Annotated in this window: 50 protein-coding genes (2 of these 50 cut by a window edge); 31 read left to right on the top strand and 19 right to left on the bottom strand. The window is 40.8% G+C overall.

Annotated features, from left to right (window positions below; all coding sequences use genetic code 11):
• From AWW68_RS11490 to AWW68_RS11470, 5 genes are all read right to left on the bottom strand, one after another.
• Positions 1 to 318, bottom strand: partial view of a DUF5686 and carboxypeptidase regulatory-like domain-containing protein gene (locus AWW68_RS11490; protein ID WP_068221134.1) — the 5' portion only. 2,280 nt of this gene lie to the left of the window's left edge; only the first 318 of its 2,598 coding nucleotides appear in the window; its start codon is at positions 316 to 318; its stop codon lies beyond the left edge, outside the window.
• A 128-nt stretch (positions 319 to 446) separates the two neighbouring features.
• Positions 447 to 1,022 carry a nicotinate (nicotinamide) nucleotide adenylyltransferase gene (gene nadD / locus AWW68_RS11485; RefSeq protein ID WP_068221131.1) on the bottom strand — a complete coding sequence of 192 codons (576 nt, stop codon included), beginning with the start codon at positions 1,020 to 1,022 and terminating at the stop codon, positions 447 to 449.
• 3 nt (positions 1,023 to 1,025) lie between these two features.
• Complete coding sequence (gmk, locus tag AWW68_RS11480; RefSeq protein WP_068221129.1) at positions 1,026 to 1,598, bottom strand: guanylate kinase; 573 nt, start codon at positions 1,596 to 1,598, stop codon at positions 1,026 to 1,028.
• Between the two features lie 2 nt (positions 1,599 to 1,600).
• Positions 1,601 to 1,894, bottom strand: coding sequence for a hypothetical protein (locus AWW68_RS11475; RefSeq protein WP_185101260.1), 294 nt, complete (start codon positions 1,892 to 1,894; stop codon positions 1,601 to 1,603).
• A gap of 8 nt (positions 1,895 to 1,902) precedes the next feature.
• A complete protein-coding gene (locus tag AWW68_RS11470) occupies positions 1,903 to 2,505 on the bottom strand; it encodes a sigma-70 family RNA polymerase sigma factor (protein ID WP_068221125.1) in 603 nt (200 codons plus the stop codon).
• Between the two features lie 114 nt (positions 2,506 to 2,619).
• On the opposite strand from AWW68_RS11470, the gene AWW68_RS11465 reads away from it, so the two are divergent.
• From AWW68_RS11465 to AWW68_RS11445, 3 genes are all read left to right on the top strand, one after another.
• Positions 2,620 to 3,702, top strand: coding sequence for a glycosyltransferase family 4 protein (locus AWW68_RS11465; RefSeq protein WP_157717624.1), 1,083 nt, complete (start codon positions 2,620 to 2,622; stop codon positions 3,700 to 3,702).
• Between the two features lie 385 nt (positions 3,703 to 4,087).
• On the top strand, positions 4,088 to 5,227 hold the full coding sequence (locus AWW68_RS11455) for a hypothetical protein (RefSeq protein WP_068221110.1): 1,140 nt from the start codon (positions 4,088 to 4,090) through the stop codon (positions 5,225 to 5,227).
• 266 nt (positions 5,228 to 5,493) lie between these two features.
• The gene (locus AWW68_RS11445) at positions 5,494 to 5,682 is read left to right on the top strand and encodes a hypothetical protein (protein ID WP_068221106.1); all 189 of its coding nucleotides are present in this window, start codon (positions 5,494 to 5,496) and stop codon (positions 5,680 to 5,682) included.
• Positions 5,683 to 5,781: 99 nt separating this feature from the next.
• Here the strand turns inward: AWW68_RS11445 and AWW68_RS11440 are convergent, their stop codons facing one another.
• A complete protein-coding gene (locus AWW68_RS11440) occupies positions 5,782 to 6,801 on the bottom strand; it encodes a hypothetical protein (RefSeq protein WP_068221105.1) in 1,020 nt (339 codons plus the stop codon).
• Positions 6,802 to 6,837: 36 nt separating this feature from the next.
• Complete coding sequence (locus AWW68_RS11435; RefSeq protein ID WP_068221102.1) at positions 6,838 to 7,677, bottom strand: hypothetical protein; 840 nt, start codon at positions 7,675 to 7,677, stop codon at positions 6,838 to 6,840.
• Between the two features lie 264 nt (positions 7,678 to 7,941).
• Between AWW68_RS11435 and AWW68_RS11430 the strand changes: the two genes are divergently transcribed.
• The 8 genes from AWW68_RS11430 to AWW68_RS20095 all read left to right on the top strand — a co-directional run bounded on the left by AWW68_RS11430 (position 7,942) and on the right by AWW68_RS20095 (position 16,825).
• Positions 7,942 to 9,999, top strand: coding sequence for a tetratricopeptide repeat-containing sensor histidine kinase (locus tag AWW68_RS11430; RefSeq protein ID WP_068221099.1), 2,058 nt, complete (start codon positions 7,942 to 7,944; stop codon positions 9,997 to 9,999).
• The gene (locus AWW68_RS11425) at positions 9,996 to 10,634 is read left to right on the top strand and encodes a response regulator (RefSeq protein ID WP_068221096.1); all 639 of its coding nucleotides are present in this window, start codon (positions 9,996 to 9,998) and stop codon (positions 10,632 to 10,634) included. The genes AWW68_RS11430 and AWW68_RS11425 overlap by 4 nt, the downstream gene beginning before the upstream one ends.
• Positions 10,635 to 10,796: 162 nt before the next feature.
• The gene (locus AWW68_RS11420; protein ID WP_068221094.1) at positions 10,797 to 13,061 is read left to right on the top strand and encodes an ATP-dependent helicase; all 2,265 of its coding nucleotides are present in this window, start codon (positions 10,797 to 10,799) and stop codon (positions 13,059 to 13,061) included.
• Between the two features lie 59 nt (positions 13,062 to 13,120).
• Positions 13,121 to 13,762: a DUF4290 domain-containing protein gene (locus AWW68_RS11415; protein ID WP_068221092.1), complete on the top strand. Its 642-nt coding sequence runs from the start codon at positions 13,121 to 13,123 to the stop codon at positions 13,760 to 13,762.
• Complete coding sequence (gene murA / locus AWW68_RS11410; protein WP_068221089.1) at positions 13,763 to 15,070, top strand: UDP-N-acetylglucosamine 1-carboxyvinyltransferase; 1,308 nt, start codon at positions 13,763 to 13,765, stop codon at positions 15,068 to 15,070. It begins immediately after the preceding gene.
• A gap of 96 nt (positions 15,071 to 15,166) precedes the next feature.
• Positions 15,167 to 15,901, top strand: a complete 735-nt coding sequence (locus tag AWW68_RS11405) for a VIT1/CCC1 transporter family protein (protein ID WP_068221087.1) — start codon at positions 15,167 to 15,169, stop codon at positions 15,899 to 15,901.
• 43 nt (positions 15,902 to 15,944) lie between these two features.
• A complete protein-coding gene (locus AWW68_RS11400) occupies positions 15,945 to 16,649 on the top strand; it encodes a hypothetical protein (RefSeq protein WP_068221086.1) in 705 nt (234 codons plus the stop codon).
• Positions 16,649 to 16,825 carry a hypothetical protein gene (locus tag AWW68_RS20095; RefSeq protein WP_157717623.1) on the top strand — a complete coding sequence of 59 codons (177 nt, stop codon included), beginning with the start codon at positions 16,649 to 16,651 and terminating at the stop codon, positions 16,823 to 16,825. The genes AWW68_RS11400 and AWW68_RS20095 overlap by 1 nt, the downstream gene beginning before the upstream one ends.
• A 10-nt stretch (positions 16,826 to 16,835) precedes the next feature.
• Here AWW68_RS20095 and AWW68_RS11395 read toward each other — a convergent pair whose 3' ends face one another.
• The 4 genes from AWW68_RS11395 to dnaN all read right to left on the bottom strand — a co-directional run bounded on the left by AWW68_RS11395 (position 16,836) and on the right by dnaN (position 19,840).
• Entirely contained in the window at positions 16,836 to 17,558 is a 723-nt protein-coding gene (locus tag AWW68_RS11395; RefSeq protein ID WP_068221083.1) for a phosphoadenylyl-sulfate reductase, read from the bottom strand.
• Complete coding sequence (locus AWW68_RS11390; RefSeq protein WP_068221082.1) at positions 17,555 to 17,800, bottom strand: DUF2061 domain-containing protein; 246 nt, start codon at positions 17,798 to 17,800, stop codon at positions 17,555 to 17,557. The genes AWW68_RS11395 and AWW68_RS11390 overlap by 4 nt, the downstream gene beginning before the upstream one ends.
• A 423-nt stretch (positions 17,801 to 18,223) precedes the next feature.
• Positions 18,224 to 18,643 (bottom strand): RrF2 family transcriptional regulator, encoded by a 420-nt coding sequence (locus AWW68_RS11385; protein WP_068221081.1) that lies wholly within the window; start codon positions 18,641 to 18,643, stop codon positions 18,224 to 18,226.
• Positions 18,644 to 18,718: 75 nt separating this feature from the next.
• Entirely contained in the window at positions 18,719 to 19,840 is a 1,122-nt protein-coding gene (gene dnaN, locus AWW68_RS11380; protein ID WP_068221080.1) for a DNA polymerase III subunit beta, read from the bottom strand.
• A 280-nt stretch (positions 19,841 to 20,120) separates the two neighbouring features.
• On the opposite strand from dnaN, the gene AWW68_RS11375 reads away from it, so the two are divergent.
• From AWW68_RS11375 to AWW68_RS11360, 4 genes are read left to right on the top strand one after another with little or no spacing between them, the layout of a single operon-like run.
• Positions 20,121 to 22,250 (top strand): nitrite/sulfite reductase, encoded by a 2,130-nt coding sequence (locus tag AWW68_RS11375; RefSeq protein ID WP_068221079.1) that lies wholly within the window; start codon positions 20,121 to 20,123, stop codon positions 22,248 to 22,250.
• A gap of 1 nt (position 22,251) precedes the next feature.
• Positions 22,252 to 23,010 carry a uroporphyrinogen-III C-methyltransferase gene (gene cobA, locus AWW68_RS11370; protein ID WP_068221076.1) on the top strand — a complete coding sequence of 253 codons (759 nt, stop codon included), beginning with the start codon at positions 22,252 to 22,254 and terminating at the stop codon, positions 23,008 to 23,010.
• Position 23,011: 1 nt separating this feature from the next.
• Entirely contained in the window at positions 23,012 to 23,608 is a 597-nt protein-coding gene (locus tag AWW68_RS11365; RefSeq protein WP_068221073.1) for a precorrin-2 dehydrogenase/sirohydrochlorin ferrochelatase family protein, read from the top strand.
• 1 nt (position 23,609) lies between these two features.
• On the top strand, positions 23,610 to 23,927 hold the full coding sequence (locus AWW68_RS11360; RefSeq protein WP_068221072.1) for a rhodanese-like domain-containing protein: 318 nt from the start codon (positions 23,610 to 23,612) through the stop codon (positions 23,925 to 23,927).
• Between the two features lie 158 nt (positions 23,928 to 24,085).
• On the opposite strand, the gene AWW68_RS11355 is transcribed toward AWW68_RS11360, so the two are convergent.
• From AWW68_RS11355 to AWW68_RS11340, 4 genes are all read right to left on the bottom strand, one after another.
• A complete protein-coding gene (locus AWW68_RS11355; protein ID WP_068221070.1) occupies positions 24,086 to 24,565 on the bottom strand; it encodes an SAM-dependent methyltransferase in 480 nt (159 codons plus the stop codon).
• Between the two features lie 3 nt (positions 24,566 to 24,568).
• Complete coding sequence (gldG, locus tag AWW68_RS11350) at positions 24,569 to 26,974, bottom strand: gliding motility-associated ABC transporter substrate-binding protein GldG (protein WP_068221067.1); 2,406 nt, start codon at positions 26,972 to 26,974, stop codon at positions 24,569 to 24,571.
• 1 nt (position 26,975) lies between these two features.
• Positions 26,976 to 27,875, bottom strand: coding sequence for a gliding motility-associated ABC transporter ATP-binding subunit GldA (gene gldA / locus AWW68_RS11345; protein WP_068221064.1), 900 nt, complete (start codon positions 27,873 to 27,875; stop codon positions 26,976 to 26,978).
• A gap of 429 nt (positions 27,876 to 28,304) precedes the next feature.
• Positions 28,305 to 28,994 (bottom strand): SDR family oxidoreductase, encoded by a 690-nt coding sequence (locus AWW68_RS11340; RefSeq protein WP_068221062.1) that lies wholly within the window; start codon positions 28,992 to 28,994, stop codon positions 28,305 to 28,307.
• Positions 28,995 to 30,716: 1,722 nt separating this feature from the next.
• Here AWW68_RS11340 and AWW68_RS11335 point away from each other — a divergent pair.
• The 16 genes from AWW68_RS11335 to AWW68_RS11260 all read left to right on the top strand — a co-directional run bounded on the left by AWW68_RS11335 (position 30,717) and on the right by AWW68_RS11260 (position 51,645).
• Positions 30,717 to 31,277, top strand: a complete 561-nt coding sequence (locus tag AWW68_RS11335; RefSeq protein ID WP_068221059.1) for a hypothetical protein — start codon at positions 30,717 to 30,719, stop codon at positions 31,275 to 31,277.
• A 126-nt stretch (positions 31,278 to 31,403) separates the two neighbouring features.
• The gene (locus tag AWW68_RS11330) at positions 31,404 to 33,824 is read left to right on the top strand and encodes a TonB-dependent receptor (protein WP_068221056.1); all 2,421 of its coding nucleotides are present in this window, start codon (positions 31,404 to 31,406) and stop codon (positions 33,822 to 33,824) included.
• Positions 33,825 to 33,894: 70 nt separating this feature from the next.
• Positions 33,895 to 34,221 carry a hypothetical protein gene (locus tag AWW68_RS11325; RefSeq protein ID WP_068221054.1) on the top strand — a complete coding sequence of 109 codons (327 nt, stop codon included), beginning with the start codon at positions 33,895 to 33,897 and terminating at the stop codon, positions 34,219 to 34,221.
• On the top strand, positions 34,221 to 34,502 hold the full coding sequence (locus AWW68_RS11320; RefSeq protein WP_068221053.1) for a hypothetical protein: 282 nt from the start codon (positions 34,221 to 34,223) through the stop codon (positions 34,500 to 34,502). Before AWW68_RS11325 ends, AWW68_RS11320 begins: the two co-directional genes overlap by 1 nt.
• Before the next feature lie 8 nt (positions 34,503 to 34,510).
• Positions 34,511 to 36,562 carry a PepSY-associated TM helix domain-containing protein gene (locus AWW68_RS11315; RefSeq protein WP_068221052.1) on the top strand — a complete coding sequence of 684 codons (2,052 nt, stop codon included), beginning with the start codon at positions 34,511 to 34,513 and terminating at the stop codon, positions 36,560 to 36,562.
• Between the two features lie 246 nt (positions 36,563 to 36,808).
• Entirely contained in the window at positions 36,809 to 37,390 is a 582-nt protein-coding gene (locus tag AWW68_RS11310; RefSeq protein ID WP_221405994.1) for a class I SAM-dependent methyltransferase, read from the top strand.
• A gap of 811 nt (positions 37,391 to 38,201) precedes the next feature.
• Positions 38,202 to 41,351: a SusC/RagA family TonB-linked outer membrane protein gene (locus AWW68_RS11305; RefSeq protein ID WP_068221049.1), complete on the top strand. Its 3,150-nt coding sequence runs from the start codon at positions 38,202 to 38,204 to the stop codon at positions 41,349 to 41,351.
• A 19-nt stretch (positions 41,352 to 41,370) separates the two neighbouring features.
• Positions 41,371 to 43,008 (top strand): RagB/SusD family nutrient uptake outer membrane protein, encoded by a 1,638-nt coding sequence (locus tag AWW68_RS11300; protein ID WP_068221046.1) that lies wholly within the window; start codon positions 41,371 to 41,373, stop codon positions 43,006 to 43,008.
• Positions 43,009 to 43,253: 245 nt separating this feature from the next.
• Positions 43,254 to 43,871 carry a response regulator transcription factor gene (locus tag AWW68_RS11295; protein ID WP_068221043.1) on the top strand — a complete coding sequence of 206 codons (618 nt, stop codon included), beginning with the start codon at positions 43,254 to 43,256 and terminating at the stop codon, positions 43,869 to 43,871.
• A 130-nt stretch (positions 43,872 to 44,001) separates the two neighbouring features.
• Positions 44,002 to 44,331, top strand: coding sequence for a DUF6686 family protein (locus AWW68_RS11290; protein ID WP_157717622.1), 330 nt, complete (start codon positions 44,002 to 44,004; stop codon positions 44,329 to 44,331).
• A gap of 153 nt (positions 44,332 to 44,484) precedes the next feature.
• Complete coding sequence (locus AWW68_RS11285) at positions 44,485 to 46,839, top strand: TonB-dependent receptor (RefSeq protein WP_068221035.1); 2,355 nt, start codon at positions 44,485 to 44,487, stop codon at positions 46,837 to 46,839.
• Positions 46,840 to 46,874: 35 nt separating this feature from the next.
• Positions 46,875 to 47,498 (top strand): HmuY family protein, encoded by a 624-nt coding sequence (locus tag AWW68_RS11280; RefSeq protein ID WP_084375667.1) that lies wholly within the window; start codon positions 46,875 to 46,877, stop codon positions 47,496 to 47,498.
• Between the two features lie 380 nt (positions 47,499 to 47,878).
• Positions 47,879 to 48,703 (top strand): heme/hemin ABC transporter substrate-binding protein, encoded by an 825-nt coding sequence (locus AWW68_RS11275; protein ID WP_157717621.1) that lies wholly within the window; start codon positions 47,879 to 47,881, stop codon positions 48,701 to 48,703.
• Positions 48,700 to 49,779, top strand: coding sequence for a FecCD family ABC transporter permease (locus AWW68_RS11270; RefSeq protein WP_068221028.1), 1,080 nt, complete (start codon positions 48,700 to 48,702; stop codon positions 49,777 to 49,779). The genes AWW68_RS11275 and AWW68_RS11270 overlap by 4 nt, the downstream gene beginning before the upstream one ends.
• Positions 49,779 to 50,594 (top strand): heme ABC transporter ATP-binding protein, encoded by an 816-nt coding sequence (locus AWW68_RS11265; RefSeq protein WP_068221026.1) that lies wholly within the window; start codon positions 49,779 to 49,781, stop codon positions 50,592 to 50,594. The genes AWW68_RS11270 and AWW68_RS11265 overlap by 1 nt, the downstream gene beginning before the upstream one ends.
• Entirely contained in the window at positions 50,587 to 51,645 is a 1,059-nt protein-coding gene (locus AWW68_RS11260) for a hemin-degrading factor (protein ID WP_068221023.1), read from the top strand. The genes AWW68_RS11265 and AWW68_RS11260 overlap by 8 nt, the downstream gene beginning before the upstream one ends.
• Positions 51,646 to 51,981: 336 nt before the next feature.
• Here AWW68_RS11260 and AWW68_RS11255 read toward each other — a convergent pair whose 3' ends face one another.
• The 4 genes in view from AWW68_RS11255 to AWW68_RS11240 are tightly spaced (at most 38 nt apart) and all read right to left on the bottom strand, a layout consistent with a single transcriptional unit that may run on beyond the window.
• Positions 51,982 to 54,453, bottom strand: a complete 2,472-nt coding sequence (locus AWW68_RS11255) for a TonB-dependent receptor domain-containing protein (RefSeq protein ID WP_068221020.1) — start codon at positions 54,451 to 54,453, stop codon at positions 51,982 to 51,984.
• A complete protein-coding gene (locus AWW68_RS11250) occupies positions 54,434 to 55,801 on the bottom strand; it encodes an HTTM domain-containing protein (protein ID WP_068221017.1) in 1,368 nt (455 codons plus the stop codon). Before AWW68_RS11250 ends, AWW68_RS11255 begins: the two co-directional genes overlap by 20 nt.
• A complete protein-coding gene (locus AWW68_RS11245) occupies positions 55,801 to 56,901 on the bottom strand; it encodes an imelysin family protein (protein ID WP_068221014.1) in 1,101 nt (366 codons plus the stop codon). The genes AWW68_RS11250 and AWW68_RS11245 overlap by 1 nt, the downstream gene beginning before the upstream one ends.
• Before the next feature lie 38 nt (positions 56,902 to 56,939).
• Positions 56,940 to 57,671 carry the 3' portion of a DUF4856 domain-containing protein gene (locus tag AWW68_RS11240; protein WP_068221383.1) on the bottom strand. The gene runs 483 nt beyond the window's last position, so 732 of the gene's 1,215 nt are visible here — the last part of the coding sequence; its start codon lies off the right edge, out of view; it ends in the stop codon at positions 56,940 to 56,942.

The raw sequence follows: 57,671 nt of genomic DNA, 5'->3' as shown, positions 1-57,671 counted from the left end.
CACCACCGTTGGCAACTCATAAACCTGAGGCCTCAGTGTAATATCTAGGGTGGTAAAACCATTGCCTACCTGAATTCTGCGTTGCTCTGAAGCAAAGCCCATAAACTGGAAAGAAACATCATAAGCACCTGGCTTTAGGGGAAGCTCGTAATCTCCTTCAAGGTTAGAGCTTGTTCCTGTCCCTGCTTGTTTCACATAAATAGATGCAAATGGCAAGGGTTTGCCTTCATTGTCTTTAATATTTCCTTTAATACCCTGAGCACTAAGTTGACCACATAGAATCAAGGCCATGAAAAGAATTGTTGAGGTTTTGAGCATGGTTTGAGTTTTTGACTTTCGAGCAAAATACAGACCAATAGTTAATTCTGCCCGGAAATTGAGTTTACAGTTTATAGACGCAATAAGCGGCTAAAAGGTATGCTTCAGTTTAGCTAAAAACCAGAAGATTATTGATAAAACTTCTTAAAACGAATGTAATCGATTACGGGAGAGGGAAGCAAATACTGAACAGAGTGATCGTTTCTTATTGAACTTCTTATGAAAGTAGCAGAGATATCTAGCATTGGCGAGTCTATGTATTTAATATTCTCGTGTTTGATCTTGATTTTGCTTTTATCTACCTGAGGGCGAGGGTAAACGTACAATCCAAAGTTTTCTAGTACCGATTCGTAGTTTTTCCATTTATGGAAATGGACTAAATTATCTTCCCCAATAATGAGCTTAAATTCATTCTGAGGGTATTTGTCTGAAAGATAGGCAAGTGTATCGGCAGTGTAGCTAGGTCTTGGCATGTTGAATTCAACATCAGAAGCCCTGAACTTGAAATTATCTTCAATGGCCAATTCAACCATCTTTAATCTATCGAACTCGTGAAGCAAAGAACTGCTGCTCTTAAAAGGATTCAGCGGGCTAACCACAAACCAAACCTGCTCTAGGTCTGTCTGGTCGGCCATTACATCTGCAATAACCAAATGACCTATGTGGATGGGATTAAAAGAACCAAAGAAAAGACCTACTCGCACAGCTTAAGCATTTAGAAACTCATCTACCAAAACCTGAGCTTTTTCATAAGACTCATCTAGGTTTTCGTTGAGAAGGGTAATATCAAATTTATTTTCGAAAGTAAGCTCAAACTCGGCTCTATACAGTCTTTGCGACATGCTCTCGCGAGACTCTGTACCTCTGCCAGTTAGTCTTTTCTTAAGCTCTTCTAATGATGGGACCTTAACAAAAATAGCCAAAGCCTGATCTCCGAAGTATTTTTTAAGGTTCATGGCTCCTTTAACTTCCACATCAAAGAGTACCGTTTTACCTAGGGCCCAAAGCCTTTCTACTTCAGATTTGAGTGTACCGTAATAATTACCAGTGTACACTTCTTCCCATTCAATAAATTCGTCAGAGTCTATTTTAGATTTGAATTCTTCCTTAGAAAGGAAGTAGTAATCTTTTCCATTTTCTTCTGTCCTGCCACGTTTATCTCTTGTAGAAGCAGAGATTGAAAACGCTAGTTGCGGATTATTGGCAAGCAGATGCTTTACGATGGTCGTTTTTCCTGAGCCTGATGGCGCAGTGAAAATAATGGCCTTTCCGGATGTCATGCTTAAAGGTCTACGCTCTTGCGAATAGTAGAAACTAAGTTGGTAGGCATTTCAGCCTTGTGTTCGCAGAGTTTCTTTTTAATCTCGAGTTTAATTGATTTTTCCTTCTCGTAAGACATGTTAGACTTAACACAGGTTCTAATTTTTTGCTCGAAAATCGTTCTTGATTCTTCGTCAGCCTCATTATCCAACACCAGTTGAACAATTTCAGCAAACTGCTTCTCATCAATCAAATTTCCTTGTTCGCAGTAGCACTTCTTGAATGTGTCCTTAAACCATACTGAGAATTCCGACATTGTTTCACTCATTTGTTATACCCCATTTCCTTTGCGTAACCGGCCAGTTTTTCTTTCATCATGTTTCTGGCTCTATGCAGTCTAGACCTTACTGTTCCAATCGGAATATCGAGAATTTTCGACATTTCTTCATAGGTAAAGCCCTCTAAATCACTCAATATTATTACAGTTCTGAAATCTACTGGTATGCCATTTAAAGCACCAGAAATCTCGTCCCCGATCATATGCTGTACAGTCTCAACCCTTAAGTCAGTAGTGAAGCTTTCATCTACATCGTCTGAGTTATAGTATTGTTCAACCTCGTTATAGTCTACCTTATTCGGTTGTTTACTCTTCTTTCTATACTCATTAATGAAGCTGTTCTTCAAAATGCGGAACAACCATGCTTTTGCGTTAGTTCCACGCTCAAATGAATTGATAAACCTAAATGCCTTCAAATAAGTATCTTGCACCAAATCCTTGGCATCATCTTCATCAAAAGCAAGGCGAAAGGCAAAGTTGTACATGGAGTCTACATGTGGCATGAACTCTCCATCGAAAATCTCTGTTTTCTCCTTCTCTGAGTAATCCTGTCTACGAGCTTGTTGCTCTTGTTCGGTTTCTTCAGACATGCATCAAATTTAAGAAATTAAACACCAGTGTCTAAGCGCAAGACACCGAACACAAACATACAACAGAAAAGGCTATTTGTCGTAAGTTTGCGGCATAGATTAAAATCAAAAGGTTTGCGAATACTATTTCTGACTTATCAAGGAGGCATGGCAGGCTCCACATATTCTATCACCTATTTAGCTAAAGGCCTGGCCGATCGTGGACACAAAGTATTTGCAGGGCTTCGAAAAGAAATGCCTATTTGGGACTTGATTGAACACCCAGGGGTAACCCGAGTCCCCATGCGCATTAAAGGGAAGTTCGATTTTGAGAATTGGAGAGAGATTCGTGATTTAGTTCGAAATGAAAAAATTGATATCATCAATGCTCAATCTAGTCACGACAGATACACCAGTATTTTCGCTAAACTGAGGTTTAATCTTCCAGTTCAGATAGTACATACACGCAGACAAAACCCTTTGAGTGCTGGTGGTTGGCTGCAACGCAAGTTTTACATAAAGAACACAGCTAATATTGTTGTAATCAGTGATGGCCTGAAAAGGATTTTTATTGAAAAGGGCTATCCTGAGCATCATATTAAGGTTATCCATAATGGTATTCCGAAGAAGCGATTTGAACAGTGGAGCCAAGAAAAAGTAGAGCAGTTCAGAAAGCAACTAAACCTTCAACCTGAAGACAAGGTGGTGGGCTGCATTTCCAGATTCAAAGAACAGCCTCAACTAATTGAAGCAATAGCAAGGCTAAATGACCCTAACATTAAACTCATTTTCGCAGGCATCTCGCCCGAGCAAATTCAACCCTATTTAGACAAGTTCAACATTGAGAATGAAGTGCATGTTTTAGGCAAAGTTCCGCCTGAAGATATTTTGAACATCTATAGATTACTCGATGTAAATGTTCTAGCCTCTACAATGGATGGTTTCGGATTGGTGTTGGTAGAAGCCATGGCCATGGAATGTCCTGTAATAGCAACCAATTTTGGCGGAATCCCTGATGTAATAGAAGATGGAGTAAATGGCTTTTTATTCGAAAACGAAGACATTGGAGGTTTAGCAGAACGAATTCAAAAGGTACTTTCTGACAACTCTTTAAGACAACAGCTGATAACTAATGGTCTTAAAACCGCCTTCGAGAAGTACACAATGGAAAAAACCATTGATGGTTATGAAGAATACTTTGAGAGCTTAGTGAGATAAATCTTTGTTGTAAAATTTATAGATTTAAGGAGTACCAAACACACTACATCACGTGTTGATGACAAAGACTATTAAGGTTTTTCAAACCTTGCTAATACTAACATATTTCGCCTTTTATTTCTTTCCAACATGGTTTGACTTTAACAGTCAAAGATGGTCGCACTACATTTTGGCTTTCCTTTTTGGTACGCTTATCGTGACAGGCATTTATGGGCTTCAGTCTAAAAGTCAAAACAGAAAAAGAAACTGAAGCATTGACACGCTCTCAAAAAATGAGGAGTATAACCTAAAATTGATTCGAGAAGCTTAAGCCCCGCTTTATTCAAGTCTACAAAAAGCTATCTTCTTATTGCAAAAGAGATGATTGAAAATTATACTTGTATAAATGCAATTCAATAAACACTCACTCCTTCTTTTACTTATACTTTGGGCTTGTTCTAAAAAAGAAGTCACCCAACAAGACACTCCCATAATAAGCGAGATTGCTACTAGTCTCGTTTCAGAGATTAAAATTGATAGTGTCTCTCTAGCACCAGAAAAATATTCGGGTTTGGGTCGCTTAGAGCTCATCAACAACAAGATTGTTTACCTAGACTTAGTTGATCATACAGTGAATTTCTTTGACGAGAGCTTAAAGCTCGAAGGAATGTACGGAGGACAGGGCAGTGGTCCTAATGAAGTGCGAAGCATCAACTATATCGCAGAAGCTCCTGGCTCAAACTATTTGATGATAGACAACTTCGGCTTTAATGTGTTTGAGAATGATTCCATTAAGCTTTCATTCAAACTTTTCGATTGGGACAGTCAAACCTCAAGCCAAGAGCTTTTAGCCAATCCCAATGCAGAAGACAAAGGAATGTACACCATAGATTGGAACCCCAATATACAAAGCAATTTTACCAGCATTCATAATGGTTTTCTTTACCTACCAATCATTACAGAGCACCCTGAAATGAATGCTTATCAAGACGAGGAGTTCTATACAGATACCTATGCAATAGGTAAGTTCAACATAGAAAGTGGAAAACTTGAAAAAATGGGAGTTAACTGGCCAAGCTTTTATTTGGAAAATAAGTTTATTCCAAATTTCGCTGGGCTAGATTTGACTCATTTAAAAGATCATCTAATAGTCGGTTTTCAGACAGATTCTTTGATCCATATTTATGACGAAAATCTCCAATTGGTAAAGAAGTTTGGCGTATCTGGTAAAGGCTTCAAATATGAATACAAAAGGACTAGAACAGTTGAAGAAGCCATCGACTCTTGGGATAGCGACCTAATGGACCAAAGCTATTATGCTAGCTTATGGGCTAATGAAAACATGGTTTTCCGAATCTACCATCCCAATGGAAAAAATGGTCATACGAAAATGCAGGTTTACCAAGGCGAGGTTTTAACCCATGATGTTGAAGTACCCCAAAGATTCAGAGTTATTGGTAAAATTGGCGATTACTACTATGCCGATGGCCATGTCAGCGAAACCGATGAATCTTTATTTGTATATCGATTTAAATTATCTCCGTAATGCACAAACTATTGATAAGCCTACTTCTTTTAGTCGGCTTTTCATCTTTACCATTTGCCCAACAAATTGAAGTGAAAGATACTGAAGGTAAGCCTTTACCTTTCTGCCACTTAAGAGTGGAGAATCAGAAAACTTCCAGTTTTTTTTTAACAGAACACTATCTTCTTATTACACAAACTACAAAAGGAAGGTATGGCAAAATCAGGGCTTAAGTGAATACATGGAACAGTATGGCAAGCATTTAGATTTTAGACAAGCTGTAGAATATGAGGCAATCAGACTATTGGGAACAATTCAACCAGTACCTCAATGAGATTGGTAAAAAAATGGGATTAGTTGGCCTGAAAACTAAGGATGTAGAAAAAAGTACTGGAAGATGGAGAAACAGAGACTCATGTTATCGAAAAGATTCTAAAGACCGTCTTCGAGAAGTACACTATGGAAAAAACCATTGATGGGTATGAAGAATACTTTGAGAGTTTGGTTTTAAGTTAATAATCAAATAAAAAAGCACTCCATTGAGAGTGCTTTTCACGCATAAAAACCTTAATCTCCTATTTTCTCGACTTATCTCGATTAATAAATTTCTTCATACCGAAAATCACATCATCTGTCATCCTTTCAGCTACTAGGTCAACTCCATCTAAATACCATTTCTCTACATTGCCCGTTTTCCTTTCTAAATCTGCGAGCATTATGGGGTCCATCTGAAAGTACGATGCACTCATCGTTAGACCATCTCTATACATATTCATTAGTTTAGCGCCAATTCTTCCGCTATATTCCTTATCCTTTTCATCATCGATAGTAGTTACCACAGCCATTTCAAAACCCCTGAACACCAGAGACCTACCTCCCTTTTCTATACTAACTCGTACCGCAATGAGCAAAGAAGCATCTAAACCGAGTTCCTCTGTAATCAAGCCAATATTAGAAGGTGACTTAAAGTCCATAGAAACAGTCTTAGCAGTAACAGGGTAAAAAGCATAACCATCGGCAGACACCGATCCAGTTCCTCCATTACTATTACCTTGTAACCTATTTAATAGGCCATTGCTGAAAAACTTTAAAATTCCACTCAATTCTACCCTAGAAGGGCCATTAAAGTAAATTTTCTTTTGCTCTTCGTTGGTAATAAACTCATCAGGCTCCATTAGATTAAAACCGGCCGAGGTGTATTTTGCTCTAATCTTAGGAAGTATCTCCTCCATTATCCTATTGGAGATCATGTTACTTCCATCTTCTGAGATAAAGTTTTTCTCATAATACACCCAACCACCTGCTTTACTAGACTTCCATGTACTCTCATCCCAAAGCTGAAAGGTTAGCACCCCAATATCCTTTGGGTTTGGCGTATTTTCTTCTTTTAATAATCCTACATCTATTAAGCCGTCAATGAGCATTAGTTGACTTATATAGTAGTCGCTTCCTTTTCTAAAATTATCCCACTTCTTGTCTTTCATTTGAGCAATCTCCATGAAATTCTTTTGAGCTATGAGAGATCCGTTAAGCACTAGTAGTAAGCCAATTATAAGCACCCTAGCCACTGAATTATTTTTTCTAATCTGATTCATTTGAATAAATTTTTGGTGATAATTTTCTTTTAAAAATTATAGCCCTATACCAAAGGTGTACCTTACTGCTAGCGTAAATAGATAAGCGTCACTGTAAGGCCTTAGACTTAGTTCATAATTGATAGAGCGAGTACCGTAGAATAGCTTCTGAAAGCCTATTCTGGCACCAAAAGAGGTAGCAGGATCTAACGGCACTACCTGCCCATTAGCATCCGTCCCAGGCTCTGGTAAATTTGTAATTGGGGTATAGATAAGGTCTAAGTAAAACTGTTTGTCGTAATGTGTGTCATAGATATAATCACCCACTTCCACTTTGGCATGCTCTCGTTTTCTACGAGTAATCCCGAGTGTCAGTCCGGCATTAGAAGCATCTGAACTACTAAAACTGTATAGACCTACTTTTGCTAATAAATCGGTTTTCACCTCACCACGAGGCCTGAAAGACTTTTCATAAGAGCTTATATAACTACTACTGTAGCTTCCCGCACTTTCAAGAATTATTTTTACATCGTCTTTCTTTTTCTTACCCGGAATAATAGGAAGCATCACTCCGCCATTCAGTTCCATGGGTTTGGCTTTATATTCTAAAGGCCCTCGATCTATATGACCTACCCCCACTAATTCTCTGTGACCCTGAAACCAAGCAGTAAGCGGCAGGCCAGGTATATCGTACTGCCCCCTTACTTCTAATGAAATACCAAGAATAGTGGCTCCACCGAGGAACATACCTCCTCCACCACCAATAAAACCTACATATTTATCTACATCAGACTCCAAAAGCTTATAGCTAAGCTTTTGACTTGTTACACTCTGAGCCTCAGCTAGGTCGACTCCAATTAGGGCAAATATTACTATGAGAAGGGTGAGTTTTTTCATTTCTTTAATGGTTGGATTTTAAAATTTAATGCCCTTCGCGCAAAGGCGAAGGGCTGCTCTCTTTCATAGATTCTCAAAGCCATCAGAGAGCAAATGAGTTTGTATATAAAGTTTTATTAATCTGAGATGACGGGTCAGAAACTGTACTAGAGTTTCTTGATAAAAAATAGGCATTATAAATAGATGCATGACTTTGAGAATTATTGATATCCCAAAGTTCACGCTTACACTCCTGACTCCCTCTCGTGGTAATTTGGTATTTGTATGTGGAAAATACGTAGATGGTCGTGTCTGACTTTATGTTTAAGCATTTTCAGCTTTTCAGCTTTTGGCCAAGGGGCTATAGACAGCCTGACTACCAAACTAGAAACCGCTTCAGACTCTTCTGAATTAATGATGATTTACAAGGCTCTTGGAGATGAGTACTTTAATCAGGAAAATGATCTAAAGGCATTAGAAACTTATGAAAAGCACCTTCAAATTAGTCTTGCTAGAGAAGACTCTTTCAATATCCTTTCAGGCTACTTCAATGTTATTCAACCCTTAATCTATTTGGAGAAACTACCTCGCCACCTTGAAATAGCTCGTGAAGGTTTTGACTACGCCTTGAAGTTTAGCAACTTAAAATACCAAGTGATTTTTGGTAATGAGATTGGAGTGCTATACCGTAAAATGGGTTTGGGCGATAGTTCCATAGTATATCTAAACTCTGCGCTTGAAGCTAGCATTGTACTTAAGAATAAAGGTTATGAATCTTTCATTCTAGAAAATCTAGGAAACACCTACAGTAATCAAGGTGATTTTATAGAGTCAATTCAATCCTATTTAGCCGCTCAAAAGATTTATCGAGAATCTAATGACCATAAAAGTCTACAAGAGTTAGAGTACAACCTTGGAGTTCTTTATAAAAAAATTGGAGAATATGGGAAGTCAATGGATAGTTACAAAGAGGTACTTCAGTATTTCATTCTGCAGAATGACACAACTTACATAAGAGGCACACTCCATAATATTGCTTCTCTTTATCAAATTCAGAATAGGCTAGACTCGGCTCTAATTTATGCCACAAAGAGTGCCAAGTTAGAGTTTAATATGGATGACCTGTGTAATTCCGGAAACTCTGCCTTGCTTGGGAGAATACATCTTGGCTTGGAACAATTAGACTCAGCAGAGTACTACTTAAATAAAGAACTTTCGACTATGGAGAACTGTAATTCAAAGTTCTACTATTCGCCAGCCAAATCAGCACTCGGAGAAATCTACCTAAGGAAAGGTCGTTTAGAACAGTCCGAAGCATACTTTAAAGAAAGCTACAATTACGCCATTGCAAACAATTACCAAGAAGACATAATTGAAAGCTCAAAAGGTTTATTTCAAGTGTACCTTGCCCAAAATGACTATAAAAAAGCTCTGACCTATCATAGAAAATTCAAAAATGCGGAAGACTCCCTACTTAACTTAGATAATACTAGAAAAATAGCTTGGCTAGAAGCTAATCAAAGAATGAATTACCTGGCAGATAGCCTCGAATTTGAGCGCCAACTGAGTGAAACTAAACTTAACGCAGAAATCAATTCCCAAAAAGTAAAAAGACGAACAATAGTCTTTATAGCAACCACGACATTAATAATTGCAGGGGTTTGGTTCTATTTTCTACAAAAAAGAAAACAGATTAGGCATAATGAGCAACTTGCTAAAGAACGAGAAGAAGGCCTTCAAAATGTCTTGGTGGCTACAGAAACAGAACGCAGTCGCATTAGCAAAGATTTACATGATGGAGTCGGACAGCAGCTCTCCGCCATTAAATTGGCGATGTCCGATATCATGGGCAAAGTAGAGGACTCAGCAAAACCCCAAATAGCGCAACTCAACGATCTGCTTACCAGGTCTGCTGAAGAGGTACGCACTATTTCACACCAAATGATGCCAAGAGCTCTTGTGGATCATGGTTTGATTGAAGCGATAGATGACCTACTCAAAAACTCTTTTACGTATTCTGAAATCGAATATGAATTTGAATACAAAAATATCTACAGCAGATTCGGAGAACGTATCGAAATCACTATCTATCGTATTTTACAAGAGCTTATAAACAATGTTCTAAAACACTCAAATGCTACATTAGTAAATGTTCAGCTTTATAAAACAGGCAATCAGCTTACTCTTTTGGTAGAAGATAATGGTGATGGATTAAAACATGACAAACCAAAAGGACATGGCCTGCAAAACATAAAGAGCCGACTCACAATTGTAAATGGCAAAGTAAATTTTGAAACAAGCCAAGGTACCACCGTTTTTGTTAGTATACCTGTAGATAAATGACCAAAGTAATAATAATTGATGATCACGAATTAGTTGCCGAAGGCATTAGCAGACTAATAAATCAACTTGAGGGTTTTGAACTGATAGGCATATATAGCAATTCGAATGAAGGTCTTACCAAAACAAAAGTTCTAAAACCAGATCTGCTTATAACCGACCTTGATATGCCTGGAATAAACGGACTCGAGCTTGTAGAAAAACTTATAACTGCTAATGCTAAACCCAATTGCATATTACTCACCATGCACTTGGATAGAAATACAGTAAAAAAGGCCTTAAAACTTGGAGTTGAGGGCTACATACTTAAAAATGCAGATTCTGAAGAATTCCTACACAGCATAAAAACTGTCAGTAAATCGCACACCTATTATACTCCAAAAGCAATGGAAGCTCTTATTGAAAATGGAAAAGAGGTGAAATCAAGCAGTCTGAAGAAAATCCAGCTCTTAACAGAACGCGAATTGGAAATTTTAAACCTTGTGGTTCAAGGCCTTTCAACCAACGAAATCTCCGAAAAACTCTTTATAGCACGGAGAACAACAGAAACTCACAGAAAATCAATCATGTCAAAACTAGGCGTTAACAATGTTGCTGGAATGGTTAGAATTGCCATGCAAGAAGGTCTAATCGATTAATTAGCAAAAGCAGTCTCACTTGTATTGATGGTTATTGACAATACTTCCAAACTTTGATTACCAAAAATTAGATTCAAGTCTTAACTTGCAGGGTCTTAGAAATCAGCGATTCACAATAATGATAAAGCTGATTTATTTCTCGATAGAAGCTTCTTGTGCTGAATGGATTTTCTCTCAACCCTTAATGAACCACAATACGAAGGTGTAGTAAACACCGAAGGCCCAGCCATGATTATTGCTGGAGCAGGATCTGGTAAAACTCGGGTACTCACCTACCGCATCGCTTACTTGATAAAGGAAAAAGGTGTTGATCCTTTCAACATACTATCACTGACCTTTACCAATAAGGCTGCAAGAGAAATGCGCGAGCGTATTGAAAAAGTGGCAGGCCTGAATGCCCGCAATCTTTGGATGGGCACCTTCCACTCCGTATTCGCCAGAATTCTGAGAGCCGAAGCAGATCGATTGGGTTACCCGAGCAACTTCACCATTTATGATAGTGACGATTCTAAATCGCTCATTAAAACTATCGTTAAGGAGTTTGGGCTAGATGATAAGGTTTACAAACCAAACGTAGTGCTCAACCGTATTTCGGGAGCTAAAAACCGACTGGTAGAATGGTCTGAGTACATCAACAATCCGCTTTACGCGGCAGATGATGCTGCAGCTCAAAAGCCAGAAATGGGTAGAATCTACAAAACCTATTGCCAACGCTGCTTCAAAGCAGACGCTATGGATTTTGATGACCTTCTGCTGAACACCAACATACTTTTTAGAGATCATTTAGATGTGCTGCACAAGTATCAACACAGATTTAAATATGTATTGGTCGATGAGTTTCAGGACACCAATGTTTCGCAGTACCTCATTACCAAGAAACTCTCTGCCGTAAGTCAGAATATTGCGGTAGTAGGTGACGATGCCCAGTCTATTTATGCCTTCCGTGGTGCTAATATTGAGAACATCCTCAACTTTGAGAAAGACTTTCCAGACCTTAAGGTCATTAAGCTAGAGCAGAATTATCGCTCTACTAAAAACATTGTTGAAGCGGCCAACTCACTGATCGCTCAAAACAAAGGGCAGCTTAAAAAGTCTGTTTGGACAGCCAATAATGATGGCAACCGAATAGAACTCATCAAGTCTATCTCAGACAATGAAGAAGGGCGATTTGTTTCTTCAACCATTTTCGAACAAAAAGCACAAAACAATTACGAAAATAAGGACTTCGCTATTCTCTATAGAACGAACAGCCAGTCGAGGGCTATAGAAGAAGCGCTTAGAAAAAGCGGTATTCCTTACAAAATCTATGGTGGTCTTTCCTTCTATCAAAGAAAGGAAATCAAAGACCTGATGGGCTATTTGAGGTTCGCCATCAATACCAACGATGAGCAATCTTTCAGAAGAATCATCAACCTACCGAAACGAGGCATTGGACCTACCTCGGTTGAAAAAATGGTGGTTGCGGCTTTTGAGCATGACATTCCGCTCTGGGAAGTGCTGACCAACATAGACATGTTCCTTCCGGGAAGAGCCGCCAATGCCGTTAGAGACTTTGTTACCTTGGTTAAAAGTTTCAAAATCTATGTAGACTCTAAAGATGCTTTTGAAGCGGCAAGTCATATAGCCAAAGCTTCGGGCTTGCTTAAAGAGCTTTACGATGACAAAACGGTTGAAGGACTTAACCGCTACGAAAACGTTCAGGAACTCCTGAATGCCATGAAGGAGTTCGTAGAAACGCCTGAAGTAGAAGACAAAACCTTGGGCGCATTTCTTCAAGACATTGCTCTATTGACGGATGCAGACAATGAAGACCCTACAGACAATGACTTCGTTTCTTTAATGACAATTCATGCATCGAAGGGACTAGAGTTTAAAAACGTATTCATCGTTGGTTTGGAAGAAGACCTCTTCCCTTCTCAAATGATGTTGAGCAGTAGAGCCGACTTAGAAGAAGAACGCAGGCTTTTTTATGTGGCCATTACGCGGGCTCAAGACAACCTGTACTTTTCTTATGCCCTTTCGCGTTACAGGTTTGGTAGGCTCATTAATTGTGAACCAAGCCGTTTTATTGAAGAAGTAGACCCCAATTATATCTTTGTGAACACACGCTTTGGAAGCAGAGAACCTAAGTTGGGTAAGAGCGAACAGCCACCGGGTTTTTCTTCAAGCTTTGCAAGAAACTTGATGAGCAATAAAAAACCAGTAGCCAAAAAGCCGCTTCAATACCATAAACCTTCGGTAGATTTTAAGCCTAGCGACACATCGAAGCTTGGAGAAGGCATGAAGGTAGAACATCCGAAATTCGGCTTCGGAAAAGTACGAAAACTAGACACCGAAGGCGCCAACAAAAAGGCAATAGTCATATTTGAAGACTTTGGCGAAAAAACGCTCTTGCTGGCCTTTGCAAAGCTTAGAATAGTAGAATAGATAAGCTTAAAACTAGCTTTTCAATAATAATTAGTAATTTGAACCAAGACTAAAAATCAATGGGATTAGAATATAATACGGAGCGATCTGAAGTGAAATTGTTAGAGTATGGTCGCAACATCCAAAAGTTGGTTAATCATATAAAAACGATAGAAGACAAGGAAAAAAGAAGCGCTTACGCAGAAACCTTGACAGATCTGATGAAGCAGATCAACACCAACATCAAAGGCAATCAGGATTACGATCAGAAAGTATGGGACGACTTGTATTTGATCTCCAACTTTGAACTAGAAGTTGAAGCGCCTTTTCCAATGCCTGACAAAGAAGCTATTGGCAAAAAACCACAAAGGGTTAATTACAAAAGCTCAAACATTAAGTACATGCACTACGGCCGTAGCGTAGAAATAATGATTGAGCAAGCCATTGCCATGGAAGACGCAGAAACTAGAGAGTCTGCCATTATTCACATTGGCAGACTGATGAAGTCTTTCTACAATACTTGGAACAAAGACAATATCGATGATGAAATCATCTTAAAGCACATTAAGGAGCTATCTAAGGGGCAGCTAGATATTGACATTGAGAAAGTGAAAGAATTCGGTCTCTTTAATAATAATGTTAAGGAATCGCATCGTTCTAACAGGAACAATAACCGCGACAATAACCGAAGAAGAAACAACAACAAAAGACGCAGAAACTAAATGTCCTCTTTCATTATTGAAGGTGGCACCCGCCTTTCAGGAGATATTATTCCACAAGGTGCCAAAAACGAAGCTTTACAAATTCTATGTGCAGTTTTGCTTACCGCAGAACCTGTTACAATTAACAAAGTCCCAGACATTCGTGATGTTAACAAGCTGATTGAGCTTTTGGCAGAAATGGGTGTAGATGTTAAATATCTTGGCAATGAGAGCTATCGCTTCTGTGCTAAAAATGTAGACATCGACTACCTAGAAACAGAGGACTTCAGAAAGAAAGCTTCATCTCTCAGAGGTTCAATAATGATTTTAGGTCCGCTTTTGGCTCGTTTTGGCAAAGGAAAGATTTCTAAACCTGGAGGAGACAAAATTGGTAGAAGAAGGCTAGACACTCACTTCATTGGCTTTCAAAAACTTGGAGCCAGATTCCTTTATGAGGCAGAGACAGGCATGTACCATATCGATGCTAGTCAGCTGAAAGGAACATACATGCTGCTTGACGAGGCTTCCGTAACCGGAACTGCCAACATCTTAATGGCAGCAGCCATGGCCAAAGGAAAAACCACCATTTACAATGCTGCTTGTGAGCCATATCTTCAACAGTTGAGTAAAATGCTTAACCGCATGGGAGCCAAAATCACTGGAATTGGCTCTAACTTACTTCATATCGAGGGAGTAGACTCACTAGGTGGTACAGAGCATACAATGCTGCCTGATATGATTGAAATTGGTTCTTTCATAGGCATGGCAGCTATGACTCAGTCTGAAATTACTATCAAAGATTGTAAGATTCCTGAGCTTGGTGTAATTCCTGATACCTTCAAAAGACTAGGAATCGATATGGAGTTCAGAGGTGATGACATCTTCATTCCTTCTCAAGATCGTTACGAAATTGAAACCTTCATAGATGGTTCAATTATGACTATTGCTGATGCTATTTGGCCTGGCCTTACCCCTGACCTTCTTAGTATTGTGCTAGTGGTGGCCACTCAGGCTAAAGGAACGGTTTTGGTTCACCAGAAAATGTTTGAAAGCCGCCTGTTCTTTGTAGATAAACTGATTGACATGGGCGCTCAAATCATCCTTTGCGATCCGCACAGAGCTACAGTTATTGGCTTGAATAGACAGCAAAAACTTAAGGGAATTAGAATGACATCTCCAGACATTCGTGCCGGACAAGCCCTGTTGATTGCAGCACTTTCTGCAGAAGGCCGATCTATTATTGACAATGTAGAACAAATAGATAGAGGCTACCAACATATTGACACCCGATTAAAAGCCCTTGGGGCAAAAATTGAAAGAATGGATTAATTTATAAGCCTGACACCCGTCAGGCTTTTTTATTTTTCACTCTACTTAGCCAAGCATTCAGACTATATTAGTACAAGTCTTACTACAAAATTGGTTATGGCTAAGCATATAGAACCCAGACTACATGGAGAGAATAAGTGGTTCTCTCGCTTCCAAGATTACATTGGAGAGTTCATTTATGGCGGCATTGATGGCTCCGTTACCACCTTTGCCGTAGTAGCTGGAGCTGCTGGCGCACAGCTAGATAGTGCAGTTGTGTTAATTCTTGGCTTCGCGAACCTGTTTGCCGATGGCTTTGCCATGTCTGTGGGCAGCTACCTTTCTACCAAGTCAGAGCAAGAGAATTACCGAAAACATAAAGCCATTGAATATTGGGAAGTAGACAATCTGCCTGAAAAGGAAAGAGAAGAGATTAGGGAAATATATGCTGCTAAGGGTTTTGAAGGTAAGCTTCTAGAGCAAGTAGTAGACAAAATCACTGAGAATAAAGATCGCTGGGTAGATGTAATGATGAAGGAAGAACTTAACATGACCGAAGAATCCAAATCTCCATTTCAAATGGGCTTTGTTACCTTCATTTCATTCCTTAGTCTAGGCATTATACCTCTGATCATATATGTCATCGACTACACAAGTTCAAGCATTTCTGGTGACCTATTTCTTTATTCATCTGTTCTTACTTTTGTAACATTTGCAGGAATAGGCTTTGCCAAAAGCTATGTAACTCAGGCCAACAAGCTCAGAAGCACTTTGGAAACACTTTTTCTTGGAGGTTCAGCAGCAGTATTAGCTTATTTCGTGGGCGACTTTCTTGAAAAAATGATAGCTTGAGAAGCTAATAAAATGGTAAGGTCAATTTCAGGAACAGCAAGTAATGGTCAAAATAGGTACTTCGAGGAGGCTTAAGAAATCAGCCGCTTCAAAAAAGTTAAGGAGAAGAGACTTCTTTACATATTTTATGGAAGTTTTGCTGATCATCTTTGGTATCAGCGTAGCCTATCAGCTCAATGTTTATTACGAGGGTCAGAAAGATCTTCAACTAGAAAAAGCTGCTTTAAGAAAGGTTTACCGCGAAAACGAAACCAATATGGAGAACTTCTACAGCATTGTTCCAAGCCGGAATGAACTGCAAGAAGATACTCGAGAATTAGCCAGAATACTATTTTCAGGTGGCTTGCTAGAAGACGACAACATTGGAACTTATCTCTTTAACATTAACAGAACTTACAAACCTATCATTCAGCTAGAAGCCATCAACTTCTACTTAAACACTAATTACACGAATAGAAATTCTGACGTAAAAAGTGAACTAATCACGCTCAAGAGCAAGTATTTGGAATTAAGAGACGTGGTAGATTACTATGTAAGGATGAAGGAGAAGTACTACTCAGAATTTTTGGTGTCGGACGTAGACTTCGGAGAAGAAAAAATCATCTCTTACGAGAAGATTAAAAGTGTAGAATTCAAAAACTTAGTAGTTAATCTGTTAGCCAATGAACAAGAGCTTAACCGATTGTTTGAAGACACCTTTGAGTTGGCCCTAGATTTGGATGAAATGATTGAAGAGAAGCTGCATTAATGAGACAACTAATAGGAGCTCTTCTTATCCCATTGGGCATTATATTTATATACCGAGCAATTTTACCGAAAGAGAAAAACCCTAATGACAAATACGAAGCATCACACCGTATAGAAACATTTTCTGGAGGGCTTTTCTTAACAGCAGCTGGAATACTGATGCTTTTCGGCTGGTAGTAAATGTAGTTTAGATGCTAGCAGTCGATTTATTTACCTGATGTAGCCCACACTCTTTTTGGGAGGTCTCCCAATACCATCTGCCGGCTCTTGGGTGTTCTCCTGGCTCAATGGCGCGAGTACATGGTGCACAACCTATGCTGATATATCCTTTGTCATGCAACTTGTTGTAAGGCACTTTGTATTGTTTGAGGTAATCGATCATTTCTTCATAAGACCAACGAAGAATTGGATTGAATTTGATGACCTGATTAGCTCCATCCCACTCCAAAAGATCAAAGCCCTGCCTATTCTCAGACTGATCTGACCGTAAGCCCGTCACCCAAACTTTAGCGCCTACCAAAGCTCGTTTTAATGGTTCAACCTTACGAATAAAGCAACATTCCTTACGGTTCTCTACAGACTCGTAAAAGCTGTGCATACCTTTTTTATTCACCATAGTCTCCACTCGCTCCGCTTTAGGGTAATAAACCTTAATTGGCTTTTTATATCTGGAACGAGTCTGATCTATCAGTTCATAAGCCTCTTTAAACAACCTGCCAGTGTCGAGTGTAAACACCTCTATATCGACATCGTTCCTAAAGATTGCATCGGCAACTACTTGGTCTTCCTGACCAAAAGCAGAAGAAAACCTAACCTTACCAGGAAAAGCGTTAGCAACAATGCTCAACGACTCCGCCAAAGACTTCCCTTCTATTTCCTCAATTAACTGGTTGATTATTGCTTCACTCATTTTCTAACTTTTATTGTAGCCCAAACTCGCTCATGTAGGTAATAGAGAATCATTTTAGTGACTACTTCAACCGAACCGATTGAAAAAGCAGTGGCAAAATCACCCGTAATAATATATGATATCACCATGGTGTCTATGGTACCTACAACCCTCCAGCTTACAGTTTTCAGTAAGCTTTTAAGGTTACTATCAGCCTTTCGGCTCTCCTCAATCTTTCCATTAACAAGCGTATCTACCAACATATTCTCTAGTCTTAAATAGATTCGATTCGACAAATCTATATATTCCCTACCATTTTAGTAGACTTTTAGCCGAGAAAATTTCTGAGCGGTTCAGAAAACTCAACGATTAGCTCAATAAAACGATTAGAATGTCACTATGTGATATTTGAAACTTATGAAAAAGAGCTTCTCTGCGGCCGGTCATGGTTCCCTCACTATGAGCTTCCCTGTTAGTAATCTTCAAATGTCAATCGGTGAAGACACAGATTGTAGCAAAAGGTTAATCAGAAACTTGAGATTGCTTGCCAGTCATTGTGTCCTCACCGTGACTCTGACAGTCTTAAACTAATACTCGAGAGTCAACCAGTAAAGACACATATTGCGGCCAAAGCTTCACTCTTGCTCAACCTAATAGGTGGAATTCCATTCTTAGTTTATTGAGATTTAAGAAGCAGAACTTCTTAGCACATCGGCCAAAGTCTTATTTTCCAATACCTTCAATGTATTGTCTCGAACCTCTGCCATAACGTGATTAAGCCCGCAAATCTCTTCTTGGCAGTTCTCACACTTCTCATAATAGTTTAGGCTTACACAAGGCAGCAGCGCAATTGGACCATCGAGCATACGAATAACCTTAGCCAGCTTAACTTCTTCTGGTGGCTTAATGAGGTAATAGCCTCCACCCTTACCCTTTTTACTTCCAAGCACTCCGGCCTTCTTCAGTTCGAGCAAGATATTCTCTAGAAACTTCAATGATATTTGTCTCTCTTGAGAAATCTCAGAGATCAGCACAGGCCCCTTATCCTTATTTTCAGCTAAATACGTAAGTGCGTGAAAGGCGTACTGGGTCTTCTTTGAGAGCATTTGTAATAATCGGTAATTTTAGTGTGAAACAAAAAAAGGAGCCTGAGCTCCTCTTTCATTTAATTATATAAAACATTAATAGTTGTTCAGCATAACTGGCATTACAAGCATCAAGATATCTTCGCTTTCGTCCTTCTCTGCAGGAATAATCAAACCAGCACGATTAGGAGCAGACATTTGAAGTGTAATTGATTTAGAGTGAATATTACCAAGCATCTCTACTAAGAACTTAGCATTGAAACCAATTTCAATATCCTCCCCTTCATGCTCACATGCCAAAGTTTCCTTCGCCTCATTTGAGAAATCTAGATCTTCAGCAGAGATAGTTAATTCACTACCAGTAATTTTTAACCTGATTTGGTGGGTTGTTTTGTTCGCGTAAATAGAGATACGCTTTAATGAACCTAACAACTCACTTCTCTCAATTGTCATTTCGATTGGGTTCTCCGCAGGGATTACGTTTTCATAATCTGGAAAACGCTCATCGATCAAACGACAAATCATTTTAATATTATTGAAATGGAAGTATGCATTAGAAGCATTGTATTCCATTACTACGTTCACATTTTCCGAAGGCAAAGTAGACTTCAACAAGTTCAAGGCCTTACGAGGAATAATGATAGACATTCCTGAGTCAGTCGCTACATCCACTCTTCTGTAACGTACCAATCTGTGTCCATCCGTTGCAACAAATGTTGTATTTGTATCTCCTAACTTTACGAAAACCCCAGTCATAGCTGGTCTTAATTCGTCATTAGAAGTGGCGAAAATGGTATTATTGATAGCACTGCTCAACACATCTGTAGACATATCTACAGAATATGCATCAGTAACTTCTGGTACCTTAGGGAAGTCTGTTGCATTCTCACCTGCCAGCTTATATCTACCATTATCAGAGTTTATTTCTACGCTATAAGTTTCGTTGTCTATGCTGAAAGTAACAGGCTGCTCAGGTAAGTTCTTGAGTGTGTCCATCAAAATTCTTGCTGGCACAGCAATACTACCATCTTCCTTGGCCTCTACATCAATCTCAGTAATCATAGAGGTCTGAAGATCGGAAGCAGTAACGGTCAAAAGGCCATCATTTATCTCGAAAAGGAAATTCTCGAGAATAGGAACAACCGGATTGGTTGTGATAACGCCATTGATATTTGATAGGCGCTTTAAAAGTTCAGCTGAAGAAACTATAAACTTCATAGAAGATTGAATTTTTGAGTGGTTTTAATAAGCGGATAAAATTAAAAATAAAATCTATATCGCCCATCAATTGTAAGGATTTTGGCGCATTCTACTTAGCCTCAACTTCATTTTGGCCTCAATATTTTCCCAAGGACTAAAGTTGATCATTGAAATACTAGATAAAAGCAAAAGAAAGCATTTCTGAATTATTACCCTACTTTTTTGGTAGACTTTATATTCTTTTATTTAAACTTGCATATCAAAAGCCATCTGTACTACCAGAAAAGAACAACTAACCATGAGCTTGACATATAAAAAGAACATCAGCGCAGCTGCCAAAAAAGACATTCTAGAGCTTGAAAAACGAATAGAAAAGTTCAATCAGGGAGAAATTGCTGAAGATAAATTTAAGCTCTACCGACTTACCCGAGGCGTTTATGGACAACGGCAAACAGGTGTTCAGATGATACGTATAAAGCTGCCCTACGGAAAGGTAACACCCCAACAGCTCATTACCATTGCCAATGTTTCGGACAAATATGCCACAGGCAACCTACATCTAACTACTCGGCAAGACATACAATTGCACTTTGTTAAGCTGGCAGATTCGCCTGCGCTTTGGGCAGAATTGGAAGAAAGCGATGTTACTCTTAGAGAAGCCTGCGGAAATACTGTTCGTAATGTCACTGCCTCTCCTGATGCGGGAGTTAACCCAAACGAACCCTTTGATGTAACGCCTTACGCTCATGCATTGACCCATTTCTTCCTGAGAAACCCAATCTGTCAGGATATGGGCAGGAAAATGAAAATCGCTTTCACGGCAGATGAAAGCGACACAGCCATGACTTACTTCCACGACATTGGCTTCATTCCTAAAATCGAAAATGGAACCAAAGGCTTCAAAATAGTAGTTGGCGGTGGCTTGGGCGCGGTAGCCATGACAGCCCAAACAGCGCATGAGTTTCTACCTGCCGAAGAAATCATTCCTTTCTCCGAAGCACTAATTAGAGTTTTCGATAGATATGGAGAAAGAGCAAATCGCAATAAAGCCCGGCTCAAGTTTCTATTGAAGAACATTGGTTTGGAAAAACTGATGGAGCTCATAAATGAAGAAAGGAAGTCCTTAAAAGCTACCGCTACAAATTTCGATCTTAGCCTTACAGAGGCCAACATACCTGAGATCAAGGCCATTCCAGAAACTCAAATAGAAGACTGGAACGCATTTGAAAACTGGAAACGCACCAATACTTTCGAGCAAAAGCAACAAGGGTATTATGGTATTTGGATTAGAGTTCCATTAGGAGATATTGATTCTAGCAGAGCCAGAAAGCTGGCTGCTCTAGTACAGGAATTTGCGGGAGATGACATTCGTGTTACTGCCAACCAAGGCCTTCTTATAAAGTACGTAAGGCCCGATTTACTGCCATTCTTCTACCAGTCACTTACCGAACTTAATCTTGCCAAACCAGGGTTCAATAGTACTCATGATGTTACTTCGTGCCCGGGTAGCGACACCTGCAACTTAGCGGTGACCAATAGCACAGGCTTGGCCACTGCTTTAGAAAACTTGCTTGCTACAGATTTCAAGCACCTAATTGATGAATCTAATATCAAAATCAAGATCAGTGGATGCATGAATGCCTGCGGGCAGCATATGGCGGCCAATATTGGCTTTCACGGTAGTTCTATCAAGCATAAAGGATTGGTAATTCCTGCAATGCAAGTGGTGATTGGTGGTGGTGTTTCACCTAATGGGGAAGGGTTTATGGCCGAAAAGGTGATCAAGCTCCCAACAAAAAGAATTCCTACCGCCCTTTCTTTACTCTTAAACGCTTTTGAAACGAATGCTGATTGGGGCGAATACTTCAACGACTTCTATCAACGATTAGGAAAAAGGCATTTCTACCATCTCTTGAAGCCTTTGGCCGAACTAGAAACACTAGATCAAGCTGAGTACATCGACTGGGGTAAAGAAGAAAAATTCATCCCGGAAATTGGAGTGGGAGAATGTGCCAGTGTAATGCTGGATGTAATTGGAACGATAATAGATGAAGCACAGGAAAGGTTAGAGTGGGCTGAAGCAGGTTTGAAAGAAGCAGCTCATGCCGATGCTATTTACAATTCCTATTCAGCTTTTGTAATCGGAGCAAAGGCTCTACTGCTAAGCGAAGACGTAAAGTGCAATACGCAAATCGGTATTCTTGAAAGCTTCGAAGAAGTGTTCGGCACCAATGCCAGATTCACCTTCGCAGAAGGATTCAAAGCTTATGTGCTTAGAATACAGCAACATGAGCCTTCGAATGAATTTGCTCAAGAGTATTTTAATCAATCGACCGAATTTTTAAGGACTGTCAGAAATTATAGAGGCGAACAGCTTGCAGCCCAAGGAGAAGATAAAGTAGTGATCAGCGATTTTTATAAAGCTTAAGATGAACAATAACGCAAAACTAACTTTGGTTGGTGCCGGTCCGGGAGATCCTGACTTAATCACCGTTAAGGGCATCAAAGCCATTGCCGATGCAGATGTAATCCTTTATGATGATTTGGCTAGCAAGGCCTTACTCTCCTACGCCAAACCCAAAGTGGAGAAAATCTATGTGGGTAAAAGAGTAGGAAAGCATAGTCATACACAGCAAACCATCAATGAGCTCATTGTTCACTTTGCACAAGAAAATGGGCATGTAGTTCGCCTGAAAGGTGGAGACCCTTTCATTTTCGGAAGGGGTTATGAGGAGTTGGAATTTGCTCGTCAATTCGACATTCCTTGCGAAATAGTACCAGGGATTAGCAGTGCTCATGCCGTGCCAGCACTTCAGCAAATACCCATGACCTCAAGAGGATTCAGTCAAAGTTATTGGGTGGTTACTGCTACCACCAAGGAAGGTGGACTTACTCCTGATATTGCACTTGCGGCTCAATCTACAGCCACTATTGTCATATTAATGGGTACCAAAAAACTTCATGAAATCTGCAACACTTTCCGCCACTATGGAAAGCAGGACACTCCTGTAGTGATCATTCAAAATGGAACTTTGGAAAATGAAAAAATGGTGATTGGCAACATTTCCAACATTGAGTTTGAGGCTTCGAAACACAACATCTCCTCACCTGCGGTTATTGTAGTGGGAGAAGTGGTAAAATTGGGCAAAGCCTACATAGAGGAATTCAAACACATTCAGGCAGTTTAATATGGCAAATGAGCTCTATCCTGTATTTCTGAAGGTTCACCAGTTTGAAACACTTATTGTCGGAGGTGGTGAAGTAGGTCTTGAAAAGTTGAGTTTTCTACTGAAAAGTAGTCCTCAGGCCAAGGTCACTTTGGTGGGAAAATCCATTAAAGAAGAGATCAAAACCTTGGTCAAGGCTCATCCTTCAGTTACTCTTTATGAGAGGGCATATTTCCCAGAAGATCTAACGGGAATGCAGATGGCACTAATAGCCACGGAAGATCATGAAACCAACATAGGGATTCAGGAAGAAGCCAAAAGTCGTGGCATCTTGGTCAATGTAGCTGACACTCCAGACTTGTGCGATTTTTACCTTGGTAGCATAGTTACCAAAGGCGACTTAAAGATTGGTATTTCAACCAATGGAAAGTCGCCAACAATTGCCAAAAGACTCAAGGAAACGCTAAATGAAGTACTGCCCGATGAAATTGATGAACTTTTACAGCGAATGAGGGAGATTCGTGATGAATTAAAAGGTAACTTCGGTTACAAAGTGAAAAAGCTGAACCAACTAACTTCGAGCTTGGTTTCAAAAAAGTCCATCGACAACGAGAATTAAAATGAAGGAAATAACAGTAAAAGAATTGAAGGCATTAATGGATAACGGTGCCGACTTTCAATTAATAGACGTTCGTGAACAGCACGAAGCAGAGATTGCTGAAATCGGTGCGGAGCTTATTCCATTAGGCACGGTGCCCGAAAATGTTGATAAATTCGCTAAAGACAAGCAAGTAGTGGTTCATTGCAGAAGTGGCGCCAGAAGTGGTAATGCCATTCAATGGTTGGAGGCTAACCATGGCTTTGAAAACCTTTACAATCTCAAGGGCGGCATCCTAGCTTGGGCAGATGAGATTGACCAGAGTGTGCAGAAATATTAATTGTATGCCATCCCCGCTGAGGCGGGGATCTCATAAATAATTGATGAGATTCTTCAGTCGGCCTATGGCCTCCTTCTGAATGACGAGACGAAAAAAACTTCGGCAACAATTCCTCCCCTAACCTAGGGGAGGTGCCCAACGGGCGGAGGGCTTCAAACTCACTTCTCAAACAAGTAGATAAACTTGGTATCTCCTGACATGAGAGGAAACTCTACCGTTTCCTTGGGCTCCCATGCTGGCATGTCAAAATCATGGGTCACAATCCTTGTTCTTTTAGGAGCATGTATTTCAAGTGGCAATGAAAATTTGTTCAGCTCATTGCGAGTAAGGTAAAGCAAGTAGACCGTTCCTTCTGAAAAATCATGTTCCGAAAAATCCTTTTGCCTGATTTCTATTCTATCTGAAAGTCCCGACTCCTCTACAGCTTTAGTGGCCATTTCAACAATCTCTGGATCAATTTCATAACCGATTGCTCTACAGCCATAACGCTGACAGGCCGCTATCATCACGTATCCATCACCGCAGCCCAGATCAATAATTAGGTCGTCTTTGGTTATCTGCGCCAATTCTAGCTTTTTATCAAGAAGTTCTTCAGGAGTCCTTACAAAAGGCTCTCTGTAGTATGTGTGTTCAGTCATTATTTAAAATGTATATTTACGCTTTCGTATATAGGCTCTAACAAAACCAAAAATTACCAGAATCACTAAAGGACCTGCCAAGTTCAGGGCCTGCCAGAAGCCTCTTTCCGATTGAAGTTTTGCTCGGTTCAACGGTCTTAAAGTGATTTCCTTGTTCCGAGAGGTAATCAATCCGTTTTCATCTGTGAGATAAGCCAACGCATTGAACATAAAGTCTTTATTAGCATAACGCACCTTTTCGCCATCTTCCCTGAATGGGTTCACGCCTAATTCATACGGTGTTCTATTTCTTAAATTCAGTTCATTGCGAATAAAGTCGCCATCGGAAACCACCACTATTTTGGATGGCAACCCTTCCTCGAGATAAGAAGCTTTATTCACTGAATCTGGTAAAACCCTGTTCTTGAAAAGTGAAGTAAAATTACCTTCGAGCAAATAACTCACAGCCTTCTTTCCTCCAGAGAATAAACTAGGGTCTGGTTGATTGGCATAATCTTCTAAAGCTACTGGTGCTGGAGCTGGCAAAACCCTCGTAAACTCAGAGGTGAACATCAACGGAGTTTTGGTAACACCATCAGCCTTAACTGTATCCATTGTGCTGAAGAAACGGAGATAAACTGCATCCAAATTCTTGGTGATAGGATGCTCCGCAAAGTCATTAACAGAAGCATAAAACGGCCATGGCAAATTGATAATCTCATTTTGTTCACCAACTACTACCGGATATCTCCCGAAATTCTGAATATCCTGAACATAATTTCCATTAAGTCTGATTCCATAACGGAAAAGCAAATCTTCCAAATTGTGATTGATAGGAGTAGCAAGTGTCCCCATTCCTGCCGCCTGAGACATATCGGCCTGCAATGATTCTATGAGGAACATGACCTTACCACCGTGCATCACATATTGATCGAGTACATACTTCTCCGATCGGCTAAAGGCAGAAGTAGGTTTCGCTATGATTAGGGCGTCATAATCTTCAGGATGAACCTCCTGATCCAGTTTCATCTCCTTCATATCGAAATACTGAACCATTTCACTCATAAAGCCCACAATATTCATGGAATCGAGTTCCTGATGACCACGCACCAAACCGATTGTTTTTCTATTGAGGTTAGCCAGGCGTTGTAAACCGACAGCCAGCTCAAACTCAACATTCTCAATAGCTTGATTAATGGTTTCATTCGGGCTTCCACCCTTTCCACCTTTGAGTAGTAAAATACCGGCAGCCTGTTCACCATAACGAACAATCACATAAGGGAAAATGATCTTCTGAATCTGCCTTCCATCTTCAGTATCCACTACATTGGTTGGCTCGAATCCATTTTGCATCAAATAGCGAATATTCTCATCGCGAGTTTTTGCATCTTCTGCTGCAGATGGATCAGTAAAAAAGTAATTGATCACCCCCGGCTTATAGACATCGAACTCATCGATGGTCTCTTTGATCGACTTTCTGAAACGCTCAAAACCGGCAGGTAAATCGCCAGCCAAGAGAATTTCAATGGTCATCGGCTGATCCAACTGCCTTAGTAATTCTTTTGTCGCAGGCTTCAGTGTGTACCTTTTATCCTCGGTAAGGTCGAATCGATAGAAAAAGTTGGCAGCCACAATATTGAAAACCAACAAAGCCAGCATACCGAGAAATACTCGCTTATAAAGTCTCGATCTGATAGGCTTGAAACTTAGCTTTCTAGCAATAATCTTCCAATGCGTGATAATCAGAATAAAGATGATAGTCGATAAGAAGAAGGTCAAATCTCTGGTATCAATCAAACCACGGCTAAGCGCATCGTAATGAAAGCTCAGGCTCAAATCTTCAATGTAAATGGCAGAAGGACCACTCACTAAATCGGCCAGAGAGCTTATGCCTGTATATAGGAAAAAGCAGAGAAAAACCGCCAGAATAAATGATACAATCTGATTTTCGGTAAAAGCCGAAGCCGCCAAACCAACAGCGGTAAACACACCTCCAAGTAGAATTAGACCAATATAGGACCCGATAATTCCTGGTATATCCAGATTACCAACAGGGTTGCCCAATTGATAAACCGAATAGAAATAAACGAGTGTGGGAACAACTGATAGAATAACCAGCGTAAAAGCCGCAAAGTATTTCCCCAGCACAATCTGCCACTCCGTCAATGGTTTGGTGAGCAGCAGCTCAATGGTTCCTGCCCTTCTTTCCTCCGCCACCATTCGCATGGTGATGGCCGGAATGAGGAACATAAACACAAATGGCCCCAATGAAAAGAGGCTTTCCATATCGGCAAAGCCATAATTGATGATGCTGGTTTCTGGGAACACCCACATTAATAGGCCAATTCCCGTGAGGAAAACGCCAATCACCACATAGGCGATGAGTGAATTGAGGAACTGACGGATTTCTTTAGAATAGATCGCCCACATATCAGTTCGCTTGGGTTAACTGGTGAAAAATCTCTTCCAATTCCTGAGTTTCCTGGCTCATGCTTAGAATTACCCAATCTTCTTCCTTGGCCATTTTGAAGAGCACCGACCGCAGGTCTTTTCCGGCTTCGCTGGAAATGCTAAACTGGTTTGCTCCCTTCTCCTCCACCTGACCTAAAACAGACAGTTTCTGTACATCCACAGCCGACTCAAATTCCACCTTCAGCACCACGCGGTTACCCATGAGGTTTTGAAGCGTATCATCGGCTACAATTTTGCCTTGGTTGATGATCACCACCCTATCACACAAAGCTTTCACTTCCTGCATAATATGGGTACTAAAAATCACAGTCTTGTTCTTACTAATTTCCTTGATCAGCTTTCTGATTTCCACCAGTTGATTGGGATCAAGCCCAGTGGTGGGTTCATCCAGAATCAATACTTCCGGATCGTGGAGCAGCGCCTGAGCCAGCCCCACCCTTTGCCTGTAACCCTTGGAGAGCATGGCAATCTTCTTGTTCTGCTCTTTGGTGAGCCCGCAGAGTGCCACCATTTCCTTTACCCGAGCCTTGGCCGATGCCCCTTTTAGCCCATGAGCCGATGCCATAAAAAGCAAATACTCATGCACATACATATCTAAATAAAGAGGATTATTCTCCGGCAGATAGCCAATCTTCCTTCTGGCTTCAACGGGCTGATTCATCACATCGATACCACAAACTTCTACCGAACCTTCAGAAGGTGGAATAAAACCAGTAGCAACCTTCATGGTGGTGGACTTGCCAGCTCCATTGGGACCCAAAAAGCCCAGAATCTCTCCCGGTTGGGCGATAAATGAAATATCATCTACCGCATGTTGTTGCCCATAAATTTTAATTAGCCCGGCTACCTTTACTGACATTGATGAATGAACGTCTTTTCGTTTTAGGAATTGTCAAAGATAGTGGAGAAGACGGAAGACCGAAGTCGGAAGCCGGAAGTTTTTGCTGTATAGGTTAATCGTTATCGGTTATCAGTTAATCGTGGATGGACAAATACTGTTGAGCCAAACTCCTCCCCTGAAGGGGAGGTGGCTGGAAGCCGGAGGGGTATATCCTCACTGAGAACCCATATAAGTGAATCCCTTGCATCAAGGGAACAACTGTTTCTATAGACTTGAAAGTCGTCTGACCACTTGGAGTGGTCTGACGACTAATCTTTGGAAGATTACCAATTCTTTATTCAGGCAAAACATTGCTGCAGTGAGCCCCTGACAGCATATAAAACAAAAAACCGAACAACTATGCTCGGTTTTCTAATCTTTCCAAATGGCTTTTAGCTCTCTGCTTCTCTACCCTTTCGGTTTCAGCGGTCTTACTTCCACATCTACTACATGGTAATTCGGATGAGTTTGTAGCGAACCTAGAATAGTCTGAGCGATGTCTTGAGGACGCATCATGTTTTCATTCGCGTTAGCAAACTCCATATCATCGAAGAAGTTGGTATTTGTACTACCTGGGTAGATGGTTGTCACCTTAATTCCGTAGTCTCTCAACTCTTGGAAAATTGAGTGTCCGATACCCGTTACTGCATGCTTAGACCCGACATAGCCACTCATGGTTTTCACACCATTGGTTCCTGCAATAGACGAGATATTCACAATATGTCCTTCCTGATTATCAATCATATCTGGTGCTGCCATTTTAATACAGTAAAATAAACCGTGCACATTCACATCGTACATAGACTTCCAGTCTTCAACATCTATCTCATGGATTAATCCCTGAATACCGAAACCTGCATTATTGATAAGCACAGCAGGGTTACCCAACTGCTCTTTAGTGGCCTTGTAAGAAGCCTGAACGTTCTCCCAGTCGGCAACATCAGTTTTAAAGAAGTGGTAATTTTTATGATCTATAGAGTTATTGGTTCTTCCCCAGCCTGCTACATACATGCCAGCTTCCAATAAAGTTTTAACTGTTTCTAAACCGATGCCTTTACTGACACCGGTTACTATCGCTAGTTTTCCTTTTAATTCCATGTGTATTTAATCAATCACGGAGCGATATAGTTTCACGTGATTCCAGTTTTTAGATTCCGGATATTTTTCTTTGCTCGAAAAACTGCAAAGAAAAATTACGGAATGACATACCGATATCAATTTGCTACCTTAGCCACCACCACATAAAAGTCTTAGGGAGATCCTAAGACTAGTTGTTGCATCCTTTCAGAAAATATTATTCTTCCTTTATGATGAATAAGATCCTTTGCTTCTCTCAGAATGATTGAGCCGAGCTTACCTCACTGACCGTCATTCCAGAAAATCTTTTGACACTTTTCCAGTCAAAAGATTTTCTGGAATCCTCTCAAACCAGCTTATTAGATTCCGGATATTTTTCTTTGCTCTAAAGCCTGCAAAGAAAAATTCCGGAATGACGAACGAATATCAATTCGCTACTCTAGTCACCACCTAATAAAAGTCTTAGGGAACCCTAAGACTAGTTGATGCATCCTTTCAAAAAATACTATTCTTCTGTAATTATGGATAAGATTCTTCGCACCTCTAAGAATGACTGAGCCGAGACTACCTCACTGACCGTCATTCCAGAAAATCTTTTGGCATTTTTTCCAGCCAAAAGATTTATCAGGAATCTCCTCAATCCAGTTTTTTAGATTCCGGATATTTTTCTTTGCTTCAAAATCTGCAAAGAAAAATTCCGGAATGACGTACTGATATCGATTCGCTACTCCTGTCACCACCGCATTAAAGTCTTAGGGGACCCTAAGACTAGTTGAAGCATCGTTTCAAAAAATACTATTCTTCTGTAATTATGGATAAGATTCTTCGCACCTCTAAGAATGACTGAGCCGAGACTACCTCACTGACCGTCATTACAGAAAATCTTTTGACATTTTTTCCAGTCAAAAGATTTTCTGTAATCTCCTCAAACCAGTTTTTAGATTCCGGATATTTTTCATTGCTCCAAAACCTGCAAAGAAAAATTCCGGAATGACGAACGAATATCAATTCGCTACTCTAGTCACCACCGAATAAAAGTCTTAGGGGACCCTATGACTAGTTGAAGCATCGTTTGAGAAAATACTATTCTTCCTTTATGATGAATAAGATTCTTCGCACCTCTAAGAATGACTGAGTCGAGACTATCTCACTGATCGTCATTCCAGAAAATCTTTTGGCATTTTTTCAGCAAAAAGATTTATCAGGAATCCTCTCAAACCAGCTTATTAGATTCCGGATATTTTTCTTTGCTCTAAAGCCTGCAAAGAAAAATTCCGGAATGACGTGCTAATATCTATTCGCTATTCTGATCACCACCACATAAAAGTCTTAAGGAGATCCTAAGACTAGTTGCTGCAACCTTTCAGAAAATACTATTCTTCCTTTAATGATTAATAAGATTCTTCGCTTCTCTCAGAATGATTGAGCCGAGACTACCTCACTGACCGTCATTCCAGAAAATCTTTTGACATTTTTTCCAGTCAAAAGATTTATCAGGAATCTCCTCAAACCAGTTTTTAGATTCCGGATATTTTTCATTGCTCTAAAACTGCAAAGAAAAATTCTGGAATGACGAACGAATATCAATTCGCTACCCTAGTCACCACCACATTAAAGTCTTAAAGGCCCTAAGACTAGCTGGCTAGTTGCCTCATCCAGATGATGTCCCTTCCAAATTGCCTAGAGAACGTTTAGTCGATCTTTCGGATTGAATAATACGACTTTTCTTATCTTGAACCCTGAATGAGCGAGAAAAAACCTTTTCTAGACAGTCAGACATACATCACCTTAGGTTATTTAACCGTAGTGTTGATTGGAATGATGTTCGATTATAAATACTACAATCACTTCGATATCAATATTTTTGAATATGCTGACATCCTTGACTTTTTGTTGGCTCCTGTTAAAAACTTTGAGCTTATCCTTTTTGCAGCAGCAAGTTTAATAGCCGTATTGATCTTCTTTCAAGTCGATAAGCTTTGGCAAGGGCGATGGCCGAAATCATATAAAAGGTTCAATTTCGGAATGTCTACCAACGCCTTGAAGAAATATCGCCCGTACATTATTGTTCTTTCCGCTTTGGCCTATTTGAATCTAGCCTCTGAATTCTACGGTGATAGAATGTTCAAGCGATTTGAAGAAGCTCCGAAAGAAATTGAAATCGTTTTTCAATCTGACGAAAGGGTTTTAAAAGGAAAGCTGATTGGCAAAAATGCAGACTATGTAATTATGCAAACCGATGACCAAGCTGTAAAGGCCATACCTGTTTCATCAGATGTACAAGAGATTATCATCCACAGATAAGCTCCATTCATTCTTCTTCTTTAGCAAGTAGCTACCAATAGCGCCAAGATTCACTAGCACTAGTGATTGCAACGGCAGGTGGTGTAATATACTTTTGCGCCATTATTAAGAATCAGTCTAAATAAGATGAAGAAAACTTTACAAATAATCATTCTACTGCTGTTAGCAGTACCAGCTTTTGCACAAACTGGTAGCCTCAAAGGTAAAGTGCTAGACAACAACCAAGAACCGCTCATAGGAGTGACCGTCCTGGTTCTTGGCACCGAAAAAGGAGCTGTAACAGATATAGACGGCACGTTTACTGTCGGCAACTTACCAACAGGACAGGCCGTTGCCCGTGTTTCATTCGTAGGCTTCAAAACGGTTGAACTTCCTATTACCATAGAAGCGAACCAAGCCACAACTTTAGAAGACATCACCCTATATGAGGGAAATGAAATTCTTCAAGATGTAGTGGTTACTGGAGAACGAATTAACCAGTTCTCTCGTGAGCAAACAGCTTACGTTTCTAAGCTGCCATTAAAAGACCTTGAAAATACGCAGGTGTATAGTACCATTACCAATGAGCTTTTAGTTTCTCAAACTGTAACCAATTTTGAAGACGCTCTTAAGAATGCCACTGGCGTTGATAAGCTCTGGACTTCTACTGGGCGCGGTGGTGACGGTGCTGGATATTATAGCTTGAGAGGTTTTTCGGTTCAACCCCAATTGGTAAACGGAATGCCAGGTTTAACCAACGGAACCATTAATGCAGCCAATATTGATAGAATTGAAGTAATTAAAGGTCCATCGGCTACCCTTTTTGGAAACTCCGTGGGTTCTTATGGAGGAATTATCAATGTAGTAACCAAAAAGCCATTTGCCGGAACCGGTGGTGGCATTAACTTCACAACGGGTTCATTTGGGTTGAACCAGTTGACTTTTGACTACAACACTCCACTAGATGCCGCTCAAGATATTTACTTCCGCCTAAATACTTCTTACCAGTATAAAGGAAGCTTTCAAGATGCTGGATTCAGAGAAACATTCTTTGTAGCTCCTTCATTGACTTACAGAGTAAACAACAAGCTAACCTTCTCCTTTTACGGAGAAATAACCAAAGCGGAGCAAACTAACCCGACCATGCTTTTCTTGAACAGAGCTGCACCGAGTGACGCTCCTGATTTAGATGCGCTAGGGTACAACAACAAGCTTTCGTTTACCAGCAACGGACTAACCATTGCCACTCCAACAAGCAATTTCAGAGGCGAGGTTAGCTATAAAATCTCTGATAACTGGACTTCTCAAACCGTAATATCTACTAGCCAGACCACAACCGATGGGTACTACTCCTACTTATATGATTATGGCGTATACCCTGGCAACATTTTCACCAGGTTCATTAATAAGCAGAATGCGCAGACCAATACTTTCGACATTCAGGAGAACATTATTGGTGATTTCAAAATTGGTGAATTAAGAAACAGACTGGTTTTCGGAATCGACTATTTAGAAGCAAAGTCGGTTGACAACAGTTCAGGATATGCCTACTATGGCAACGTAAGCCCTACAGGCGAACTTTTCCCAGACAACCCATTTACTCCTGCCACCGAAACCGGTCCATTTCCTCTAACCACTTCTGCTGTAGATCAAGCCATTGCTCCTTTAGCCAACGGAAGCTCAGTAGTTAGACAAAATGTAATCAGTTCTTATGTTTCAGATGTTATTAACTTCACTCCTAGCCTTTCTGTAATGGCTGGTGTTCGTTTAGATAGGTTTGAAAACTTGGGCGACATTAACGGTGAAGGTGGTTTCGACCAAACTACCCTATCTCCAAAATTCGGAGTGCTTTATCAGCCAATTGCGGATAAAATGTCAATATTCGCCAACTATCAGAACAGTTTTAACAATGTAGCCCCTGCCCTGGTAGGCGACCCAAATGCTGGCCCGCAGACGCTCAAGTCATTCGATCCTGAGCAAGCCAATCAGTTAGAATTTGGCTTAAAAACTAACCTTTTCGATTACCGACTAAATGCCACTATTAGCTACTATGACATTCAGGTGAGCGACAAAGTAATGACAGACCCTTCCAATCCTTTCAACCGGGTGCAAGAAGGAACTATAGAGAGCAGTGGTTTTGAACTAGAAGTGAACGCAAACCCTATCGATGGTTTCAACCTAAGGGGTGGGTACACTACCAATGAAAGTGAGATTACAGAAACTGACGATGCAAATCAGTTAGGAACTAGACCTTTGGAGGCTGGCCCGAAAAACCTTTACAACTTCTGGGCAAGCTATGAGCTACAAAACGGCAGTTTGAAAGGAATTGGTTTTGGGTTCGGAATTAACGGTTCCAGCGAAAGAGCAGTCTTGAACTATGCTAATACTGGCACCTTCTTGCTTCCTGAATACACCATAGCAAATGCCTCCGTGTTCTATCAGGTAGCCAAGTTCAGAGTAGACCTCAAAGTGAACAACCTTTTCGACAAAGAATACTATTCTGGTTGGTCTACTATTACTCCGCAAGAGCCAAGGGCATTCTTGATGAGCTTGAAGTATAGATTTTAGTTTTAGTTAGTTAACCCTAGGGTGTCGCTTAGTGATCATCATCAGGCGGCACCCCTTTTTGCTTTAAACCATGGTAAGCACATCTATTCTACTTTGCCTGCTTGGAAGTTTCTTCCTTTACAGTACCTCCACCAAAATGAAATCGGTGAATGTTGAGTTTCGAGGAATAAGCCAGTCACAAAACCGACTTAGAAAACATGCTGGACTTCTCCTTCTGCTAAGCTCGTACATCGTGCTAGGAATTTATGCCGGATTCGGAGCGGCAATAGCCTTTTTTCTGTTGATACTCACATTTGCCGTTTCCATGGTTGTGCTCCTTTATCCACTGAAAGTGCTCACCAAATTCAGCCTGCTTATCATTCTCTTTGTTTCACTCGCCATTGAATTTCTTATCTAATGCCAGCGAACCCTAAATACTTATCGTCAGGACCAGATCGTGCTGCAAAAATTACTGCGGGGCTCATTGGTGGCTACTTATTATCAGCCATGTTTCACTATGTGCTAGGCCTATTGGTAGAAAACAAAGCAGCGGTTGTGGCTACATCGGTCTATACGCTTTATATGCTCTGGATGGTATTTTTCATTATCCCATTTATGATGAAAAGTGGAGCCAAAGCCTGGGTCTACTACCTAGTCTCCATCGTTTTGCTTGTCACAATTGCCTACTTAATCCGATAGTCTGAATTATGAGTTCTGAATCGAAGAGAAATTATCACGTATTCTTTCACCTACATACGGTATCGGGTATTGTTATCAGCACAGCCTTGTTCGTCATTTTCTTTTGTGGTGCTTTTGCTTTAATAAAAGATGAAATCACTGCATGGGAAAAGGGGGATAAAGTGAATGTGGAAGAAGCGATCGACATTGATTATGACCGTGCCATTGAAGTAATCAAGTCTGAAGATTATGAACTATATGGTCGTGACTTACGCATTTTGGTTCCTGATGCTAAACAAGAGATTTACTTTCAGCTAAGTGAATCGCAAGACACTATTAAAGCCCCTACCAAAGAAGATAAACTCTACTATTTCTTTATAGATGCTCACGATTATACTTGGTCAGAATACTATTCTTTCTACAGTATTGGCGAGCTAGTTTACCGCCTGCACTTCTTCTCACAAATCCCTTACGTAGGCATTTATATTGCGGGTTTTGTAGCGTTTTTCTTTCTGCTAGCAATTGTATCAGGAGTAATTATTCATTGGAAGAAGATCGTTTCCAACTTTTATGTTTTCCGCCCTAAGGCCAAGGCCAAAACCATTTGGACCGATGCTCACACTGCTTTAGGAGTGATTGGTCTGCCGTTTCAATTCGTATTTGCTGTAACCAGCTGCTTTCTCTGCATGTCCATTTTTGTTTTAGCACCTGCCTCTCTTATCTATAATGGTGACCAAGACAAGCTACTTGAAGAAGTACGCCCAATGATGCGAACCTATGAGTTAGGTCAACCAACCGAGAATATTGGGAGCTTAAATGGCTTTATGGAAGATGTGCAAAGCCGTTGGGAAGGCTTTACGCCCGTGCAGGTTTACATCCGCAATTATGGAACAGACAACATGATGTTTCAAGTGGATGGCATGTTGATGAACCAGAAGAAGTTTGTAGCGCATGGCCGAGCCATCTATGATGTTGCCAGCCGTGAGCTTATTGCGGAGAAGCTACCAGATGAGCCAAACTATCTGGAAGGTGTTGAGGCAACCGTACGCGCCCTGCACTTTGGCGATTGGGGTGGTTACCCGCTCAAAATGGTGTATTTCATTCTGGCGCTTATCACCTGTTTTGTCATTATCAGTGGCGTATTAATTTGGCTAACCGCCCGCGAGAAAAAGAATATTTCTGCTAGCCAAAGGCTTTTCAATCGAAAAGTTGGCCACTCATTTATCGCCATCTGCATGTCTCTTTACCCGGTAACCGCTTTCGCTATGATTGTTGCGCGTGTGCTACCTCGTAGCATGGATGACAGCAGACAAAGCTTGCTTTACCTTGCTTTTTTCATTGTAGGAACCATAGTAACGCTATTCTTCCGCTTTAAGCGAAGTAACTACTTCACTACCAAATACACTTTGCTATCTGGTGCAGTGTTGGGGCTACTCATTCCTATTGTAAATGGATTGATTTCTGGTAACTGGGTTTGGACAATGATTGCTCAAAATCAGGTAGAAATTGCTTTGGTAGACCTTATCTGGATTGGCATGAGCGCCATCGTACTTTTCACCCTTACAAAAATTAAAAAGCCTGAGCCCCTTTCTCCAAGCCATAAAGAACTGCTGGCTCAACAAAAAGAAGAATTTACTGCTGAATCAACATCACAAACTGAAACAGAAAAACCAATGAAATATAAAATCGCTATACTCTGGCTGGCCAGTGCCATTGGCTACATATTGCACGGCATGTATGGGCTTTATGGTGTCTACTACCATGAAAACATGATGATGGATGATGCAACTGGTCATGTACCTTTATCACACCATTTATGGCGTGTAGGGCTAGAAGGACTTGCCTTTCTATTCTCGGTACTCTGCCTAGAAGTGAAAGTGCGCTGGTTCTATTGGACAGCCTTTACTTGGGCCATTTTGCAAGGAATGTTCAACGTTTATCATTTCTTCACTGCATTGATGTACGAAGCCTCAAACGTTTCTGAGATTGTGGCTTTAGCTGTTATGGTATTGATCAGCATCTTCCTTATCAAAGCATTCAGAGAATGGAATAAGGAGTTGATTGTCTGGATTGAAAAGTAAGGAATTATAGGTCGAAGCGAAAGGCTTCGACCAGAGAGACACAGTCGGGTGATCGACTAGCGCAGCTCTACAGGTAATAATGAAAATGAATGCTCTCCGCATATCGCTAGTGAGCATACAAAATCAATACACTTAAAGAACCTAGTAAGAAAAAAGGACATGAGTAAGGTTGAAATTTTCGAAAAAGAACGGGCTTCCAATTACAATCAGTTTGTATAAGACTGGATTCCGAACTACAGCTATTTTATGGAAAAGCTGCCCAAGCTTTTGAGTGACACCGACAACAAAGATCTTTTGGTAGTGGGTTGTGGTACTGGCAATGAAATAGTGCAGTTTGCTAAAGCTGATCAAGACTGGAAAATCACTGGAGTTGACCCTTCGCCTGAAATGATAAATCAAGCTAAGGAAAGACTAGCTAAACACGAAAACATAGAACTCATTAAAGGGCTTGTGAGCGACCTAAGTCAAGACAGAAAATACGGAGCTGTCACACTTCTGCTGATCCTACACTTTTTAGAAGACAATGGAGAAAAGCTAAACTTACTCAGGCAGATCGCTCAACGCTTAAAAACTGAGGCTCCCCTTGTTATGCTCGGTATAACAGGTGACCAGAAGCAGATGAAAACAAACCTCAAAGTGCTGAAGCAACTTCTCCCTAACAACCTAGACAAAGACCTGTTGCAAAATAGACTTCAAAGAATAGAAAACGACTTGCACTATGTGCCTGAAGAAAGGCTAATGGAGCTATGTCAAGAAGCTGGTTTCGAACGGCCGATCAGGTTCTTTCAAACTTCAATCTATATGGGTTGGATAACCTGGAAGAAGTAAAATCAACTACTCGACATATTGAGAACTAATGAATTCAGCCCTTCCGTTCATCAAAAAAATGCTCATCATGAGACTACCTAGAGATAGTCAAACTGGTCATTATTGCGAATTTTAATTTTTTTTAACACTTCAAGAATTTGAATTACGGTTTTTTTTCGCCCAATTCAGGGTTAAACTTTTTTTAGAAAATTATAAAAATATAAGGATGCTGTCTTTTCCACTTTAGTCCTTCTTTTCAATGCCACTTTTGCTTTCAGCATTACAAAAAATTAACTATTTCTTATTACAAAAATCTTGGCGAATACAAACTGACAAAACCGTAACCCCCTGTATTTCAAAATATTTACGCCCCTCACTCAATAGCTGAACAACCGAAACCTCAACTACGCACAGCCTATCATATTCATTAGAGAGCTCTACTAAAACACCTTCTTTTAAGGAGAAAAGAGCCACACACTAGATGAAAAAATACACTCAGTAAAATGAGCCACTTTTTGCTTCGCAGAGAGGCTAAAAGCGCAAAGACCAAGTGACCTTCAGGTAAGGGCTTAACTACTTCTCCATTGTGTTCTTTATATCTTTACCGAGAGAGAGGAAAACCATAATCAATACTATCTCTTCTCGGCTTTCTTATTCAACGCCTGAGCATTAGAGAGAAAATTACTCATCGGGTAAGCCGTAATTTTTGATTTACTAAAAATCCAAAAATTAAGTTTCAATTTGCCTATTAAAACCAATCAAATAAAAATAAGAAGATTCACTCACGTAAACGTTATATATTGATCACTACAATTAAACTACCCATTTATTTATGAAACATTTTTTACTAAGCTTTATGGCTCTGGTGCTTGTTATTTCGCAAGCCTCAGCGCAGCAAAGAACCGTAACGGGAAAGGTGACCACGGCAGAAGATGGCCTGGCATTTCCTGGTGTTTCCGTTTTCGTAAAAGGCACCACAGTTGGTGTTATTACGGATAGCAACGGAAATTACTCTCTGTCCATTCCTTCGGAAGCAGAGACACTAGTATTCTCCTTTATTGGATATACTTCACAAGAGAAGGAGATTGGCAACAACTCTGTTATTAATGTAGCTATGACCCCAGATGTAACTGAGCTGGGCGAAGTGGTAGTTACAGCTTTTGGTACAACTACTAAAAGGGACTTTACAGGGTCTGCCTCTTCTATTGCCTCAGAAGATCTAAAACTTAGACCTGTAACTAACCCAATTGCAGCAATTGAAGGTAATGCAACAGGTGTACAGTTCATTAATTCCTCTGGAGCTCCAGGTTCATCTCCGAACTTGGTAATTCGTGGAGTAGGAACATTGAATGGAGGTAGCACAAGCCCTCTTTTCATTGTAGATGGAGTGCAGTTCGAAGGAACGCTATCATTGATCAACCAAGAGGATATTGAGTCTTTCACAATCCTTAAGGATGCCGCTTCTACGTCATTATATGGATCTAGAGCAGCTAATGGTGTTGTTATAATCACTACGAAAAGCGGAAGAAAAGGCGAAGCAATGCAGGTAAACTTCTCAACCCAAACCGGTTGGATGTCACCAGCTATTGAGCAATATGAAGCTACCAACCCTAAGCAATACTACGAAGTAATGTGGGAAGCTTATAAAAACTCTTTAAGCGTAGCAGATCCTGCAGCACAAGCTTCAGCTAATATCTACAACAGATTAGGATACAACCCTTTCAATGTTCCTAACGATCAAATTGTAGGAACTGATGGTAGAATTAACCCTAATGCTGAGGTTAGATACCCAGCTCTAGATTGGTTCGATGTATTACAAAGACAGGGTACAAGACAAAACCACAACTTGAGTATCACTGGAGGAAGTGAGAATAGTTCTATATTCTTCTCAACAGGTTACTTAAAAGAAGAAGGTTATGTGATTGAGAGTGACTTTGAAAGGGTTACTACAAGATTAAAAGCAGACTTTACTCCAAAGGAATGGTTAACGATAGGAGGTAACATTAACCTATCCTTGTCTGACCAAGGCGGAGTTGGAGGAGCTGGCTCAGGAAGTATTGTAAACCCATTTGGTTTCGCTAAAAATATGGGAGCAATTTACCCTGTATATATTATAGATGATGCCACTGGCCAAATTGTTAGAGATGCTGCGGGTAATCCATTATATGATAGAGGTGAAGGTTACAGCCAGTATGGAATTTCTCCAAGACCTCAAAGCCCAGGTAGACATGCGATAGAAGAAGCTTATCTGAACGATATTTTCGATAGAGAAAACGCGTATGGTTTTAGAACCTATGTAGACATTGACATTCCAAAAGTTGAAGGTCTTAGCTTAAGAGTTACTTATGGTAGAGATTACCAAGAAAGAACACTTAAGGATTATGAGAATGCTGAAGTTGGTGATGGCCAGCCTACAGCAAGATACGCGGAGACTCGTTCAAGAAGAATTGTTGAAAACTTCAATCAAATTCTTACCTATAAAACATCTATTAATTACGATCACAACTTAGACATCACAGTTGGACATGAGAGCTTTGATAGAAACTTCTCTGGAAACAATACTTTCGCAACTACTCAAGTAGCCGAAGGTATTTATGAGTTCGACAACTTCTCTGTTCCAGTAAGCATTGGTGGATCTACTACTGACAAAACCCTAGAAGGTTATCTTGCTAGAATTAACTATAACTACAGAAATAAGTACTACCTGTCACTATCAGGAAGAAGAGACGGAAGTTCTGTATTCAGCGAAGATGTAAGATGGGGTAATTTCTACTCAGTTGGTGCTTCTTGGAGATTGAGTGAAGAGTCTTTCATGAGCAACGTTGGCTTCGTAGATGATTTGAAAATCAGAGCATCTTACGGTGAAGTAGGTAATGATAACCTTGGTGATTATTACATTTCGCAAGCCCGTTATCAATTGACTTCAAATGCGGGTAATCCTGCAATTTCACTTTCAGATCTTGGAAATCAAGCCCTTACTTGGGAGACAATCGAGAACTTTGATGTTGCTGTAGAATTCTCTCTATTCAACAACCTAATTGATGGTTCAGTAGAATACTACAGACGTAATTCTTCAGACCTCCTTTACAATGTGCCAATCGCAATCTCTAACGGATTGAATTCAATTCCTGATAATATTGCCGACATGTACAATGACGGTCTTGAGATTTCATTAACTGGTCATATTCTTCAAGATAGAGAAGGATTAAGCTGGGACATCACTGCTTTAGGTACTACTTTGAACAACCAGATTACTAATATCCCAGATCCATTCCAGAATGGTTCTAAAAGATGGGATGTTGGTCGTTCTAGATACGACTTCTACATCTACCATACTGCAGGTGTGGATCCTCTAACCGGTGATCAATTATATTATAAGTTCGAAGATGATCCAGAAACAGGAAATGGTGTTCCTGTATTAGATTCTGAAGGAAATCAAGTAACTACTAACGACTGGGCCGAAGCAAACAGGGCCTTTACCGGAGATAGTTCTATTCCAGACTTTATCGGATCAGTATCTAACAGACTGAATTACAAAGGATTCTCTTTAAGTATCCTTGTAGCATTCTCTTCAGGGGGTAAAATATTAGATGGTGGTTACTCTGCAATGATGGGTAGCGGAGACTTCGGTGAGTCTCACCACGTAGATCAACTTAATGCTTGGAAACAACCAGGAGATATTACAAGTGTTCCAAGGTTGGAGAATGGAAACGCAGAGCAGGTTCAAACGCAATCTACCAGATTCTTAACAGATGCTTCTTGGATCTCTTTACGTAACGTAAGCCTTTCTTATACATTCGATGACAGCATGGTGAACCGTTTAGGTCTTAGCAATTTGAATGTCTTCATTTCAGGTGACAACTTATGGTTCAGCGCTGCAAGAAAAGGCCTTAACCCTCAGTACAGCCTTGCTGGAACAGGATCAGGTAATGATTACAACCCGAACAAAATATTCTCAGTAGGTCTAAACCTAGGACTTTAAGATTTAAAGAAGTAAAAACATGAAACGAAGATTTTTATATTTATTGATTTCGTGCATGGTTTTGGCCAGCACGAGTTGCGATGATGAGTTTCTAGAAAGAACGCCTACAGATGCCATCGCGGCAAGTGATGCACTTGCAACCACTGCAAATATGAGACTTGTTATTAATGGACTTCACCGTTTATTATATGCTCAGTCTCAGGTTATTCTACCTGGAGGTTCTTCAACCTTCTCTGGAGAGCATTATTGGATTACATCTGACGATGCTATGGTAGGTAATGTAATTCACTCTGCCCCTGCAAATGGATGGTTAAGAGATGAGCTACAATGGAATGCACATAGCTTACCAACTGATCCTATCAACTTCCATAGATGGTATCAGAGATATCACATAGTTGCTAGTGCCAGTGCTATCATTAATAAAGTAGAAGAAGATGCTATTCCTGTAGATGATGAATTAGCAGATATTTTAGGTCAGGCTTATGCTTACCGTGCTTATGCTTATTATGACCTAATTACGCACTTCGCTAGAGGTTATTTAATCGGTAATCCAGCTTCAGATCCTGGTGTTCCGTTGCAAACGGGTACTGAGCCTCCTTACACTAGTGGCCCTAGAGCTACAGTGCAAGAGATTTATGACCAAATGAGAGCTGATATCAATGAGTCTATCAGCTTCTTTGAGCAGGCATCTGCCAGATGTACAGGTACTCCCGACTGTAAGTCTAACCTGAATATTAATGTTGCTCATGGACTTAAAGCTAGAATTGCACTTTCTAGTGGAGACTGGGCTACTGCAGCTGCTTCTGCTGTTGAGGCAAGACAAGGTTACCCTCTAATGTCAGAATCTGAGTGGAAGTCTGGTTTCAATACCAACTCTCTTCCAGAAGTAATTTGGGGTAGTAATGTAATTAGTACTGAAACCGTATTCTTCAGATCTTACTTCTACCTAATGTCTAACACCTTTAATGGTAGCCAGAACAGAGGTAATCCTAAGCTTTTCAATGCTGAAATGTATAATCAGATTCCAGATACTGATTACCGTAGAGATGTAGTTCTGCCTTTGGCTCCTAACACAAACCCTTCAGCTAACAATGATCAAGGTGGAAGCGCAGACGTAGATCCTAACTATGATGATCAGGCTAGATTTGAGTTTGTTGCTGATTCAATCAGAACAGTTTACGGTACAGATGGTTTGGGTCATAATCTTCACCCTTACATGCACTACAAAATGAAGAATAAGAACCCTGGAACTATTGATCCAGATGATATCATTCTTATGCGTTCTGCTGAAATGTACCTGATCGAAGCTGAAGCTGAAGCTATGCAAGGCAACATCCCTGCAGCTCAAAACGCCCTTCAGGAACTAGTTGGTTCTAGAAACTCTGCTTATAATGCTGCTCTATTCGCTACGCAGGCTGACTTGATGGATGAAATCAAGCTTCAGTGGTATGTGGAGTTATTTGGAGAAGGATTCGGTTATGAAAACCACATCAGATGGGATCAGCCATTAGACTTAACAAACTCTGGTGCTGACCCAACTTACTATGGTGACGGCTTTATGCAAGCTGCACCTTCAGTAAATGATGATTGGATTTGGAAGATTCCTCAAGCAGAAATCGATGCTAATCCAAACCTAACGGAGAACAATCAGAACTAAGAGCCACTTAGTTTAGGACCAAGGTCCGCTTAATACAGACAAAAAGGTCTCGCCCACTTGGAGCGAGACCTTTTTCGTTTACTAGATTTTCGTAAACTAACTCCAAGAGCAAACCACCCGTTCTTGGATCATAGGAGTGGCACATTAGAGTTACTGTAGGTCATACAATTTTATGAAAAGCCACTCTGCTTCCATATAATCGATTACCTTTGCATTGTTTTTAATCAGTCTAAATAAGAACTGCATTGATAGCAGCCATCTACGATCCACAATTCTTAACCCGCGAGGGTGCAAAAAAACTATTAGAGCAACATCAAGGTGTAGTGGCTACGCATGTATTCAATACAGAAATTAATTTGGAAGAGCAGATTAATAAAACCCAACCAGATTTTCTGATACTTGAGTACAAGGGTCAGCAAAGCATACAACCCGATACATTAGACAGAATAAAGAACAAGCTTCCTCAACTCAAAACATTGATAATAAGCGAAGATGACGACCCTATAGTTATCAGACAGTTCATCAATTCAGGAGTGGAAGGCTTTTTAACCAAGCGATGCTCAAATCAAGAAATTAAGACGGCTATTAGCTCCATAAGCGAAGGAGGTAAGTTCTACTGCGACAGAGTGATAAACATTATCACGAACAAAGACCTACCAAACCCTATGGAGTTATCTGACCGAGAAATGCAGGTAATCAGATACGTAGGGAAAGGACTTTCTTCAGAAGAAATTGCCTCAGAGCTCAATGTAAGTATCCATACGGTTAATTCTCACCGAAAGAACGTTCTAAAAAAACTTGGGCTTAAATCACCTACCGAACTTATTGTATATGCCTTAAAGCAAGGCTGGGTTTCTTTCTAGTTCAAGGCTTTAGTCGATTTAAACATACATCAATGACCTACTAGAAATAGCTACGCTCATTCACTAGTATTAGCCATTGTGATTAGCATGCCGGATGATGTACTTCACACAATTCCAAAAAAACAAGCCTGTGTGTAAAACTGAACCCGTTAACCTAGTAGAAGAACACTTCATTCACATCTCTATGTGTAAATGCTGCAAGCGCATTGGACTACATTACACCAATCTATTATGCAGCTTTCGGATTTTAGGATTCAAAAGCTTTGCCTCATCCATAATCAGAACCAATTTCAATTATAACGCGGTTTACTTCCCAGATCAGACAAACCGCATCATCATTAGCACTTGCCATCAGGATATTCAGTTCTGCTTTACAGAGCCTGAGTTCTATGATTTCCAACATGCCATGAACGAAGCATTACTTATGCTAGAAGTGCACATAGCTATCCAAGAGCCATAAGCCACACAAACTCTGAGTGTTGCTTAATGGTAGTATTCCGAACTGACCTCACTACTACTAGGGAGACTCTTTCACTAATACTAGTTATTGTTCGGCAAACCATTCTAGGCTTACATTTGCACTGTTTAGAATTAATCTAAATAAGAAAAGTAAATGAAGAAACTATTGGCCCTCGTTTTCTTAGCAACACTAACGGCTATACCTGCCATGGCTCAGTACTCTATTCAAGGCAAGGTTGTAGATAAAGGCGGCACCCCTATCGCCTTCACCACTATTCAATTGCTACAGACTAGTAAAGCCGTTAGCTCAAATGAAGCCGGTCAGTTTAGCATCAATAATGTAAGCCAAGGTTTCTATGCGCTGAAAGTATCTTTCGTAGGCTTTAAATCCATTACCCAACAGCTGACCGTAGCAAACGAAAACGTGGACTTAGGTACGATAGTCCTTTCAGAAGCCATCACTAATCTAGACCAAATGGTGGTTACCGCATCTAGATTGGAGCAAACCATCGCAGATGTTTCTATTCCTATTCAGGTGATAGATCAGAAACAGATTGAGCGAAGCAGCAACATCAGGCTCAACGAAATTTTAATGGAGCAAACTGGGCTAATGATCAACTCAGATCATGGTGCTGGTATTCAAATTCAAGGTCTTAATTCCGAATATATTCTGATTCTTGTTGATGGAGAGCCACTAATAGGAAGAACAGCTGGCACCTTAGACCTCACGCGAATAACTGTCAATAACATAGATAGAATTGAAGTGGTTAAAGGCCCCTCCTCTTCCCTCTATGGCAGTGAAGCGATGGGCGGAGTGATTAACATTATCACCAAAAATCCACGAAATGGTTTGGGAACTAGCCTTTCGGGAAGGCAAAGAAGGTTCAACACAACAGACTTAAATGCTACGTTAGAATATGCTAACGATAAAGTTCAGGTAAGCACCTTCTTTAACCGTTTAAGTTCCGGTGGTTACGACTTGAACGATAACACCCTTAGCCAAACTGTGGCTTCATATACCGCTAGCACTGCCCAGGCAAAGTTGAAATATAAACTTACTGACAACTTAGATTTATCTATTTCTGGGCGATACTATAACGAGCCTCAAGAAGATCAGACAACGGTTACAATTAGTAATGGAAGCGCAAGCTCAGATGTTGTTCACGACTATAATGCTCAACAAACCGACTGGAACATTCTCCCTAAGCTAGAATGGAGAATTGGAGAGAATTCACTGGTAACGCTCAGACAATACATTAGCAATTACCGAACTGAGACGCGCATCACCAGAGCATCAGACAACAACCTTTACAGCCTCGATATATTTGAACAGAAGTTCAGCAGAACGGAAGGCCAAGGAGACCTATTTATTAACGAAAACAGCACGATCACTTTTGGTGCAGGGTATATTTGGGAAGGTGTAAACTCCACTAGGTACGTAGATAGTTCATTCACATCGGCTTATGCATTTGCCCAATATTTATGGGAACCAACAGCCAAACTAGACATAACCACAGGCTTGAGATATGACGATCACGTGGCTTATGGCAACAACCTGAGCCCAAAACTAGCTGTGGGCTACAAGCTAAATGAAAAACTAAAAGTTCGAGCCTCGATTGGAGGAGGCTTCAAGGCGCCAGACTTCAGACAACTATTGCTAGACTTCTCAAATCCAACGGTTGGCTACAGCGTAATGGGTACTTCTGTAGTTCAAGATGGTATTGAAAGACTAATATCTGCTGGAGAAACCTTCCGAACAGACCCTCAAGAAAACCCTAATGCCATAAACAATGCGAGGGCAAACGCAGCGGTTGCAGCAGAAGGTTTGAGTGCTGAAAGATCGCTTTCAATCAACCTAGGTGCTAACTATCAGCTTACAGAAAAAATTCTTATCCAAGGAAACTTATTTAGAAACTATATTTCAAACCTTATCGATACTTGGGCTGTGGCACAAAAAGACAATGGTCAGTTTGTTTTTAGCTACCGCAATGTGGAAGATATTGTAACACAAGGTGCTGAGGTAGAAGCCACCGTTCAACTCAATTCTAACCTGAACATATCTGCTGGCTACCAGTACTTAGACACATACGATCAAAATGTAATTGACCAAATAAAGGAAGGAACCCTGGCCTATAGACCTTTGGGTGAAATTGTATCTCGAAGGGTGACCAGAGCCGATTATGGCGGGCTATTCGGTAGATCTCGACACTCCGGAAACTTTAAAGTAACCTATACCTACTCTCCCCTAGGCTTGACAATTTATTTCAGAAGCATCTACAGAGGAAGATGGGGCTTTGCCGATCGTGATGGCAATCAGGTGTTGGTTGGAGACTATGAGTATGCTGAGGGATACTTTCAACATAACCTCTCTATCCAGAAAGCTTTTGGTAAACACTGGACTGCAGATCTAGGTGCCAACAATCTGTTCAACACCACCAATGAATTTGAACCTACACTGGCAGGAACCATGTGGTTTGCAGGCCTAAAATTCAACCTACATAAAGACTAAGAATACCCTAAAACGAATAATTAAATAGTAAAAAGATGAGAAAAACGTATCTATTAACCCTAGCAGTGATGATGCTCGCAGTAGTTGCCTGTAGCGAAGATGATCCTCAGCCAGTAGCGCTTGAAGTGAAGTCAGAATCTAACTTTGAAGCCCCTGGAGATATCTATGACTACACCACTCAACCGCCAACTTTAGTACAGGAGAATGATTACCAATACTATGACTTCTCTACAAACAGCGAAGTAAGTGCTACGGGCGACTGGGATGTTGCAATTAAAGGCACCACCATCATCACCAATGGAGGGATAAATGGTGACGGAGGAGTTCAGGCCACAACGGTAGCGGCCATCTTCGATGAACTAGATGAAGTTCCAGCTAGCGCCACTTTTGCTGCGGATGCTGAAGCAGCTTTAGCCATTAACAAGAATACAGATTTTGCTAATAGATGGTACTCTTATGCTAATGGTATAATTAGTCCAGTTCCAGGAAGAGTTGTACTGATAAAAGATACAGAAGGCAATTATGTTAAGCTCGAGATTCAGTGCTACTATAGAGATTGCCCTACCGAGCCAACTGCTGGTTCTGACAATGGAATTTACACCTTCAGATATGTGTACCAACCAGATGGTTCAATGCAGTTCGACTTTACAGGAAACTAGTCTAAGCTCAAAGCGGCATGCTTAATAAGTGGGGATTAGAAATTACTGGAACAAGCGAAGAGTTTTAAGACAATGCCCCACTTGTTTGATTGTACGTTTCTAGTACATAGTGCGAATCGTTAAGGCCGCCCTCGGGTGGCCTTTTCATTTGTTGAGTCAAAGATCTTTTGTCTACCTCCTACCTCACAGCTCAACCGCCAAGAATAGCTCAACTTACCAGATGTACCCACCATAGCCCATAACCTGAATGTGAATAAGGAATATTACACATGAAACAGATCATAACCACTAGTACTAGTGATTGCATTACAAGCACTTAGCCAATACATTTGCTATGATTTAGAACTAATCTAAATAGGAACAAAAAACCTATCGTCACTGTGAATAGACTAAAAATATACTTAACCATTTTAATGCTCTCGCTTGCCTGTACAGCTCAAGCTCAGAGAATTATTACTGCCGGAAGCTCGTCTACTGAAATTGTCTGTGAACTCGGTCTTTGTGACAAAATTATAGCAACGGACAGAACTAGCCTTTACCCTCCGCAAATGCAGTCACTACCCTCCATAGGTTACAGAACTAGCATAACTGCTGAAGGCATCATCTCCCTAGAACCAGATGTTATGATCTTAGAGAAGGACTACGTGAACGATGTAGTGCTGAACCAGCTTAAAAATGCTGGGCAAAAAGTATTGGTTGTTGAAAACAACAGCAACCTAGAAGACACGAAGCTCAGAATCAGACAGATTGCTGCAGCCTTGAACAAAAAGCCTGAAGGTGAGACCTTAATTCAGAAGATGGAGACGGAACTAACTTCTTTGGCTAAGAAGGTAGCTCAAGCAAATAATACTCCCAAGGTACTTTGTGTCTATGCAAGAGGTGCTGGAAACCTCCAAGTTGCGGGTAACGACACAGGTTTTATGATCATTGAGATGGCCGGTACACAAAATGCCGTTCCAGAAATAAGTGGTTATAAACCACTCAATGCAGAGGCTCTTATTAATGCCAACCCCGATTACTTACTCTTCATGGCATCTGGCTTGGAAAGCCTTGGAGGCATAAACGGTGTACTAAAAATACCTGGAGTGGCGCAAACTACAGCAGGCAAGAAAATGCAAATTATTGCTATTGATGGCGTAAAACTCACCAACTGGGGACCAAGATTAGCCGAAGCAGCATTAGAAATCTTCGAGAAAACGCATTGAACTCATCAATTACCATATCGAAACTGAAATCTCAAAAGCTTACCGCGGGCTTCCTTACTACAGCCATGGCGCTATTCTTATTAGCCCTGTTCTTATTCTCCTTAACCATTGGTGCGGTAGAACTCAGCGTGAGCGAAATATCATCTATTCTTTTAGATAGACTAGGCTTTACCAACCAAAACTTCACGGCTGTTCAGTCTGTGGTTTTAATGGATATAAGATTGCCACGGCTCATTTTCACCATATTAATAGGTACTGCCTTGGGTGTTTCAGGCGCTGCACTACAAGGTATATTCAGAAATCCATTGGTAGAACCAGGAATAATTGGCGTTTCTAGCGGAGCGGCATTAGGAGCCTTTGTGGTAATTCTCGGACTTACTTCCTTCATCGGAGAAATACCCGACTCTCTGAAGGTTTGGCTGCTTCCTCCATTTGCCTTTCTAGGTGGAGTATTGGCCACTTTTATGACACTCAGGTTAGGCAACTATCAGGGTAAAGTACGAGTAACCATACTTATTTTGGCTGGAGTAGCCATTTCCACACTGGCCAATGCCATCATCGGTTTAGGCATTTACTATGCTGACGATCAGCAATTAAGAACCTTTACCTTTTGGACTTTAGGCGACCTAAGTGCGGGCACCTGGCAGAAGATTGGCATCATTACAATCCCCATTATCGCTTCAACCTTGATACTTACCAGAATGGCCAAATCTCTGAACGCTATTGCCTTGGGTGAATCAGAGGCCTTCCACAGCGGAGTGAATGTTGAAAAAGTGAAGCGCACCATCGTATTCCTTTCAGCGCTCTGCGTGGGCGTGGCGGTTTCCTTCTCTGGAATAATCGGCTTTGTTGGACTCGTAATTCCGCATATTATCAGAATGGCATTCTCTTCCGATCATAGGATTGTGATTCCTCTTTCTGCATTGGGTGGAGCAGCCTTACTTATTCTAGCCGATTTATTCGCCAGAACTGTGGTTGCACCTTCTGAATTGCCCATTGGCGTAGTAACTGCAGCATTAGGAACGCCATTCTTCATTTACCTACTCACCGTTGCTAAAAGAAAAAATCTAATCTGATGCTACAAGCCAACAACATATCATATCAAATTGGAAGTAAGAGTATACTTCGAAATTGCACTATAAAACTAAAGCCAAGGACATTCACCGCCATTGTTGGGCCTAATGGAGCGGGCAAAAGCACACTTCTAAAAGCAATTACCAACGAGGTGAAATTGCGCAATGGATCTATTACGGTAAATGGTCATTCATCTTCTGCACTAGATAGCAAAGCACTATCTCGAATTCGTGCAGTTATGCCTCAACACACCAGCATCAACTTCCCGTTTAGCATAGAGCAAATCATAGAAATTGGACGCTTCCCTCATCATACATCGCCCGTAGAAAATGTGGAGATCATTGAAAAGGTCATTGAAAAAACAAGGCTTCAATCCTACAAAGGTCGAACTTATCAGACCCTTTCTGGTGGAGAGAAACAAAGGGTACAACTCGCCAGAATTATGGCTCAGGTTTGGGACAAAAGTCCTCACCCAAAGTACTTGCTACTAGATGAACCCACATCTGATCTAGATATTCTACATCAACATGCCTTGCTGGGAACTGCCCGTGAATTAATGAGCGATAACTTGGGCGTTTTAGCTGTTCTTCACGACCTGAACTTAGCCGCCCAGTATGCTGATTATTTAGTTTTTATGAAAAATGGGGAAATAGTTAAGCAGGGTGAAACCCGAGAAGTATTTACAAAAGAAAATATAGAAACTACATTTAACCATCCGGTTCAAATGCTAGAAGATCCAACAACGGGTCAAACCATTGTGGTTTCCATTCCAAACCACATGCATTTAGAACCACAAAAAGAAATACGATATGCCTGAAGCATTAACTACAGCCGCAGCTACTTTAAAAGAACGCTGGGAGCAATTCAAGGAAGAAAATCCGAGAGTAAGAATTAGAGAAGCTGCTAATCAGCTAGGAGTAAGCGAAGCCGAGCTATTAGCAACTGGACTTGGAGATGATGTAATCAGACTTGAAGGAGACTGGACCGAACTACTCAAGAGCTTTAAGGAGCTAGGCAATGTGATGAGTCTCACTCGCAATGAAGCCTGTGTATTAGAGCACAAAGGTGCATTTGAAAAAGTTAGCACTTTTGGCAGAGGCAACCATCATATAGGTACCGTCCTTGGCCCAATTGAAACCCGTGTGTTCTTTCAGAACTGGGCATTCGCCTTTGCCAGTGTCATCAGAAAAGGTTCACGCGTTCTACCCAACATTCAGATTTTCGATAAAGCGGGCACAGCTATCACTAAAGTATACGTACAGGAAGATGGCGACCTAGAAGCTTATGAGCAGATAGTTGAGAAATTCACCTCAGCGAATCAATCTCCCAATCTGGAGATTAGCCCAATCGATAAAGTTGTGTATGCCGAAGGTATTGATCAGGAAGCCTTTTTAGCCGACTGGGCAGCCTTGGAAGACACCCATGACTTCTTCCCGATGCTCAGAAAGCACAAAGCCCAGAGAGAGCATGCGGTACAATTAGCAGAAGGCAAATTCACCAGAAAGATTGCCAACACGGCAGTGAATACCATTTTGGAGAAAGCATCTAAGAGCCAATTGCCAATCATGATCTTTGCCGGAAACCATGGCAACCTGCAGATTCATCAAGATGTGGTAAAGAAGATTGTACCGATAGAGAGAGAGGAAACTAGGTGGATCAACGTGATGGACCAGAAGTTCAACTTACACTTACGTACAGATCTTATCGCTAATAGCTATGCTGTGGAGAAGCCATCAAAAGACGGTATTGTGACCTCAGTAGAGTTATTTGATGAAAATAGAGAAATGATCGCTCAGTTCTTCGGTTTGAGAAAACCAGGCCAAACTGAATTGACAGACTGGAAAGAACTAGTAGCCGAACTCAATTAAAACAACAGATTTTTTCAACTCAGGGGTGCTGGGGTCATAGATTCCTTCACCCTACTTTTACCCTATTAATCTGGCTTTTTGGAATGACCTGACCAGTTTCTCACCTAGTTGAAGCGTCTCGCTTCGACTTAACACTAGGGTCTTAGCGAGACGCTAAAGACCAGAGAGAATTGCCAAATCCAAGGACTAAACAAAAGCCACGGTAACAGTCATGTTGAGGCCCCGAAGTATCGGGGGAAACATCTTATCCGCGACCAAAGACTAGACTTACTATTCGTCAGACCGACTCGAAGCGGTCGGACGAATCTCTCAGCTAGTGGAAGCAGTCAGACGAAATTACAGCCTAAGCTGAACGGTAAAGTAATAGCTCCTTGGGTCGGAAGGAATTATTCCCGGACCAGGGTATCCTGTTGCTCTTCGAGTAAAATACTTTTCATTCAATAAGTTGTTCACCCCAGTTTCCAGCTTCCACTTTCCTAACCTATAGGATAACGAAAAGTCCATAATGCTGTAAGCCGGAATTTTACCAATAAGTCCATTTCTAGCATCTCCAACCTCGGGTACTTCTGAGTTTTCAGCATCGGTAAATTGCTCTGACAGATAAGTAAATTGCAGGCTAGACATCAGGTTTCTCCAACCAAACTTGAGCCCCGTCTTTAGGTTAATGGCGGGAATAAACTCTACTTCCCTACCCTCCACATTATTTTCATCAGAATTCAAATACTCAGAAGTAGTAAAAGCGGTGTTGACGAAAAAGCTAGACTGAATAGCTCTATCTGACCAATTCGCAGTTTTAGCAATATCCCATTCCGAAAAAGCTTCGGCTCCTAAAATCAAAGCCTTGCCAATGTTCGTTCTTACTCGGTTGGCTCTATCATCTAGAATAATGCCTATTCTATCGTTATAAACCATGGTGAATCCGCCCACATCATAAGACAGCACACCATTCCATGCACCTCTGGCTCCAAAATCTGCGGTAAAGCCCTTTTCATCCTGAATATCTGGGTCGATAATGAAACTCGGATTCACCGTTCTAATATCGCTGAAAGTCACAGACCTGTAGTTCTGAGAGACATTGGCGTAAACCTCAAAGTCTTCCGACTGATCATAGCTAAAGCCAAGGCCAAAGAGAAAAAACGACCTTTCAAGTTCTCTGTTATCAGTCAGCTGTTGGTTGGAAATTGGATTGCCAGCATTATCGAAAACCACATTATTGTAGACTCCTGCACTCTCTGTTTTAATGTATTCAAACCTAAAGCCCGGAGTCAAAGAAATTTCATCATTCAAGTAGAAAATGTTCTCGCCAAACACTGAAGCATTGAGGTTCGGAAAATCAAAGTCCGACTGATTGGGGTATTCGGGATATTGGTCAATTGCCAGACTGAAATCAGCACCTGTACCATTACTTCCAGGCCCTTGTAGAGATGAGTTCTCAGCCTTATAGAACTTCGAACCAATTAAAAACACTGACTGATGTCCTCCTAAATTATACCTGGTCAACAATCTAGTTTCGGCACCCCAGTTGTTAAAATCACCTTTTATCAAATCTCTTGGATTGACAAAAGAGCCATCACTAGCCTGCTCATCAATATCGGTTATAGGGTTGGAATTCAAGTTAGACACGCTGCCTCTAAAACCTACGGCATTTCTGGCAGCATTTAGGCCGAATAAATTGAGGCTCCAATCCGTTCGGTCACTAAACTCATGTTCTAACTTTAAGCTGAATAAATTCCAATCTACACTAAACCAGTTTCTTGTACGGTTGCTGAAAGTTGGGTCGGTATTAAACTGAGCATCAGTTAGTCCTCCAGCTTGTTGAGCCAAATAATTTAGATAGGTATACTCTAAACTCAGTTGAGTTTTACTGGAAAGTTCATAGCCCAAATGAGCGTAGAAATTCTTCGATTCAAATTCGGAATTAGGTAGAAAACCATCTCCCTGTTTATAATTAAAGTAAGTGTAATAGCTCCATCGGTCTTTGGTTCCGCTTAAACTATTGAAAGAGGTGAACAGCCCGAAAGACCCCAAGGTTTGTCGGCTTACCCACTCCAGAGGCTTATCAGGATTAGGCTTCTTCATTTTAAAATTGATGAGTCCACCAAATTGAGTTCCGTATTGCAAAGAAGCCGCCCCTCTAATCACCTGAATTTCCTCCAAAGCCTCTGCTGGAGGCGTATAATAACTTTCAGGATATCCGAGCACATCGGCACTAATATCATATCCATTTTGACGCGTGTTGAAATTAGAAGTCCGGTTAGGATCTAGTCCTCTACCTCCAATACTCAGCTGCAAACCTGCCGCTTCACTATCGTAAATATTTAGCCCTACCACTTGAGCATAAACCTGCCTAGCATTGTTGGAGGCAAGATTCCCCACCATACCATTCAACAAAACCACCTCAGATTTCTTACCCGCATAAATGGCCGTTCCCTCTACAGGTCGCAGGCGACTAATGTTAAATACCTCTTCCCTCTCCTGAACTATTTCTACTTCCGATAGGTCGTTGGAAATTTCCTTCATACCAAAGTCTAGGGTAAGATCACCATCGACAACCACTAGGGTATCATTCACAGCGTAACCAAAAGCAAAGGCAACAATAGGGTAAGTACCTGCGGAGTCCACCGTCATTTGGTAGCGCCCATTTGCATCAACCCTGCTGATTTCCGTAGTCAGCTTATTATAGACTTCCGCTCGGTCTATGACTTCACCAGTATTGGCGTCCGTTACTTTTCCTGTAATTCTTATTTGAGCAAAAGCACAGTTAGCCAATGTAGCTAGCAGCACTAAACTAAAGACCTTTAATCTCATCGTTAAATGGAAGTATCCAGTATTTATGTTTAAATGATTCTTTCTGAAGTGTGAGGTCTATTTCCGGATTGATGTATGGTTGGCTTCTGCGCCCATTGAGCGCCACATAACTTTCAACATACACTCCTATATTTTTATGCCCCTGACTTTCAAAGTGCTCCTTCAGATAATGAGCATATTCCAGAATAAAATCGGGCTGAAAAGACATTTGCTTCTCCTGAAATGAGGTAAGAAAATCAGTGTTATCGACATAGAATCGCTCCCCTGTCGATTTATTCACTACTTTGAAGTTCGCATAGCCAGCCTTTTCCATCAGCATTACACGCCATGAAAACCGGAAACCCTCTTCGGTCCAAAACAATTCTCCAGGGTAGAGGTAATGCCTGAAAGGCATCAGCAATTGCAGAGCGAAAAAACCGACAATCAACTTTCTCTTGAAGCCTCTGCTGTCCCAAGTTTTTTGGTTCAAACTATTTCCATTCCCGAAGTGGTTGAATGGTATTTTAGCCCACCTTGAAACGATCGACAATATTCTCTGATGAATCGAAGCATCGAAGAATATTAACGAACTCACAATCATTATATAAGGGAACATGCCGATTGGAAACAGCACCCGTGTAAGCACGTGAAAGACAACCACCAGAACAAAGGCGAAGGGTCTGGTTTTTCTGTAAAGCAGTAGAAAAGGAATGGCCAAATCATAAGCTGCACCAGCCCATGAAAAACCGTAATGAACCCATTCTTGCTGTAGTAAATCGCCCAACAATGGAAGGTCATACCTGCCTGGCAGCCATATTTTTAGTGGCATGGCATTAATAAGCCAATCTGAATTGAGCTTTGCCAGACCAGCATAGAAATAAACTATCCCTAGAAGTAGCTTTATGCTATCAATTGTCCATCTGGGGATCAATTGATGACGGACTTCGCTGCGCTTAAAAGCATCATAAGAAAAGTAACTATTGGCTGGCAGAAACATCATCAGAAAACTAAGCAGGCTGATGAAATAGTAGTGATTTAGGTAAGTGGTTTTGTCCATCAGCTCTATGTAAGTAAAGCTGATAAAGAAGCTGATTATTGCCCATTTATAGCGATAGCCGAAGGCCACTGCCAATGCAGAAAGTGCACAAATCACAAACAGACCGTAGGTCCATAAGCCAAGCGGTTTCACCCATTCGAAACCATAGTAGGAGAAGAAGAATTTAGGTTGAATGTATAGCTTGTCGATCCATCCATTCGCCCAAAACCTGACGATACTGAAGAACATCATCAACCCAAAGAAAATACGAAAGACTGCCAATGGGGCAGCCTCTGTATTTTGATTAAAATATGTCTTCAGTCCAGACCTCATCAGTCACCGTCTGCATCTACATAATCGATGCGTATGTTCAATTTTTGAAACATATCTACCTTCATCAGAATCACATTTTTCTGTAACTCATCATATGCCTGAAGCATTTTAGAATTATCACTTTCCACTTGAAAGTAGAAGTTATCATTGAGCTGAGATACCGCGCTTTTTGCAGCTTCAAACTGATTGATGATCGCTACACTCAAATCTTCTGTGCTGTTTAGTTCGCTCAAATACCTTAAGTACTGCTCTAAGCTCTCGCCAGTTGACTCCGATTCAAAGTGTTTTCCTTTGAAGAAGTTAATGGTGGCATTCAGTGAAGCATTGAATAAGCCTTTCGAGTATTCTTTGCTGTAAAGCCCTTCAACTCTGTCGCTCAAAGGAGTACTAGAAAATACACCTGACGGAATTCCAATTTTTCCAGCCCTTAAGCTTTTCTCATAGTAGAACAAGAAGTCATTGACCAACTTGTTTACTGAACTACTGGCAGTAGAGCCACTATTCGACACAAATGTGTCTCTATAGCTGCCTTTCCACTCACTCAATACTTGGCTTGATAGAGTCTCTATTCTATCTACTAAGCTACTCAGGTAAGTTGAATAACTGTCAGAACTTAGCTTAACCAAAATCTCCGCATCTGTATCGGCCGTACCAAATAAGAGGTAGTCTAACGCAGGAAATCCCTGAGCATCTATAGTGCTGGGTAAAGTGAGATTATAGTCTCCAGAAGCTACAAAACTCTCTATTTCCGCAGCATCTGTAGGGTAAATGTTGGTGTAATTTCGGAGGCTAACCGATTCTGCTGGACCAATTTCAAACATTGAAACGCTTTGAAATGCAGTGTAAGCTTGAAGCCAGTTATTCCTAAGTTCTCCTAAGGTTGTAAGACTTGGCTGCGTAGTGAATGCATCGGTAGAAGCCTTCATATCTGCCACGGCAGAAGCATAGGCTTCATAAGAGGGTATGATAATGTTATCTGCCCAATTGACAAGCATAGCGCTTCTATCGAAGTTATCTGCCACTTCTGTAGGCTCTCCATCAGACGATGAGCAGGCCATGATCAGCGCAAAAGATAAAAACAGACTTACAATTTTCCTCATTACAACAAATTGGTTTGTTCAGAGATTTTGTTCGGCAATTAGTTACCTGCCTCAGCTACAGTAAAGTCGAACTTAGCGGCTATACTGGCCGAAATAGCGTCTAAAGTGGTAGCGTCCACATCCCAGAATCCATTGGTTGAACCGTACAGGTCATCGATCATTTGATCAACTTCTTCACGGCTAAAGAAGCTATCTCCAGCAATCGGGTTATGCGTAAAACGTAAGCTGTAAATGAAGCCAAAGCCTTCAGATAAATCGTGGAAGGCAGTACCATATTGCTGGTTCTCCAAGGCTATTTTTCCTTGTTGCAGATAGTAAACTGCTCTAATAGCTATTATCTCAGAAAGTTTTTGCTTGATGATGTCAGCTTGTGCATCTCTCACTTCATATTGTTGAGCAACAATTGCAGCCCTGCCTAATATCAAAGCGTCAAATACTTCTTGGGCTACACCTGCGAAATCAGCATCGCCTTCTACCCTTCCTAGGTATTTATTAAGGTAGCTATCTGAGCTACCAAGTTCTGTCAAAGGACTTGCTGTGTTGGCCGCATTACCGAAAAGGTAACCATAAGCCTCATCCCACTTATGTTCCATAGTGGTATAGTTTTTTCCGTCTGCCAAAACACCAGCATTATTATCTTCTTTGTTAGAAGCGGCATCTAGCACAGCTGTACTCAAGTAGTTATTCACCAACTGATCTAGCATAAGGCCACCGATCAAAGATTTGGTGAAGGCTTGGTTGTACTCCAAACCCTTAGCATTTACGTATCT

The organism is Roseivirga spongicola (genome assembly GCF_001592965.1).
Taxonomy (GTDB): Bacteria; Bacteroidota; Bacteroidia; order Cytophagales; family Cyclobacteriaceae; genus Roseivirga; species Roseivirga spongicola.
This window is presented reverse-complemented; position numbering and strand designations above follow the sequence as displayed.

What these genes read in the sequence shown, in the direction of transcription:
- AWW68_RS11360 (WP_068221072.1), top strand. Translation starts at nt 23,610, where the DNA reads ATGAAGGAAATAACAGTAAAAGAATTGAAGGCATTAATGGATAACGGT.
- AWW68_RS11470 (WP_068221125.1), bottom strand. Translation starts at nt 2,505, where the DNA reads ATGTCTGAAGAAACCGAACAAGAGCAACAAGCTCGTAGACAGGATTAC.
- AWW68_RS11265 (WP_068221026.1), top strand. Translation starts at nt 49,779, where the DNA reads ATGCTACAAGCCAACAACATATCATATCAAATTGGAAGTAAGAGTATA.
- AWW68_RS11475 (WP_185101260.1), bottom strand. Translation starts at nt 1,894, where the DNA reads ATGTCGGAATTCTCAGTATGGTTTAAGGACACATTCAAGAAGTGCTAC.
- gldG (WP_068221067.1), bottom strand. Translation starts at nt 26,974, where the DNA reads ATGTGGGCGATCTATTCTAAAGAAATCCGTCAGTTCCTCAATTCACTC.
- AWW68_RS11420 (WP_068221094.1), top strand. Translation starts at nt 10,797, where the DNA reads ATGGATTTTCTCTCAACCCTTAATGAACCACAATACGAAGGTGTAGTA.
- AWW68_RS11250 (WP_068221017.1), bottom strand. Translation starts at nt 55,801, where the DNA reads ATGAGGTCTGGACTGAAGACATATTTTAATCAAAATACAGAGGCTGCC.
- AWW68_RS20095 (WP_157717623.1), top strand. Translation starts at nt 16,649, where the DNA reads ATGAGACAACTAATAGGAGCTCTTCTTATCCCATTGGGCATTATATTT.
- AWW68_RS11355 (WP_068221070.1), bottom strand. Translation starts at nt 24,565, where the DNA reads ATGACTGAACACACATACTACAGAGAGCCTTTTGTAAGGACTCCTGAA.
- AWW68_RS11330 (WP_068221056.1), top strand. Translation starts at nt 31,404, where the DNA reads ATGAAGAAAACTTTACAAATAATCATTCTACTGCTGTTAGCAGTACCA.
- AWW68_RS11255 (WP_068221020.1), bottom strand. Translation starts at nt 54,453, where the DNA reads ATGAGATTAAAGGTCTTTAGTTTAGTGCTGCTAGCTACATTGGCTAAC.
- AWW68_RS11365 (WP_068221073.1), top strand. Translation starts at nt 23,012, where the DNA reads ATGGCAAATGAGCTCTATCCTGTATTTCTGAAGGTTCACCAGTTTGAA.
- AWW68_RS11325 (WP_068221054.1), top strand. Translation starts at nt 33,895, where the DNA reads ATGGTAAGCACATCTATTCTACTTTGCCTGCTTGGAAGTTTCTTCCTT.
- AWW68_RS11405 (WP_068221087.1), top strand. Translation starts at nt 15,167, where the DNA reads ATGGCTAAGCATATAGAACCCAGACTACATGGAGAGAATAAGTGGTTC.
- dnaN (WP_068221080.1), bottom strand. Translation starts at nt 19,840, where the DNA reads ATGAAGTTTATAGTTTCTTCAGCTGAACTTTTAAAGCGCCTATCAAAT.
- AWW68_RS11375 (WP_068221079.1), top strand. Translation starts at nt 20,121, where the DNA reads ATGAGCTTGACATATAAAAAGAACATCAGCGCAGCTGCCAAAAAAGAC.
- AWW68_RS11335 (WP_068221059.1), top strand. Translation starts at nt 30,717, where the DNA reads ATGAGCGAGAAAAAACCTTTTCTAGACAGTCAGACATACATCACCTTA.
- gmk (WP_068221129.1), bottom strand. Translation starts at nt 1,598, where the DNA reads ATGACATCCGGAAAGGCCATTATTTTCACTGCGCCATCAGGCTCAGGA.
- AWW68_RS11320 (WP_068221053.1), top strand. Translation starts at nt 34,221, where the DNA reads ATGCCAGCGAACCCTAAATACTTATCGTCAGGACCAGATCGTGCTGCA.
- AWW68_RS11390 (WP_068221082.1), bottom strand. Translation starts at nt 17,800, where the DNA reads ATGTTGGTAGATACGCTTGTTAATGGAAAGATTGAGGAGAGCCGAAAG.
- AWW68_RS11300 (WP_068221046.1), top strand. Translation starts at nt 41,371, where the DNA reads ATGAAACGAAGATTTTTATATTTATTGATTTCGTGCATGGTTTTGGCC.
- cobA (WP_068221076.1), top strand. Translation starts at nt 22,252, where the DNA reads ATGAACAATAACGCAAAACTAACTTTGGTTGGTGCCGGTCCGGGAGAT.
- AWW68_RS11425 (WP_068221096.1), top strand. Translation starts at nt 9,996, where the DNA reads ATGACCAAAGTAATAATAATTGATGATCACGAATTAGTTGCCGAAGGC.
- AWW68_RS11315 (WP_068221052.1), top strand. Translation starts at nt 34,511, where the DNA reads ATGAGTTCTGAATCGAAGAGAAATTATCACGTATTCTTTCACCTACAT.
- AWW68_RS11280 (WP_084375667.1), top strand. Translation starts at nt 46,875, where the DNA reads ATGAGAAAAACGTATCTATTAACCCTAGCAGTGATGATGCTCGCAGTA.
- AWW68_RS11400 (WP_068221086.1), top strand. Translation starts at nt 15,945, where the DNA reads ATGGTCAAAATAGGTACTTCGAGGAGGCTTAAGAAATCAGCCGCTTCA.
- AWW68_RS11285 (WP_068221035.1), top strand. Translation starts at nt 44,485, where the DNA reads ATGAAGAAACTATTGGCCCTCGTTTTCTTAGCAACACTAACGGCTATA.
- AWW68_RS11260 (WP_068221023.1), top strand. Translation starts at nt 50,587, where the DNA reads ATGCCTGAAGCATTAACTACAGCCGCAGCTACTTTAAAAGAACGCTGG.
- AWW68_RS11445 (WP_068221106.1), top strand. Translation starts at nt 5,494, where the DNA reads ATGAGGCAATCAGACTATTGGGAACAATTCAACCAGTACCTCAATGAG.
- gldA (WP_068221064.1), bottom strand. Translation starts at nt 27,875, where the DNA reads ATGTCAGTAAAGGTAGCCGGGCTAATTAAAATTTATGGGCAACAACAT.
- AWW68_RS11415 (WP_068221092.1), top strand. Translation starts at nt 13,121, where the DNA reads ATGGGATTAGAATATAATACGGAGCGATCTGAAGTGAAATTGTTAGAG.
- AWW68_RS11385 (WP_068221081.1), bottom strand. Translation starts at nt 18,643, where the DNA reads ATGCTCTCAAAGAAGACCCAGTACGCCTTTCACGCACTTACGTATTTA.
- AWW68_RS11305 (WP_068221049.1), top strand. Translation starts at nt 38,202, where the DNA reads ATGAAACATTTTTTACTAAGCTTTATGGCTCTGGTGCTTGTTATTTCG.
- AWW68_RS11310 (WP_221405994.1), top strand. Translation starts at nt 36,809, where the DNA reads ATGGAAAAGCTGCCCAAGCTTTTGAGTGACACCGACAACAAAGATCTT.
- AWW68_RS11340 (WP_068221062.1), bottom strand. Translation starts at nt 28,994, where the DNA reads ATGGAATTAAAAGGAAAACTAGCGATAGTAACCGGTGTCAGTAAAGGC.
- AWW68_RS11435 (WP_068221102.1), bottom strand. Translation starts at nt 7,677, where the DNA reads ATGAAAAAACTCACCCTTCTCATAGTAATATTTGCCCTAATTGGAGTC.
- AWW68_RS11455 (WP_068221110.1), top strand. Translation starts at nt 4,088, where the DNA reads ATGCAATTCAATAAACACTCACTCCTTCTTTTACTTATACTTTGGGCT.
- AWW68_RS11395 (WP_068221083.1), bottom strand. Translation starts at nt 17,558, where the DNA reads ATGAGTGAAGCAATAATCAACCAGTTAATTGAGGAAATAGAAGGGAAG.
- AWW68_RS11440 (WP_068221105.1), bottom strand. Translation starts at nt 6,801, where the DNA reads ATGAATCAGATTAGAAAAAATAATTCAGTGGCTAGGGTGCTTATAATT.
- murA (WP_068221089.1), top strand. Translation starts at nt 13,763, where the DNA reads ATGTCCTCTTTCATTATTGAAGGTGGCACCCGCCTTTCAGGAGATATT.
- AWW68_RS11245 (WP_068221014.1), bottom strand. Translation starts at nt 56,901, where the DNA reads ATGAGGAAAATTGTAAGTCTGTTTTTATCTTTTGCGCTGATCATGGCC.
- AWW68_RS11430 (WP_068221099.1), top strand. Translation starts at nt 7,942, where the DNA reads ATGTGGAAAATACGTAGATGGTCGTGTCTGACTTTATGTTTAAGCATT.